This is a genomic window from Phytoactinopolyspora alkaliphila (assembly GCF_010550695.1).
In the GTDB taxonomy this organism is placed as follows: Bacteria; Actinomycetota; Actinomycetes; order Jiangellales; family Jiangellaceae; genus Phytoactinopolyspora; species Phytoactinopolyspora alkaliphila.
This window is the reverse complement of the sequence record NZ_JAAGOB010000001.1, coordinates 288,358-345,113: the sequence shown is the minus strand read 5'-3', so window position 1 is coordinate 345,113 and position 56,756 is coordinate 288,358. Positions and strand designations below refer to the sequence as shown.

At 68.9% G+C, this 56,756-nt stretch carries 51 protein-coding genes and 1 pseudogene (2 of these 52 only partly in view); 20 read left to right on the top strand and 32 right to left on the bottom strand.

Annotation, left to right across the window (positions count from 1 at the left end; translation table 11 throughout):
* From bar to G1H11_RS01425, 3 genes are all read right to left on the bottom strand, one after another.
* Positions 1 to 117, bottom strand: the start of a protein-coding gene (gene bar / locus G1H11_RS01435) for a barbiturase (RefSeq protein ID WP_163815330.1). Its footprint begins 1,020 nt before the window's first position; 117 of the gene's 1,137 nt are visible here — the first part of the coding sequence; the start codon lies at positions 115 to 117; its stop codon lies off the left edge, out of view.
* Positions 118 to 178: 61 nt separating this feature from the next.
* Complete coding sequence (locus tag G1H11_RS01430; RefSeq protein WP_163815328.1) at positions 179 to 1,117, bottom strand: carbamate kinase; 939 nt, start codon at positions 1,115 to 1,117, stop codon at positions 179 to 181.
* Positions 1,118 to 1,253: 136 nt separating this feature from the next.
* Positions 1,254 to 2,027 (bottom strand): MerR family transcriptional regulator, encoded by a 774-nt coding sequence (locus G1H11_RS01425; RefSeq protein ID WP_216843322.1) that lies wholly within the window; start codon positions 2,025 to 2,027, stop codon positions 1,254 to 1,256.
* Between the two features lie 150 nt (positions 2,028 to 2,177).
* On the opposite strand from G1H11_RS01425, the gene G1H11_RS01420 reads away from it, so the two are divergent.
* Positions 2,178 to 3,056, top strand: coding sequence for a siderophore-interacting protein (locus tag G1H11_RS01420; RefSeq protein WP_163815326.1), 879 nt, complete (start codon positions 2,178 to 2,180; stop codon positions 3,054 to 3,056).
* On the opposite strand, the gene G1H11_RS01415 is transcribed toward G1H11_RS01420, so the two are convergent.
* From G1H11_RS01415 to G1H11_RS01400, 4 genes are read right to left on the bottom strand one after another with little or no spacing between them, the layout of a single operon-like run.
* A complete protein-coding gene (locus G1H11_RS01415) occupies positions 3,035 to 4,522 on the bottom strand; it encodes a carboxyl transferase domain-containing protein (protein ID WP_163815324.1) in 1,488 nt (495 codons plus the stop codon). The genes G1H11_RS01420 and G1H11_RS01415 overlap by 22 nt on opposite strands.
* Positions 4,519 to 5,694, bottom strand: a complete 1,176-nt coding sequence (locus G1H11_RS01410; protein ID WP_163815322.1) for a CaiB/BaiF CoA transferase family protein — start codon at positions 5,692 to 5,694, stop codon at positions 4,519 to 4,521. Before G1H11_RS01410 ends, G1H11_RS01415 begins: the two co-directional genes overlap by 4 nt.
* 42 nt (positions 5,695 to 5,736) lie before the next feature.
* On the bottom strand, positions 5,737 to 7,632 hold the full coding sequence (locus G1H11_RS01405) for a hydantoinase B/oxoprolinase family protein (RefSeq protein WP_163815320.1): 1,896 nt from the start codon (positions 7,630 to 7,632) through the stop codon (positions 5,737 to 5,739).
* On the bottom strand, positions 7,629 to 9,701 hold the full coding sequence (locus G1H11_RS01400) for a hydantoinase/oxoprolinase family protein (protein WP_163815318.1): 2,073 nt from the start codon (positions 9,699 to 9,701) through the stop codon (positions 7,629 to 7,631). Before G1H11_RS01400 ends, G1H11_RS01405 begins: the two co-directional genes overlap by 4 nt.
* Before the next feature lie 207 nt (positions 9,702 to 9,908).
* Between G1H11_RS01400 and G1H11_RS01395 the strand changes: the two genes are divergently transcribed.
* On the top strand, positions 9,909 to 10,718 hold the full coding sequence (locus G1H11_RS01395) for a MerR family transcriptional regulator (RefSeq protein WP_163815316.1): 810 nt from the start codon (positions 9,909 to 9,911) through the stop codon (positions 10,716 to 10,718).
* A gap of 23 nt (positions 10,719 to 10,741) precedes the next feature.
* On the opposite strand, the gene G1H11_RS01390 is transcribed toward G1H11_RS01395, so the two are convergent.
* Complete coding sequence (locus G1H11_RS01390; RefSeq protein WP_163815315.1) at positions 10,742 to 11,974, bottom strand: amidohydrolase family protein; 1,233 nt, start codon at positions 11,972 to 11,974, stop codon at positions 10,742 to 10,744.
* Between the two features lie 224 nt (positions 11,975 to 12,198).
* Between G1H11_RS01390 and G1H11_RS01385 the strand changes: the two genes are divergently transcribed.
* On the top strand, positions 12,199 to 12,753 hold the full coding sequence (locus G1H11_RS01385) for a LysE family translocator (protein ID WP_216843321.1): 555 nt from the start codon (positions 12,199 to 12,201) through the stop codon (positions 12,751 to 12,753).
* Between the two features lie 10 nt (positions 12,754 to 12,763).
* Here the strand turns inward: G1H11_RS01385 and G1H11_RS01380 are convergent, their stop codons facing one another.
* The 6 genes from G1H11_RS01380 to G1H11_RS01355 all read right to left on the bottom strand — a co-directional run bounded on the left by G1H11_RS01380 (position 12,764) and on the right by G1H11_RS01355 (position 20,377).
* On the bottom strand, positions 12,764 to 13,672 hold the full coding sequence (locus G1H11_RS01380) for a carbon-nitrogen hydrolase family protein (protein ID WP_163815901.1): 909 nt from the start codon (positions 13,670 to 13,672) through the stop codon (positions 12,764 to 12,766).
* Positions 13,673 to 13,881: 209 nt separating this feature from the next.
* Positions 13,882 to 14,607, bottom strand: a complete 726-nt coding sequence (locus G1H11_RS01375; protein ID WP_163815312.1) for an SRPBCC family protein — start codon at positions 14,605 to 14,607, stop codon at positions 13,882 to 13,884.
* The gene (gene cutA, locus G1H11_RS01370) at positions 14,604 to 17,072 is read right to left on the bottom strand and encodes an aerobic carbon-monoxide dehydrogenase large subunit (protein ID WP_163815311.1); all 2,469 of its coding nucleotides are present in this window, start codon (positions 17,070 to 17,072) and stop codon (positions 14,604 to 14,606) included. The genes G1H11_RS01375 and cutA overlap by 4 nt, the downstream gene beginning before the upstream one ends.
* Complete coding sequence (locus G1H11_RS01365) at positions 17,069 to 17,545, bottom strand: (2Fe-2S)-binding protein (protein WP_163815898.1); 477 nt, start codon at positions 17,543 to 17,545, stop codon at positions 17,069 to 17,071. The genes cutA and G1H11_RS01365 overlap by 4 nt, the downstream gene beginning before the upstream one ends.
* 38 nt (positions 17,546 to 17,583) lie before the next feature.
* The gene (locus G1H11_RS26750; protein ID WP_163815309.1) at positions 17,584 to 18,495 is read right to left on the bottom strand and encodes an FAD binding domain-containing protein; all 912 of its coding nucleotides are present in this window, start codon (positions 18,493 to 18,495) and stop codon (positions 17,584 to 17,586) included.
* A gap of 166 nt (positions 18,496 to 18,661) precedes the next feature.
* The gene (locus tag G1H11_RS01355; protein ID WP_163815307.1) at positions 18,662 to 20,377 is read right to left on the bottom strand and encodes a PucR family transcriptional regulator; all 1,716 of its coding nucleotides are present in this window, start codon (positions 20,375 to 20,377) and stop codon (positions 18,662 to 18,664) included.
* Positions 20,378 to 20,449: 72 nt separating this feature from the next.
* On the opposite strand from G1H11_RS01355, the gene G1H11_RS01350 reads away from it, so the two are divergent.
* From G1H11_RS01350 to G1H11_RS01340, 3 genes are read left to right on the top strand one after another with little or no spacing between them, the layout of a single operon-like run.
* Complete coding sequence (locus tag G1H11_RS01350) at positions 20,450 to 21,349, top strand: oxamate carbamoyltransferase subunit AllH family protein (RefSeq protein ID WP_163815305.1); 900 nt, start codon at positions 20,450 to 20,452, stop codon at positions 21,347 to 21,349.
* Complete coding sequence (locus tag G1H11_RS01345; protein ID WP_163815303.1) at positions 21,346 to 22,851, top strand: AllF/FdrA family protein; 1,506 nt, start codon at positions 21,346 to 21,348, stop codon at positions 22,849 to 22,851. Before G1H11_RS01350 ends, G1H11_RS01345 begins: the two co-directional genes overlap by 4 nt.
* On the top strand, positions 22,835 to 24,271 hold the full coding sequence (locus G1H11_RS01340; protein WP_163815301.1) for a YlbE family protein: 1,437 nt from the start codon (positions 22,835 to 22,837) through the stop codon (positions 24,269 to 24,271). The genes G1H11_RS01345 and G1H11_RS01340 overlap by 17 nt, the downstream gene beginning before the upstream one ends.
* Here the strand turns inward: G1H11_RS01340 and G1H11_RS01335 are convergent.
* The 4 genes from G1H11_RS01335 to G1H11_RS01320 form a co-directional block, all read right to left on the bottom strand.
* Positions 24,241 to 24,831 carry a nucleotidyltransferase family protein gene (locus G1H11_RS01335; protein ID WP_163815300.1) on the bottom strand — a complete coding sequence of 197 codons (591 nt, stop codon included), beginning with the start codon at positions 24,829 to 24,831 and terminating at the stop codon, positions 24,241 to 24,243. The genes G1H11_RS01340 and G1H11_RS01335 overlap by 31 nt on opposite strands.
* 121 nt (positions 24,832 to 24,952) lie before the next feature.
* On the bottom strand, positions 24,953 to 26,116 hold the full coding sequence (locus G1H11_RS01330; protein ID WP_163815298.1) for an XdhC family protein: 1,164 nt from the start codon (positions 26,114 to 26,116) through the stop codon (positions 24,953 to 24,955).
* On the bottom strand, positions 26,109 to 27,218 hold the full coding sequence (locus tag G1H11_RS01325; protein WP_163815295.1) for a vWA domain-containing protein: 1,110 nt from the start codon (positions 27,216 to 27,218) through the stop codon (positions 26,109 to 26,111). The genes G1H11_RS01330 and G1H11_RS01325 overlap by 8 nt, the downstream gene beginning before the upstream one ends.
* 8 nt (positions 27,219 to 27,226) lie before the next feature.
* Positions 27,227 to 28,126 carry an AAA family ATPase gene (locus G1H11_RS01320; protein ID WP_163815293.1) on the bottom strand — a complete coding sequence of 300 codons (900 nt, stop codon included), beginning with the start codon at positions 28,124 to 28,126 and terminating at the stop codon, positions 27,227 to 27,229.
* Positions 28,127 to 28,272: 146 nt separating this feature from the next.
* Between G1H11_RS01320 and G1H11_RS01315 the strand changes: the two genes are divergently transcribed.
* Positions 28,273 to 29,535 (top strand): MFS transporter, encoded by a 1,263-nt coding sequence (locus G1H11_RS01315; RefSeq protein WP_163815291.1) that lies wholly within the window; start codon positions 28,273 to 28,275, stop codon positions 29,533 to 29,535.
* 145 nt (positions 29,536 to 29,680) lie between these two features.
* Complete coding sequence (locus G1H11_RS01310) at positions 29,681 to 31,123, top strand: uracil-xanthine permease family protein (protein ID WP_163815290.1); 1,443 nt, start codon at positions 29,681 to 29,683, stop codon at positions 31,121 to 31,123.
* Positions 31,124 to 31,126: 3 nt separating this feature from the next.
* Here the strand turns inward: G1H11_RS01310 and G1H11_RS01305 are convergent, their stop codons facing one another.
* The 10 genes from G1H11_RS01305 to G1H11_RS01260 form a co-directional block, all read right to left on the bottom strand.
* Positions 31,127 to 32,116: an MBL fold metallo-hydrolase gene (locus G1H11_RS01305; protein ID WP_163815288.1), complete on the bottom strand. Its 990-nt coding sequence runs from the start codon at positions 32,114 to 32,116 to the stop codon at positions 31,127 to 31,129.
* Between the two features lie 154 nt (positions 32,117 to 32,270).
* Positions 32,271 to 32,816 carry a peptide deformylase gene (gene def / locus G1H11_RS01300; protein WP_163815286.1) on the bottom strand — a complete coding sequence of 182 codons (546 nt, stop codon included), beginning with the start codon at positions 32,814 to 32,816 and terminating at the stop codon, positions 32,271 to 32,273.
* A gap of 77 nt (positions 32,817 to 32,893) precedes the next feature.
* Positions 32,894 to 33,502 (bottom strand): HAD family hydrolase, encoded by a 609-nt coding sequence (locus G1H11_RS01295; RefSeq protein ID WP_163815284.1) that lies wholly within the window; start codon positions 33,500 to 33,502, stop codon positions 32,894 to 32,896.
* Entirely contained in the window at positions 33,499 to 33,816 is a 318-nt protein-coding gene (locus G1H11_RS01290) for a metal-sulfur cluster assembly factor (protein ID WP_163815282.1), read from the bottom strand. Before G1H11_RS01290 ends, G1H11_RS01295 begins: the two co-directional genes overlap by 4 nt.
* A gap of 2 nt (positions 33,817 to 33,818) precedes the next feature.
* A complete protein-coding gene (gene sufU / locus G1H11_RS01285) occupies positions 33,819 to 34,259 on the bottom strand; it encodes a Fe-S cluster assembly sulfur transfer protein SufU (protein ID WP_163815280.1) in 441 nt (146 codons plus the stop codon).
* Positions 34,256 to 35,512, bottom strand: coding sequence for a cysteine desulfurase (locus G1H11_RS01280; RefSeq protein ID WP_163815897.1), 1,257 nt, complete (start codon positions 35,510 to 35,512; stop codon positions 34,256 to 34,258). Before G1H11_RS01280 ends, sufU begins: the two co-directional genes overlap by 4 nt.
* 136 nt (positions 35,513 to 35,648) lie before the next feature.
* A complete protein-coding gene (gene sufC, locus G1H11_RS01275; RefSeq protein ID WP_163815278.1) occupies positions 35,649 to 36,407 on the bottom strand; it encodes a Fe-S cluster assembly ATPase SufC in 759 nt (252 codons plus the stop codon).
* A gap of 46 nt (positions 36,408 to 36,453) precedes the next feature.
* Positions 36,454 to 37,674: a Fe-S cluster assembly protein SufD gene (gene sufD / locus G1H11_RS01270; RefSeq protein WP_163815276.1), complete on the bottom strand. Its 1,221-nt coding sequence runs from the start codon at positions 37,672 to 37,674 to the stop codon at positions 36,454 to 36,456.
* A 54-nt stretch (positions 37,675 to 37,728) separates the two neighbouring features.
* Complete coding sequence (sufB, locus tag G1H11_RS01265) at positions 37,729 to 39,141, bottom strand: Fe-S cluster assembly protein SufB (RefSeq protein ID WP_163815274.1); 1,413 nt, start codon at positions 39,139 to 39,141, stop codon at positions 37,729 to 37,731.
* 1 nt (position 39,142) lies between these two features.
* A complete protein-coding gene (locus G1H11_RS01260; RefSeq protein WP_163815895.1) occupies positions 39,143 to 39,871 on the bottom strand; it encodes a helix-turn-helix transcriptional regulator in 729 nt (242 codons plus the stop codon).
* Positions 39,872 to 40,040: 169 nt separating this feature from the next.
* Between G1H11_RS01260 and G1H11_RS01255 the strand changes: the two genes are divergently transcribed.
* The 6 genes from G1H11_RS01255 (at position 40,041) to G1H11_RS01230 (ending at position 44,880) form a co-directional block, all read left to right on the top strand.
* Positions 40,041 to 40,736: a DUF3137 domain-containing protein gene (locus G1H11_RS01255; protein ID WP_163815272.1), complete on the top strand. Its 696-nt coding sequence runs from the start codon at positions 40,041 to 40,043 to the stop codon at positions 40,734 to 40,736.
* A 76-nt stretch (positions 40,737 to 40,812) separates the two neighbouring features.
* Positions 40,813 to 41,736 carry an ATP-binding cassette domain-containing protein gene (locus tag G1H11_RS01250; protein WP_163815270.1) on the top strand — a complete coding sequence of 308 codons (924 nt, stop codon included), beginning with the start codon at positions 40,813 to 40,815 and terminating at the stop codon, positions 41,734 to 41,736.
* The gene (locus G1H11_RS01245) at positions 41,733 to 42,491 is read left to right on the top strand and encodes an ABC transporter permease (protein ID WP_163815268.1); all 759 of its coding nucleotides are present in this window, start codon (positions 41,733 to 41,735) and stop codon (positions 42,489 to 42,491) included. Before G1H11_RS01250 ends, G1H11_RS01245 begins: the two co-directional genes overlap by 4 nt.
* A gap of 37 nt (positions 42,492 to 42,528) precedes the next feature.
* The gene (locus G1H11_RS01240; protein ID WP_163815266.1) at positions 42,529 to 43,515 is read left to right on the top strand and encodes a COX15/CtaA family protein; all 987 of its coding nucleotides are present in this window, start codon (positions 42,529 to 42,531) and stop codon (positions 43,513 to 43,515) included.
* Between the two features lie 9 nt (positions 43,516 to 43,524).
* On the top strand, positions 43,525 to 44,517 hold the full coding sequence (locus G1H11_RS01235) for an aldo/keto reductase (RefSeq protein WP_163815264.1): 993 nt from the start codon (positions 43,525 to 43,527) through the stop codon (positions 44,515 to 44,517).
* A gap of 144 nt (positions 44,518 to 44,661) precedes the next feature.
* Positions 44,662 to 44,880, top strand: a complete 219-nt coding sequence (locus G1H11_RS01230) for a DUF6458 family protein (RefSeq protein WP_163815262.1) — start codon at positions 44,662 to 44,664, stop codon at positions 44,878 to 44,880.
* 93 nt (positions 44,881 to 44,973) lie between these two features.
* Here the strand turns inward: G1H11_RS01230 and G1H11_RS01225 are convergent, their stop codons facing one another.
* Positions 44,974 to 45,663: a response regulator gene (locus G1H11_RS01225; RefSeq protein WP_163815259.1), complete on the bottom strand. Its 690-nt coding sequence runs from the start codon at positions 45,661 to 45,663 to the stop codon at positions 44,974 to 44,976.
* Positions 45,660 to 46,397, bottom strand: a pseudogene (locus tag G1H11_RS01220) (sensor histidine kinase); the annotation flags it as partial. The gene G1H11_RS01225 and the pseudogene G1H11_RS01220, both read right to left, overlap by 4 nt.
* Positions 46,398 to 46,641: 244 nt before the next feature.
* On the opposite strand from G1H11_RS01220, the gene G1H11_RS01215 reads away from it, so the two are divergent.
* Genes G1H11_RS01215 through G1H11_RS01205 form a run of 3 tightly spaced genes read left to right on the top strand, consistent with a single transcriptional unit; the run spans position 46,642 to position 49,810 of the window.
* Entirely contained in the window at positions 46,642 to 48,027 is a 1,386-nt protein-coding gene (locus G1H11_RS01215; protein ID WP_163815255.1) for an FAD-binding oxidoreductase, read from the top strand.
* Positions 48,024 to 48,986 (top strand): ATP-binding cassette domain-containing protein, encoded by a 963-nt coding sequence (locus tag G1H11_RS01210; RefSeq protein WP_163815253.1) that lies wholly within the window; start codon positions 48,024 to 48,026, stop codon positions 48,984 to 48,986. The genes G1H11_RS01215 and G1H11_RS01210 overlap by 4 nt, the downstream gene beginning before the upstream one ends.
* Positions 48,983 to 49,810 carry an ABC transporter permease gene (locus tag G1H11_RS01205; protein ID WP_163815252.1) on the top strand — a complete coding sequence of 276 codons (828 nt, stop codon included), beginning with the start codon at positions 48,983 to 48,985 and terminating at the stop codon, positions 49,808 to 49,810. Before G1H11_RS01210 ends, G1H11_RS01205 begins: the two co-directional genes overlap by 4 nt.
* A gap of 73 nt (positions 49,811 to 49,883) precedes the next feature.
* Here the strand turns inward: G1H11_RS01205 and G1H11_RS01200 are convergent, their stop codons facing one another.
* Together G1H11_RS01200 and G1H11_RS01195 are read right to left on the bottom strand one after the other, a co-directional pair.
* Positions 49,884 to 50,843, bottom strand: coding sequence for a MerR family transcriptional regulator (locus tag G1H11_RS01200; protein ID WP_163815250.1), 960 nt, complete (start codon positions 50,841 to 50,843; stop codon positions 49,884 to 49,886).
* A 108-nt stretch (positions 50,844 to 50,951) separates the two neighbouring features.
* Entirely contained in the window at positions 50,952 to 51,902 is a 951-nt protein-coding gene (locus G1H11_RS01195; protein ID WP_163815248.1) for a heme o synthase, read from the bottom strand.
* A 240-nt stretch (positions 51,903 to 52,142) separates the two neighbouring features.
* Between G1H11_RS01195 and tkt the strand changes: the two genes are divergently transcribed.
* The 3 genes from tkt to G1H11_RS01180 form a co-directional block, all read left to right on the top strand.
* Positions 52,143 to 54,224 (top strand): transketolase, encoded by a 2,082-nt coding sequence (gene tkt, locus G1H11_RS01190; protein ID WP_174257323.1) that lies wholly within the window; start codon positions 52,143 to 52,145, stop codon positions 54,222 to 54,224.
* A 63-nt stretch (positions 54,225 to 54,287) separates the two neighbouring features.
* Positions 54,288 to 55,403, top strand: a complete 1,116-nt coding sequence (gene tal, locus G1H11_RS01185; RefSeq protein ID WP_163815244.1) for a transaldolase — start codon at positions 54,288 to 54,290, stop codon at positions 55,401 to 55,403.
* Between the two features lie 88 nt (positions 55,404 to 55,491).
* Positions 55,492 to 56,756: the 5' portion of a glucose-6-phosphate isomerase gene (locus tag G1H11_RS01180; protein ID WP_163815242.1), read on the top strand. Its footprint extends 379 nt past the window's final position; only the first 1,265 of its 1,644 coding nucleotides appear in the window; the start codon lies at positions 55,492 to 55,494; the stop codon falls past the right edge of the window.

The window sequence follows — 56,756 nt, the reverse complement described above, 5'->3', positions numbered from 1 at the left end:
GATCACAGCGATCACCCGATCGGCTTCGATCACTCCGGCATCGATGAGCTCGGTCAGCCCCGACGCATCACTGACGTGCGAGATGGCAACCTTGCGGACTTCAATCGGCTCAGGCATCCCCGGCCACCTTTCGTGCTAGCGGAACATTGTCATGCTGTCGGTCGGTCGGTAACAGGTGTCAGGGTGCTGCGACCACCACCGTGCCCACGTCGCCTCGTACCGCCCGCGCGATGCCACCGAGCGAGGTGATGACGGCGCGCTGTCCGCCCTGTTCGACGAACCGGCAGCAGGCTTCCACCTTCGGCCCCATGCTGCCGCCGGCGAAGTGTCCCTGCGCGGCGTAGGTCCGCATGGTGGCGACGTCCACCCGGCCGACCGGGCGGGCATCCGGTGTGCCGAAATCGAGGACGGCGGCTTCGACATCCGTCGCGATCACGAGCACGTCGACGGCCACCGTACGGCCCAGCAATGCCGCGCCGAGGTCTTTGTCGATGACGGCCTCGACGCCTCGGATGCTGCCGTCGGCTTCGCGTACCACCGGGATGCCGCCTCCCCCATTGGCGACGACGACGAACCCCGCGGTCATCAGGGTGGACACGGCCGTGGCGTCGAGAATCTCCACCGGCTCCGGACTTGCCACCACCCGGCGCCACCCGCGCTCGCCACGGTCCTGCCAGACCTGGCCGTGGTCGATCAGCGGCTGGGCCTCGTCACGCGGGAGAAACCGGCCGATCGGCTTCGTGGGTGTGCGCAAGCCGGGATCGTCCGCGCTGACTCGGGTCCGGGTGACCACGGCGACGATCCCCCGTTCCACTCCGCGTGCGGCGAGCGCGCACTCGAGGGCGTTGACCACGATGAACCCGATGGTTCCCTGAGTCTGGGCACCGCACCAGTCCAGCGGGACCGGAGGCACCACTGGCGCGGCGAGCTCGTTCTTGACCAGCAGATTGCCTACCTGTGGGCCGTTGCCGTGGGTGAGGATCACCTGATGGCCGGCCGCCACCAGGTCGGCCACCGGGTTCATGGCGGAGTTCACGGCGGCGATCTGATCCTCGGGCCGGGCGGTGCCATCCGAGGAGGTCATGGCGTTGCCTCCCAGAGCGATCAGAACCCGCACGCCGCCACCTCCCGTCCCCGGTGCGCATGACCCACGCCGGAATCGGCCATCCGGTGTGACGAGCTTAAGGACAACCACGGCCTGGCAACGATGGTGACCTTCGCCCAATCAGTGCGCGACTTTCAGCAGCAATCGCCTACTCCGCGCCCGCCGGTGCGGGCCCGCCGGGAAGGGCCGCATACTGGTCGAGGTACTGGTACAACGCCGACGAGGCACGTAATCGCCGGACACTACGCCGGTGAAGCTCGCGCTGCCGAGCGGCCAGCTCGTGCCGGACGCGCTCCGGGTTGCCGGTGGAGCGCAACTCACCGAGCACCGACTCCACCACCGGGAACGGATAGCCGCCCCGGCGCAGCAGCGCCACCACATGTGCCATCCTCCGCTCCTCGTCCGAGAACACCCGATACCCGGTGCCCGCCTCCCGCGACGGCCGCAACAGCCCGCGCCGCTCCCAGAATCGCAGTGCGGACGTGCGCACGCCCACGACAGTGGACACCTCGCCGATCCGCAGGTTCCCGCGCGGGATGGGCTTCGTGTCCGGACGCTTCGCCACCACGGTCTCGAACGCACCGAGCACCATCCGGACGTGCTCACGCTCCCGGGACAGCTCCGCATGGCTGTGGTCGAGGGCGTCCAGTGCGGTTTCCAGGTCGCCCCGGTGCACCGCCCGCACGATGGCCGGCGCATGCCCCCAGCCGTGGCCGTCGATCATCTCCCGCAACATCACCAGGGCGTCGGCGTGCCGCGCGGTGAAGACGCGGTAGCCACTGTCCGTCCGGGCCACCGCGGGCAGAAGCCCGTCCTCGGCATAGTTACGGATCTGCTGAGTGGACACCCCGGCCGAACGCGCCAGATCGGTGATACGCCACCGTCGTGCGGACGCGTCCTCGTCGCGAGCGCCAATGGCCACGGGGCCTACCCTACGCCTTGCCCACGTGGTTGAGACTTTGGTGGACCTCCTCGATGCCTAACCAGCACCAACGGCTGAACAAGTCCCAATAAGGACTTCAATGAAACAATTGAATCGATACGTTCACACATCCCAGAGCGGAGTCTCACCATGCACACGCGCCTGCCGATCCGATACATCCATGCCGTCCGCGTCGAGCGCCTCACGCCCCGGATGGCGCGCATCACGTTCACCGGAGAGCATCTCACCGACCTGGCCACCAGCGGCCCCGACCAGCAGATCAAGCTCTACTTTCCTCGCCCGGGCCAGACCACCCCGCGCCTACCCGACCCCGAACCCGACGGCGACGTGATGCGCTGGTATCAAGCGTTCCTCGCCCTGCCGGAGGAGGAACGGCCGTGGATGCGCAGTTTCACCATCCGCGCACACCGGCCGCAGAGCCAAGAGATCGACGTCGACGTCGTCCTGCACGGTGACGCCGGGCCGGCCGCCAGCTGGGCTCGTTCGGCACGCCCCGGCGACACGCTGGCGATGTTCGGCCCTGCCGCGGAGTATGCCCGCCCCGTCCCACTCCTCACGTCGATCACCGGAGCCGACTGGCTTCTGATGGCAGGAGACGAGACCGCCCTGCCGGCGATGGCGACCATCCTCGAAGCACTGCCCGAGGGCACTCGCGCCGAGGCCTACATCGAGGTCGAGGACGCCGCCGGCGAGCTGGCGCTGAGCACCCGCGGCGACGTCAGTCTGCACTGGCTGCACAGGTCGGGCCGGCCCGCGGGTCTCGTCCTGGTCGACGCGGTGCGCGGCGCCCGATTTCCCGCCGGATCTGTATTCGCCTGGCTGGCCGGTGAGGCCGGCTCGGTCCGAGCGTTACGCCGGCACCTCGTCGACGACCGCGGAGTCGCCAAGAGCTCCATCGACTTCACCGGATACTGGCGGCTCACTCTCAGCCAAGACGACGCGCCGACTGAACAGGACCTGGCCGACGCTCGTCAGCGCCTCGCCGATCACACGCCCAGCAAGCGATAACGACGATGCCTCGCCGCGCTCCGCCGGGCCGGATCGCCCTCCAGCAGCCGCACCAGCTCGAACTGCAGAACAAGGCCGGTACGACGGCAGAAATCGTCCGGCTCGTCGGCGGCGTCGTCGTGCTCGGCGATGATCCGGTCGACGATGCTGTCGCGCAGCAGGTCCAGTGAACGCACGCCCTGGGATGCCGCCACATCGGCGGCCCGCTCCGTAGTCCGGTACATGATGGCGCTGGCGCCCTCCGGCGGCAGCGGTGACAGCCACGCGTGCTGCGCCGCCACCACCCGGTCAGCGGGCATCAGGGCCAAGGCGCCGCCGCCGCTGCCCTCACCGAGCAGGAGGCACAGTGTCGGCGCGTCCAGCGTCACGAGTTCGGCGAGGCACCGGGCGATCTCCCCGGCCATGCCGCCTTCCTCGGCGGCCTTCGACAACGCGGCGCCGGGCGTGTCGATCACGGTGACCAGAGGTAGGCCGAGCTCACCGGCCAGGCGCATTCCGCGGCGAGCCTCCCGCAGCGCGCCGGGGCCCATCGGTCCTGCCAAGGCCTGGCCACGCCGGTCTTGACCCAGAAACACGCACGGCGCACCCCCGAAACGCGCCAACGCGAGGAGCAGTCCGGGATCCTGCTCCCCCTGCCCGGTGCCGTTGAGCGTGACCACGTCCGTCGCCGCGACCCGCAGCAGGCGGCGCACACCGGGCCGCTCCGGCCGCCGGGACCGGGTCACGGACTCCCACGCGGGGACGTCGGCGAGGGGCTCCTTCGGCAGCTCAGACACGGCCGGCAACCCGTCTCGTGGTGCCATCAGAACGGTGAGCGCCCGATCCGCGATCCCGGCAAGCTCCTCCGCGGGCAGCACGGCGTCGAGCAACCCGTGCGCATAGAGATTCTCCGCCACCTGCACGCCCTCCGGGAACGCCCGCCCGTACAGCGCCTCGTAGACGCGCGGGCCGAGGAAGCCGATCAGCGCACCAGGCTCGCCCACGGTGACGTGCCCGAGCGAACCCCACGACGCGAGCACTCCGCCGGTGGTGGGATGGCGCAGGTAGACCAGGAACGGCAAACCGGCGGCCCGGTGCGCCGCGATGGCCGCCGTGATCTTCACCATCTGCACGAAGGCCACCGTGCCCTCCTGCATCCGGGTGCCGCCCGAGACGGGCGCCGCCAGCAGAGGCAGCCCCTGCGCCGTGGCCCGCTCCACGCCGGCGGTCAGCCGCTCGGCCGCCGCCACCCCGATCGATCCGCCGAGAAAGCCGAACTCACATGCCGCCACCGCCACGCGCCTGCCGTTCAGCCTGCCCTCACCGGTGATGACGGCCTCGTCCAGGCCGGTGCGGGCCCGCGCGGCGGCGAGGTCGTCCGCGTACGAGCCGGTGGCGCCGACGTCCACCGTCTCCTCATCCCAGCGGATGAATGAGCCGCCGTCCAGGACGAGCTCGATCAGCTCGAGGGCGCTGCGACGGGTCATGCGCCGTCCGCAGCGTCCAGTTCGTCGAGCCACCGGCGCACGTCGTCGTCGTTCTCACCGAGCAGTGGCGGTGCGACGTGCGTGCGCGGCCCGGAGCCGTCGAAGCGCACGGCCGGGCCGGGCAGTGCCAGCGGGCCCAGCACCGGATGGTCGACGTCGACGAGCAACCCCTGCGACCGTGTCTGGTCCCACTCGTAGACCTCGTCGATGCCGCGGACCTTGCCGCTGGCGATGCCGGCCTTGCCGAGCTCCATCAGCCAGTGGCCGGCGGACGCGGCGGCGAAGGCTCCCTCGACCTCCTCGATGAGCGCGGGACGGTTGCCGACCCGGTCGGAGTTGGTGGCGAACCGGGGATCATCGGGATCCAGCCCGACGACGGCGGCGAACGCCCGCCATTGGGTCTCGCTGCCCACGGCCACCTGCAAGGCGCCGTCGGCGGCGTTGAACAACCCGTACGGTGCGATGGACGCATGATGGTTCCCGGTGGCGCCGGGCACTTCACCGCCCACCGTCCAGCGGGTGCCCTGGAACGCATGCACCCCGACGACGGAGGCGAGCAACGACGTCCGCACCACGCGGCCGCGGCCGGTCCGTTCCCGCTCCAGCAGGGCAGCCAGCACCCCGCTGACGCCGTACATGCCGGCCAGGAGATCCGCGATCGGCACGCCCACCTTGGTGGGATGCCCAGGCTCACCGGTGATGCTCATCAGCCCGGCCTCGCCCTGGGCGATCTGGTCATAACCGGCCCGGCCACCCTCCGGGCCGTCGTGCCCGAAACCGGTGATGGAGAGAATGACCAGCCGGGGATTGATCTCGTGCAGGCGCTCCACGCCGAAGCCGAGCCGGTCCAGCACCCCGGTGCGGAAGTTCTCCACCAGCACGTCCGCGCGCCGGACCAGGCGAGTGAGAAACTCCCGGCCGTCGTCGCTCTTCAGGTCGGCCGTCACGGATTCCTTGTTGCGGTTGCAGGACAGGTAATACGTCGACACCCGCCGGTCCTCGGGGCCGACGAACGGGGGGCCCCAACCGCGCGACTCGTCGCCGCGCTCCGGCGTCTCGAGCTTGATCACCCTGGCCCCCATGTCGCCGAGCATCATCCCGGCGTGTGGGCCGGCCAGCGCTCGCGACAGATCAACGACCACATACCCGGACAGTGGCCCGTCCTCACTCATCAACCCACAACCTTTCTCGCCTTCTCGAGGTCGCTCCTACCGTCACAGCCAGTCCACGTCGGCCGCCGGCTGCCCTCCGGAGAGGCGAGCGTAGCCCGGACCGCGGTCGAAGAACGGCTCGTCGCCGGTGCGCCGCTCTCGGACGGCGCTCCGCAGGGCGTCACTGGCCGCCTCGTCGACAACCGGCTCGTCGGCGGATCCACGGACGACGACGCCGTAGTCGGTCTCCGCACCCTCGACCGAGACCTTGCGCCACCTGACGTCACGCAGCACGTCGGTGTACGGGCGCTCCAGCGGATCACCCCATCCGCCACCGCCAGTGGTGCGGATCCGGATCACCTCTCCTGCGAAGACGGGCTCGGCGTCGGCCAGCGCATCGACGCCGCGTTCACGCGGCCCTCCAGGGTCGATCGTCACCTCGAACGGCCGCCCGGCCTTCCCGCCGCGAATACCCCAGCAGGACAGGATAGAGCGATCCGCGATGGACATGAAGTGCGCGTCGCGGAGCATGCGGATGTGCTTCTCGTAGCCGAGCCCCCCGCGGAAGCGGCCCGCGCCGCCGGAGTCGATGGCCAGGCCGAGGCGCTCCACCACGAAAGGGAAACGGGATTCGCTGAACTCGCTCGGCAGGTTCCGCGAGTCCGGCACCACGTGGATGGTGTCCTCGCCGTCGGCGTAGTACCGCCCGCCCGAGCCACCGCCCAGCACCTCCCGCATCAGATACGGCCGGCCGTCGGTGTCCTCGCCGTAGACTCCGGTGTAGCGGATGGTCTCCTGGTCGGCCGGCATCCGCCCGTCGACCGCTTTGGCCACGACGCCGGCCAGCACGCCGAGCATGCGCAGGATGACGAACGTTCGCGCATTGGTGGGCGCGGGAAAGACCGGCGTCAGCAGCGTCCCCGGCGGTGGGAAGCGCATCTCGATCAGCGGCACGATCCCCTCGTTCACGTCCAGCTCGGCCATCCGCTCCGGGGAGCCGGCCAGGTTGCGCAGGATGGGTGCCAGCCACTTCTTCAGGAAGACGCCGTCGGCGTAGTCGCCGGCATGGTTGATCGGTCCCTTGGCCTGCGGCCCGGTGCCGGTGAAATCGACGGTCAGCTTGCCGCCGGCGTCGTCGGTCTTGGTCAACGTGATCCGCTGGGTGTGCAGCTTCGGCTCGTCAACGCCGTCGTGCTCGGCGTAGTCCTCCCAGACGTAGGTGCCGGCGGGGATCTGGGAGAGGACCTCGCGGCGGAAGGTGTCGGTGGTCTTGTCCAGGATCGCGTCGAAGCACGCCTCGACGGCCGGCTTGCCGTAGCGCTCGAACAGCTCGGCCAGCCGGCGTGCTCCCATCAGGCAGGCAGCGCATTCCGCGTCAAGGTCCGCAGCCAGTGAGTCCGGCATCCGGGAGTTGCGGGTCATGATCTTCAGTGCGGCCTCGTTCGGCACGCCCTCGTCCCACAGCTTGATCGGAGGGACCATCAGGCCCTCCTCGAAGACGCTCGTCGCTCGCGACGGCATCGAGCCCGGCACCGATCCGCCGATGTCGTCGTGGTGGCCGAAGGCCTGTACGAACGCGACGACCGTTTCGACGCCGGCCTCGCCCCGGGCGAACACCGGCGCCGTCACACACAGGTCGGGGAGGTGCCCGATGCCGCCCTCGGACAGATAGACGTCGTTGTGGAAGAACACGTCGCCCGGCTTCATCGTCGCGGGAGGGTAGTCCCGGGCCACCGGATGCACCAGGGCTGAGTACGAGCGACCGGTCAGCTTGCGCAGGTTACGGTCGTGAATACCGGCGCGGTAGTCGTGGGCGTCGCGGATCATCGGCGAGCGGGACGTGCGCCCGATGGCGGTCTCGACCTCCATCTCCACCGACGCCAGATAGCCCTCGACGATCTCCACCAGGATCGGGTCCGCCTCGACGCCCTCGGTGAGGCGGAAGGTCTCGCTCGTCACGTCATCGCCCCCGTTCGTGTGATCGCCAGGTTGCCGAAGCGGTCCACCTGTGCCCGGAACTGCGGGTGGATCGGGATGGTGGAGCCGAACTCCTCCACCACCGCCGGGCCGGTGACGACGTCCCCAGCGCCGAGCACGGCCCGGTCGAACACGGGGGTGTCGGTCCACCCGCCGAAGTAGACCGGGCGACGGCTGGCGGCCCGTGCTCCGTCGCCAGGCGGCAGCTCGACCATCTCCGGCCTGCGGATCGGGCCGATGCCGGTGACCCTGAGGTTGACCCATTCGACCTCCTGGCGCGGATCGTCCCGGAAGTCGTAGCCGTAGAGCCGACGGTGCTCGGCGTGGAAGGCCGCCGCCACGGCGTCGACGAGGCTCCCCGTCACCGGGCCGTCCGGCAGTTCCACCCGAACCTCGTACGCCTGGCCGAAGTAGCGCAGATCGGCCGTGCGCACGAACCGCCGCTCCGCGGTCGGGAATCCTTCGCGGCTGAGCGCATCGTCGGCCTCCGCTCGCAAGGATTCGAGGATCTTCGCCATGTCAGCCACATCGAGGGTGGCGTGCCGGGCGACGGCGGTCCGCACATAGTCGTTGCGGACGTCGACGGTGAGCAGCCCGTACGCGGACAGGTTGCCCGGGTTCAAGGGCACCAGGACGGCGTTGAGCCCCAGGATGTCCATGAGGCGGCAGGCCAGCAGGGAACCGGAGCCCCCGAACGTCACCAGGGTGAAGTCACGGACGTCGAGCCCGCGCTTCACGGTGATCTGGCGCAGGGCGTTGGCCTGGTTCCAGGCGGAGATCTCCAGCATGCCGGACGCACACCTCTCCAGGTCGAGCTGGAGCCGGCCCGCCAGCACGGCCAGGCCGGACCGCGCCGCCTCGCCGTCGAGCGCGATCTCGCCGCCGAGCAGATGCGGCGGGATCCGGCCGAGCACCAGATGAGCGTCGGTGATGGTCGGCTCCGCTCCCCCGGTGCCGTAACAGAGCGGCCCCGGATCGGCGCCCGCCGACTGCGGGCCGACCTTGAGCGTGCCCTCGGGGCTGAGCCACGCGATGGAGCCACCACCCGCGCCGACGGTGACGACGTCGATCATCGGGATCTTGCTCGGGTAGGCGCCGACCGTTCCTTCCGTGGTCAGAGCCGGCTGTCCGCCGACGACGACGGTCACGTCCGTGGAGGTTCCCCCACCGTCCAGCGTCAGCACGTCGGCGTGACCGGCGGCCCGCGCGACCACCGCCGCTCCCAGGGCGCCGGCCGCCGGTCCCGAGAGCACGGTGGTGATCGGCTGTTCGATCACTTCCTCACCGGACAGGACGCCGCCGTTGGACTTCATCACGTAGAACGGCACGCTGCGCCCCGCATCCGTCATGCCGTCCAGGCGGCGCCGGATGTTCTCGACGTATCCGCGGATGCTCGGCTTCACAGCGGCGTCGACCAGCGTGGTGACGCTGCGCTCGTACTCGCGGTATTCACGTAGCACGTCGGAGGAGATGGAGACCGTCGCCTCGGGGTGTTCGCGTGTCAGCACCGCACGCATCCGCAACTCATGTTCCGGGGCGGCGTAGCTGTGCAGGAATGAGACCCCGATGGCGCGGATTCCCCGATCGCGGAAGAACCGGGCTGCGGCCACCGCGTCGTCCTCGTCGAACGGGCGGATCTCCGTTCCGTCGAACGCCAGCCGGCCGCGCACGGTCCGCACCCGGTCAGCCGGAACGATCCGGGGTGGCTTGACCCAGAAGTAGCTGTTGCCGTAGCCGTCGGGAACGGACTGGCGGGCGATCTCCAGCATGTGCTCGTAGCCCTCGGTGGTAATGAAGCCGAGGTCCTCGACCTTGCCTTCCAGGAGCTTGTTCGTCGCCACCGTGGTGCCGTGCGACACCGCCGAGATCGACGTCGTGTCCGCCGCGAGCGCATCCAGCGCCTTGCGCAGGCCGGTGAGGAAGCCGTCGGCGGGGTCGGCGGGCGTGGACGGCGTCTTCGTGGTGACCAGCCGGCCGGTCTCCTCCTCGACGGCGACGACGTCGGTGAACGTTCCGCCGGTGTCGATGCCCACGCGGATGTTCGGCGGCATGCGGGCTCCCTCCTCCGGGACGAGTCCCGGCGTCCATGCCGCGATTCAACCGGCAGATCTTGCCCAATGCCTCGGCAACACCTGCCAACGGTAGCTGCGCATCATTGGCCACACACTGACGGGAACGGATTGACGGGCCGCTCCATGCTGGCCTTGACTCTTCCCCTGGGGAAGACACCAGGCTCCACATCCGACAGGGAGGTGACGATGGACGAGCTGCTGAGCATCGGGCGGTTCTCACGCATCTGCTGGCTGAGCATCAAGGCGCTGCGGTTGTACGACGAGACCGGCTTGCTGCATCCGGCGTACGTGGACCCGGTCAGCGGTTACCGCTACTACACCGCGGACCAAGCCCCGGCTGCCCGTGCCATCGCCATCCTGCGCTCCCTCGACATGCCGCTCGCGCAGATCAAGGCGATCGTGACCGAGTCCGACCCGGATCAGGTACGCGCTCGCCTCGACGAGCACCGGGCGGCGCTCGAGGAGCGCATCGACCGGGATCGGCACATGCTCAAGCGTGTCGAGACCTTCATCCGGAAAGGAGCCGTCATGGCCTACGACATCACCCTCCAGGACATCGAACCGGCCGACGTCATCGGGATCACGTTCACCACTTCGCCCGAATCCATCAATGCCGACATGTCCCGTGCCTGCCAGCGCGCCTTCGGCGCGCTCGAAACCGCAGGTGTCCGCCCGCTCGCGGCCCCGCAGCTCGCGTACCTGGACATGCAGGACGACGCGTGGACTGTGCAGGCGCGCATTCCGGTTCCACCGGGCTCCGACGTTCCCGATGGTCTCACCGGTCGGCGCCTCGACGGCGGCCGGGCCGCGGTCGCGGTACATGTCGGCCCATACGACGAGCTCGGCATGGCCTACCGCGAGGTCGAGGTCTGGATCGACCGGAACGGCCTGGTCACCGCCGGGCCACCGTACGACGTCTATCTCAACGACCCCACCGAGGTGAAGGATCCGGCCAAGTACCAGACCAAGATCGTCTGGCCGGTCCGGAACCCGTGAACCCGTGAACCCGTGCACGAGCTCTACGGCAGGTGGAAGGCCGTTGAGTTCGAGCTGACGGCGACGACGCGGCCACCGGCGATGACGAATCGGGGCGGGTTGTGCCGGTTGAGCGCCTCCCGCACCGACCCGCCGTCGAGCACCACCAGGTCCGCGGGCCCGCCGACGACGAGCCGGTGGCCGTCCACACTCAGGACGTCCGCCGCCGTGGTGGTCACCATGTCGAACACCCGGTCCATCCCGGACGTGGTGACGGCTTCCAGAGCGTGCGCCGCGAGGAACGCCACTTCGAGCATGTTGTTCCGTCCGAAGGGATAGTAGGCGTCCTCGATGTCGTCCTGCCCGAGTGCCACCGAGACGCCGAGGTCGGCCATCTGGAAAGCCGGCAGCCGTACCGGACCGGTGTGCGGGTCGCTGACGAACCCCAGGCCGGCCCATCTCGCCAGGCCGGCGAGCCTGCGCACCGACGGCTCGGCGTACGTGCCGACCGCGCGGGCGTGGTTGGCGATCCCGCGTCCGGCGAGGCCCTGGCGCAGCATCTCCGAGGCCAGCATCTCGGTGGTCCGCAGTGCGGGGTCACCGGCGTCGTCCACGAGCATCGCCACCTTACGGCCGTGCTCGGCCGCCAGCGCACACATCCGCCGGACATGCTCGTAGGCGTCATCGTCGCTGTACTCGATCCACGGAATTCCTCCGACGACGTCCGCTCCCAGCTCGACCGCCTCGGCCACCAGCTCCTCGGCGCCGGGATCGCGCAGGAGGCCGTCCTGAGGGAACGCCACGACCTGCAGGTCGACGACGCCACGGAACTCGTCGCGCAACCGCAGCAGCGGCTTGATGCCGGTCAGCTGTGCCTTCGTGTCGACGTCGGCGAAAGCCAGGATGTGCCGGACGCCGTGGCGTATGGCCTCGAAGACCGCCCGGCGGGCGTTCGGCTCGATCCAGCTCTCGTCGTACTGTTCCTTGACCGCCGAGGCGAGCTCGATGGAGGTCATCGCCGCGCCCATCGACCCACTGGTGTAGGCGTCGAGTGCGGCGTCGCCCACCCGGTCGAGGGTGTACGCCTTGCACAGATGCAGGTGGGCGTTGACGAACGACTCGGTGACCAGGTTGCCCGCCGCGTCGACCTCTACCCGGCCGCTCAGGGGGTTCTGCTCGACGGCTGCGATCCGGCCGCCGTTGATGCCGATGCTGTGCCGCCCGGGCCGCCCCCTCAGGACGGCGTCGCCGACGACGAGTTCGAACTGATCCGTCACGCTTCCGGCTCCTTCCCCCGTGCCGATCTACGCAAGTTCCAGGCTACGTGTTCTGTCCGCTTCCTGGTGGTTTTTGCTTGCGGCAGGAATGAACGCGGCGTCGCGAGAGTTTCGATAAGGGTCTTTCGAAGGGTCAGGGTCACGATGGAGTTCTCGCTGTTCACCGCGTTTGCCGTCGCGGCGGCACTGCTCGCTCTGGCTCCGGGGCGGACATGATGTTCATCGTGGCCAACGCCATCGGTGGTGGCCGCAGAGCAGGAGTGGTGGCCGCCCTGGGTATGTCCAGCGGCCTCGCGGTACACACGGCCGCCGCCGCCTTCGGGCTCGGTCAGCTGTTCCAGGCCGCGCCCGAGGCACTGACCGTGGTGCGCGTGGTGGGCGCGGCGTTCCTCGTCTATCTGGCCATCGCGGCGCTACGATCCAGCCGGCGTGACCCGATGAGCGTGCCGCTCTCCGCCGAGCGGCGGCCCATCCGCAGGATCTACGTCATGGCGCTGCTGACCAACGTGGCGAACCCGAAGGTGGTCCTGTTCTATCTCGCGTTCCTTCCGCAGTTCGTGACCACGGGGGCCGGAAGCTGGCCACTGGGCGTGCAGATCGCGGCATTGGGCGCCACGCTGATCGCCATCGGCCTGATCATCGACAGCTCCACCGGCATACTCGCCGGAGCACTGTCCGAGCGGATATTCAGCCGCGCCGGAGTCCGCCGGTGGCTCGACCGGGCCGCGGCCGCCATCTTCGGCGGCCTGGCGATCCGGCTCGCTCTCGACGGCCGGTAATGGGCAAGCGTCAGGCGCCCGCGTGCGGGAACGTGGTGCGTGCTTCCCGAGTCAGGTCGTTGGCGTAGCGGCGGACGAGTTCGAGATTGCGGTCCGCGAGGTGGTCGAAGCGGTGCTCGACATTCGATCCCGGCGTCAGCGAGCGCATAGCCTCGTCCGGATCCAGCCGTGCGGACACCCAGCACTCGTGGCTGGCGGCCCGCGCCACGACGTCGGCCGTGGGCGTCACGATCATCGAATTGCCGAAGTACATGACTCCGGCCGGGTCGGTTCCGGTGCAGTTCGCCCCGACGACGAACACGTGGTTGTCGTACGCGCGGGCGCGGTTGGTCAGCTCCCACAGGTCGGCGGAACGCAACAGCGCCGACGGGCGCACGATGACCTCCGCGCCGCGCACCGCGGTGATCCTGGAGAGCTCGGGATAGTCCCCGTCGAAACAGATGATCATCCCGATCCGGCCGAGGTCAGTGTCCACCACGCATGGATCGTGGCCGGGCGTCACCCACCCACCCCGGTCACGTAGCTCGGTGCAGAACGGATGCGTCTTGCGGTACACACCGAGGATCGCGCCGTCGGGCCCGGCCAGCAGCGACGAGTTGTAGACGACACCCCGCCGCTCACCACGCTCGTAGGTGCCCCAGACGAGGTGGATGCCGAGCCGGCGAGCCAGGTCCTGGAACGGCTCGGTCATCGCGCCCGGGACCACGTCCATCACGTCCCAGAGCACCTCCGGCGAGAGCCCGCCCGGGGTGAAACCCGTGGTCACCGACTCCGGAAGCACCACGAGCTCGGCGCCTGTGCTCTCGGCGCACCGTTCGGCGTAGTCCAGCGCGTGCTCGATGTTCGCCTTGATGCTGTCGATACTCAGCGCGTCCGGGCGCGGCCGTATCTGCACCGCAGCCGCCGTGAATGCCCGCATCGTCGTCTCCCCGTCCTGCTGTTTGGTCACCTGATCGTCGATGTGTCACCTGATCGCTCACGTGGAATGGATCAGGTGACCGTAACCTGGTCTTTCCCCCACGGTAGGTCACCTGTTCCGTTCTCACCATGTGGACAGCAAACGATCAGGTGGATCAACAGCACCGAGAACGGTGGCTCTGTCATCTGATCGTCAGCGGTTGTCCAGCGTCACCCGCGTCGCCGCCCGGCGATCCAGCCGCCGACGAGCACCCCGGCCAGCGCGATAGCCGCACCCGTCAGCACTCCCTTGCCGTAATCCGACGACGCGAGCCCGAAACCTGAACGGGACGCCGCAGCGGGTGCGACGTACACGCCCGGGCGGCCTGGCCCCGCGGCCGTGCCTGCTTGTTCAGTCCCCACCGCCCCAGGCTGTCCGGGCTCCACCGCCGCGCCGGGCTCACCCGCCGCACCCGGTTCGCCCGCGGTGCCCTCCGCCGCGTGCGGCACGGCAGCGGCGCCGGTCAGGACGTCGTCGACGGCGGCGAAGAACTCACCCGCGGTCTTCTTCGCCACGCCGGTCAGCATCCGCTGTCCCACGCCGCCCACCATGCCCCCGACGATCGCGTCGGCGTCGTAGTCCAGGCGTGTCTCGCCGTCGCCGTTCTCGCTGAGGGTCACCGCGACGTCGGCGCTCACCGTACCCGGAGCCCCGGCACCCGAGGCGCGCAAGACGAACGACGCGGGCACCTGCTGGTCGCTCAACCGCACCTGGCCGGCATAAGTGCCCTTCACCGTGCCGACGCCCGCGGCAACCGTCATCGCATACGTGTCCGGCCCGGTCTCCTCCAGCCGTAGGCACCCGGGAATGGTCCTGACCAGCACGGCGGGATCGTTCAGAGCGCGCCATACGTCGTCGCGCGGCGCGTGCAGGACAGCCGAACCGGTGATCTTCATGTCCCGGTTACCTCCTCGTTCGTCGCTTCCTGGCCCCCGGTAGCGGGTACCGACCCAGTTCGGCCGGTATCGCGCAACCCTGAGCCAGGAGGGGGCTGCGATTCGCGCAGGTGATGCAACTCCGACGGAGAGATGGGCATCCGCGAGATCCGGAAGCCCTCGGCGTCCTCGATGGCGGAGGCCAGGACCGCGGAGCCTGGGATCACTCCGGCCTCGCCGGCGCCCTTGAGGCCGAGCGGGTTCAGCGGGGACGGCGTCTCCAGGTGATCGGTCTCTATCACCGGCACCTCCGTCGCATACGGCATCAGGAAGTCCATGAACGATGCGTTCTGCAACTGTCCTGCCTCGTCGTAGACCATCCGCTCGTACAAGGCACCGCCGACGCCCTGCGCCACCCCGCCGTGGATCTGACCCTCGACGATCCGCGGATTGATCAGCGTGCCGCAATCGTGCACCACGCAGTAACGCAGGATGGTGATCTCGGCGGTCTCGGGGTCGGTCTCCACGATCGCGGCGTGCATGCCGTTGGCGAACGTGGACCGCGGGGGCGAGTAGTAGTCGGTGCCCTCCAGGCCGGGCTCGTCGTCGTCGGCGACCGGCGGCTTGTCCGGATCAGCAGGCGCGGAGAACTGGGTGGCACGCTTGGCTTCCTCGTCGAAGGCGTAGCGCAGCGGATTGGAGAGCACGGCGACCGTGGACAACGGAATATCCGCCCCCGGCGTCCCCTTCACCTGCACCATGCCGTCGACGATCTCCAGATCGCGCGGATCGGCCTCCAGCGCCTCGCCTGCCACACGCAGCGCCTTCTCCCGGACCTTGCGCGCAGCCAGCGCCACCGCGTTGCCGCTCATCACAGCCGCCCGCGACGCGAACGTGCCGACGGCGTACTTGAACCGCCGGGTGTCGCCCGTGGTGACCACCACGCGGTCGATCGGCACGCCCAGCTCCTCCGCGACCACTTGCGCGAAGACGGTCTGATGGCCCTGACCCTGAGTGGTGAGCCCGGTGGCGACGACGACGGTGCCGTCGGGCTCCACCCGGACGAAGCCGCCCTCGTAGGGGCCGACGCCGGTGCCTTCCACGTAGCAGGCCATACCGATACCGACCCGACGGCCCTCGGCGCGGGCGGCGGCCCGGTACTCCTCGAACTCGTCCCACCCCACGAGCTTCTTCAGCTTCTCCAGAGCGGCGGGGTAATCCCCGGAGTCGTAGATCAACGGCCGGCCGTCCTGGAAGATCAGCCCGTGGTCGTAGGGCATCTCGTCGGGCTGGATGAAGTTTCGCTCCCGAACGACGGTGCGGTCCAGGCCGAGGCGTTCGGCGATGGCGTCCATGGTCCGTTCCATGGCGAAGCAGCCCTGCGGACGGCCGGCACCGCGATACGGGGTGACGATGAGCGTGTTGGTGTAGAGGCTGTAGAACTCCGCCCGGTAGGCGCCCGGCTTGTAGGGGCCGAGCAGCTGCGTGGTGGTGACGATCGGCACGATGATGCCGTACGGGGTGTACGCGCCGTTGTCGTGCCACAGCACGATCTCGAAACCCAGGAGCCGGCCGTCGTCGTCGAACCCGGCCCGGATCCGCTGGACTTGGCCCCGCTCGTGCGCGCTGGAGACGAAATGCTCCCGGCGGTCCTCGGTCCACTTGACCTCGTGCCCGAGCCGGATCGCGGTCCACGGGATCAGCAGCTCTTCCGGCCACGGATGCACGATCTTGACGCCGAAGCCGCCGCCGACGTCCGGCGCCACGACATCCACCCTGTCCACCGCGAGCTCAAGCTTCGCCGCGATCGCCGCCCGCACCGACGTGGACGCCTGAGTGGATGTGTAGACACGCAGGCTGCGGTCGTCGGCGTCCCACCGGGCGTGCACGCCCTTGCCTTCCAGCGGCATCGACGCGCTGCGCTCGATCTCCAGCTCGAGTGTGACGACGTTCGGCGCGGCGGCGATGGCGGCCGGCGCGTCGCCCACCTCCTGCACCATGTGAGCGGCCACGTTACCCGGGACGTCGTCGTGGACCAGATGCTCAGCGGCGCGCGCCGCCTCGATACCCACCACCGGCGGCAGAAACTCGTACTCCACCCGGATCCGGTCGCAGGCGTCCTCGGCGACGTAGCGGTCCCTCGCCACCACCATCACGATCGGCTCGCCGACGTGGTTCACCTCGTCCTTCGCCAGAGCGAACTGGGTGCGTCCGTGGGTCAGCGCGGCGTGCGGGATGAGCAGGGGCAAAGGCTCAGCCATCCTGCCCGTCAGATCCTCGTGGGTGTAGATGGCCGCCAGCCCCTCGACGTCGAGCGCGTCGGTCACGTCGATGCCGGCGATCCGGGCATGGGCGTGCGGACTGCGGACGAACGCGACCTCCAGCGCGCCCTGGCCGATGTCGTCGACGTAGCGGCCATGACCGCTCAGCAGCCGGGGATCCTCTCGCCGCGCGATCGGTTCGCCGAAGACTCTGGTGCCGCTCACGTGCTCTCCTGCCCGGCGGATCCGTTCGCGAGCTCAGCGGCCCTCAGGACGGAAGCGACGATGTTCTGATAACCCGTGCACCGGCACAGGTTCCCGGCGATAGCCTCCCGTGCCTCGTCCTCCGTCGGGTCGGGGTTCTCGTCGAGGAACGCCGTGATCGTGGTGACGAAGCCCGGTGTGCAGAAGCCGCACTGGAGGCCGTGGCAGTCCTGGAACGCCTGCTGGACCGAGCCGAGTTCTCCGTCCGCGCGGGTGCATCCCTCGATGGTGGTGACCTGCGCGCCGTCGAGCGTCACTGCGAACTGCAGGCAGGATCTGATCGGCCGGCCGTCCACGAGTACCGTGCACGCCCCGCACACGCCGTGCTCACATCCGACATGGGTGCCAGTGAGGCCGAGGTCGTGGCGCAGGAAGTCGGACAGCAGCCGGCGGGCCGGGATCTCGGCCGATCTGTGCACGCCGTTGACGAGCATCGTCACCGGATGGTTGCGCTCAGCCGCGTCGGTGTCCGTCACCTGCTGCCCTCCAAGATCGTTTCCTCGAGCCGCGCGGCTCGGGCGCTGGCCTCGCGCAGGGCACGTGCCGTGAGCACTCCGGCCAGGTGGCGGCGGTACTCGCCGGTGGCATGGATGTCACTTTCGGGCTCAAGCCTGTCTGCGGCGTACCGGCCGGCCGCCACCCAGTCGGCCGCGTCCACCGGGGCCTGTTCTACGACATCGGCCACAGACAGGACCTCCGGCACCGGGCCCACAGATATGTACGCGACCCGCGCTCCGGCAACCCGGCCTACGTCGTCGAGGGTCACCAGGGCGCCTACGCCGCAGACCGCGTAGTCGCCGTTGCGCCTCGCCACCTCGTGCCAGCTGGACCCGGTCCGGCCCGCGGGAACGGGAAACACGGCACGCGTGGCCAGCTCACCCGCCCGCGCGCACGATTCGAGCGGGCCAACGAAGAACTCACCGGCGGGTACCGTGCGGCTCGCCGTCGCGGTGCGCAGCTCCACCGACCCGCCGAGCAGTGCGAGCACGGCGGTCATCTCACCGGACGGGTCCGCGTGCACGAGGCTGCCCACGGTCGTCCCCCGGTTGCGGATGGTGGGGTGGGCGACGTAACGCAACGCCTGTGCCAACAGCGGAAGCTCGGCTCGTGCCGCCTCGTCCCGTTCGACGTCCGCATGGCGCGCGAGGGCCCCGACGGCCACTTCCCGGCCGCCGTCCGCTGCCGTGCCGACCCGCACGTATGCGAGGTCGGCGAGCCGGTTGACATCGACCAGGTGCGACGGGGCGGCCAGGCGCATGTTCATCATCGGCACGAGGCTCTGCCCACCGGCCAGCACCTTCGCGTCAGGGCCCACGTCGGCGAGGACGCCGAGGGCATCCTCGACGGTCTCGGGCCGGTGGTAGATGAACCCTGGTGGTTTCACATCGCCCGCTTCCTGGTACGTGTCTCGTGCGTCTCGATGGGCGCCGAATGATCGCGGACCCGCCGATGCAGGAAAACTAGTGAATCGACCCTACGCCCGCATGGGCATGATCTGCCGACGACGCGGCCCGATCATCGGCAACCTGTGCGGAGCGCGATTCGCCACCTCATCGCAGGCCGCGCATCTGCAGCACTTTGAGTGCCAGCGCCAGGTCGAGACGGAGCTCGGGATCGGTGGTGAACGGACCCAGGATTCGCTCCAGCTTGCTGATCCGGTACCGGAGAGTGTTGTAGTGGAAATGCAGCGTGCGAGCCGCCTCGGCGACGTTCAGGTTGGCGTCGAGCAGCACCTTCAGCGTGTGCCGGAGGTCCGCCATTTCGGCATCGCCGTCGTTCGCCAGCTCGTGCAGGGTCTCGTCGACGAAGCCGCGCAGCTCGACGTGGTCCCCGACCAGGCTGATCAGCCGAAACGACCGAAGAGCGTCGAAGTGCGCGACGCCGCCGGTCCCGTTGATCTGCCGGCCCACCTGTACCGCCCGCCGTGCCTGCTCATACGCGCCGGGCAGGCGGTCCGGGCCGTCCACCGCACGGCTGACGCCGGTGGAGAAGGCCCGGCGGCCGCCGCCTCCGTCACCCGACACCTGCCGGACGACGTCACGGACCAGGCCGTCCACGTCGCCCGACGGCGGCACAGGCAGCAGCGCCACCACCTCCTGGGCGAAGCCCACCACCGGAGTTCGGCTGTCCCGCCGGGCAACGACGCTCTGCCACGCCACCGTGAACCGCTCCTGCACCGGACGCAGCTCCAGCCCGCTGGCGGGAGCGGCGCCGTGTCCGGGATCGAGCTCGGCGACGACCACCACCAGGGGCCGGTCGATGTCCCAACCCAGGGTTTGGCAGTGTGCGACGATCCTGTCCCGGTCACCGGCCCGTCCCGCCAGCACGTCGCGCAGGAAGTCACCCCGGTATTTGCCTTCTACCGCGGTCACCGCGAGCTGCTTGTTCACCGCCAGCGCCGCCACCGTGGCCGCCCGCTCGAGCACGTTGACGTCGCCGTCGCCGACCTTGCGGTCGGCCGAGAATGCCACGATGCGGCCGTGGTCGACGCGTCCGGCCACGATCGGCACCATCGCGTGGGATCCGGGTACGTCCGGGTGCGTGTGTGCTCCCCCCGGCTCATACTCGGTCCGGAACCGGCCGGTCTCGTCGAAGCACGCGCTCGTCCGCCAGGCGTCCAGCTCGTCGGCCCTACCACCTTCAGCGAGTACACGCCCGTCCGCCGTGGTCACGAAGACCGGCGCACCGAGCACGGCGGACGTCTTCACGGCCAGCTCGTTGAGGCCGCCGCCTTCCAGGACGACGGAGAGCAGCGCGTGGTGGATCTCCCAGGAGCGCTCGAGCTCACTCGCCTGTATGTGGAGTACGCCGGTGAGCACCTGGTTGAGGATGTCGTCGAACCCGATCGCGTCGGGAAGCAAGAGCAGCGGCAGGTCGAGCCGGTCGGCCTCAGCGATCATCTGCTCCGGGAGGCTGTCGAGGTACCGGTGCAGCTTCACCCCCATCGCCGCCAGTCCACGCGCGTTCAGGTCGGTGACCAGCCCGGGCAGGCCCTGTGGCGTGTTGCGCAGCGGATAGCCGGTGGTGAGCAGCAGCTCGTGGGGCTTGACCCACGGCAGGATGTCCGGCACCTCCATGATGTTGGCCCGCCGCACGATCCGGTCCAGGCCACCGGCACCGGCCAGCAGGCGCGCGCCGGCCAGCGTCGTCATCTCCATGGCTTCGCCCACGGTCAGACCCGGCATGGCGTGCTCCGGACGTGGCTCACCCGGCCGGCCTGGCAACTCCGGCGAAGTCTGGGCCTCATCGTTGGCAAGTATTTCCATGCAGAGACCGTAGCGTCGCCATTACGTTCAAAACAGCCCCATCTGTTGCGGGTAGATGACGGAGGCGATGGGATGCCAGTCTCGACACCGACTGCGGCGGTGCGCTCCGCGGAAGTCCACACGCTGCGCGCCGCCAGCAGTATGGCTATCGCCGCGCTCGTCGACGGCCCGTTGCGCGCCGCCACCGTGGTCGCGGCCACCCGCGAGATGGTGGCCATGTCCGTCCACGCCGTTGAGCCCGGCCTCGTCTGCCTGACCAGCAGATCGGCAGCGAGGCTGCCGTGCGCGATGGTGCTCCCCGGTCCGGTTCCGGCAGCGGACACAGGTGCTCCGGCGACCGTGGGGAACGGCCGGGTCACGCTGCCCGGCATCGTCGTAGGGGCGTCGCGCTGGTGGGCGGTCCGGTTGCCACGCGTCGCTGAGAGCAGAGTGGCACTCGCCCGGTCGGCCACGTGCGCCGCACCCGTCCTCGGTCCGGAGGTCCTCGACGCGGCGGCTGCTCTGGCCGGCGCGTTGCACTCACGCGCTCTGCGGCTCGACGAGGCGGTTCGGGGCCTGCTCGGCCTCGGTCCCGGGTTGACGCCGCAGGGCGACGACGTCCTCGCCGGCGCTCTGGTGGCTCTGCGCGCGGTGCACCGTCCCGCCGCGGACCGGCTGGCGGCGGAGATCACTCGTGCCCGTCCCTTCGAACGCACCACCGCGGTGTCCGCGGGCCTGCTCGCCTACGCTGCCCACGGCCGCTGTGTCCCGGAGCTGAGCGCGTTTCTCGACGCGCTCGGCGCGCCCGGGACGGATCTGCTCGGTGCCCGGCGTCAGCTGCTGACGATCGGGCACACGTCAGGCGCCGGGCTGTGCGCGGGTGTCCTCGGCGCTCTGGCCGGGCCCGCCTCACTGGCCGCCGGCGCGGTACCGGCGCCGCGCCGGCCCGTCACAGGATCCGTCACAGTCACCACGAGCCGGAGCCAGTCATGACCCGGATCCTGGACATCCGAGCCGGCGTCTACCACGACTCCGTCAGCCTGATGCAGGTCAGCGCATCCGTACAGAAGGAGACCGGGGTCCGGTCCGCCCTGGTGGCGATGGCCACCGGGTTGAATCTGGACGTACTGACGGGCATGGGCTTCGCCGAACCCGAGTCGGCCGGCCCCAACGACCTGCTCATCGCGATCGACGCGGACGACGACGACGCCATCGGCCGAGCCCGGGCCGCCGTCGACGCGGCCTTGAACGCCCGGGCACAGGCGCCCGCGTCCGGCTTCGGAGACGCACCCGCGCCGCGCACCGTGGGTTCCGCGGCGCGACGGTCGCCGGTCACCATCGCGTTCATCTCCACCCCCGGGCAGCACGCCTTCACCGAGGCGATGGACGCCGTCGACCACGACCTGCCGGTGATCGTCTTCTCCGACAACGTGCCGCTGGAGCGGGAGATCCAGCTCAAGCTTGCCGCCGGGCGGCGAGGAACACTGGTGATGGGCCCGGACTGCGGCACGGCGGTGCTGGGTGGCGTCGGTTTCGGCTTCGCCAATGTGGTCCGGCCAGGACCGGTGGGCATCGTGGCCGCGTCCGGGACGGGTGCGCAGCACCTGATGAGCCTCCTCGACGGTGCGGGAGTCGGTATCAGCCACTGTCTCGGGGTCGGCGGACGCGACATGGCCGACGACGTCGGTGGCATCTCCACGCTCACCTCGATGGATCTGCTAGCCGCCGACCACGCGACGGAGCAGATCGTCGTCGTCGGCAAACCACCCGCTCCACGGGTGGCCGAAGAGATCCGCGCCCATGCGTCTAGGCTCGGCAAGCCGGTGCGGTTCGCTCTGCTCGGTGAAGCGCAGCCGGATCTGACCGCTGCCGCTCGCCTCGTCGTCGAAGCTCTCGGCGGCACCTGGGCCGAGCCCCGGTCCTGGGCGCCGCCGACGGGTCCAGCCACCATGCCGGCCGGGGGCCACTTGCGCGGGTTGTTCTCCGGAGGCACGCTGTGTGACGAGGCGATGATCATCGCCGCCGAAGCACTCGGGCCGGTCCGGTCGAACATCCCCCTGCGGCCGGAGTGGGCGTTGCCCACCGACCTGCGCACCGACGGTCACGCCATGATCGACTTCGGCGACGACGCGCTCACCCAGGGCCGGGCGCACCCGATGATCGACGGCTCGCTGCGCGCGGAGCGAATCCTCGCCGAGGCCGCCGACGCCTCGTGCGGCGTCTTGATGCTCGACGTCGTGCTGGGGCACGGGGCGCATCCCGATCCGGCCGCGGAACTCGCACCGGCGATCGAGCAAGCCAGGCACCGCGCCCGGGCGGAGAAGCGGGAGCTGGCCGTCTTGGTCTCGCTCGTCGGTACCGCCGCCGATCCCCAGGGACTGGATCAGCAGGCCGAACGCCTCGCCGAGGCCGGCGCCGCCGTCCATCTGTCCAATGCGGCCGCCGCCCGGCACGCGGTCAGTCTCCTGAAGGAGGGGCATGACACCGCTCAGTGACCTGCTCGAGACCGAGCCCTACGTCGCCACGGCCGGTGTCGAGCTCTTCGCGACGACGCTGAGCTCGCAAGCGATACCGGTAGACACGGTGGACTGGCGCCCGCCGATTCCCGGCACCGAGACAGCCTTGGCTCACGTCATGGCGGATGAGCGGCGTGCCCCGGCGAACGCCGAAGCGCTCGCGCGCATGCTGGCCTCCACCGCCGAACTGGTCGACGTGCGGCCGGCGAGTGCAGCACTCGGCCTCGAACCAGGCGAGTTTTTGCATGCCGGACCGCCCGTGGACTGGGATCACGCGTCGGGGCCCCTGCGTGGTGCGCTGGTCGGCGCCATGATCTTCGAGGGCCTGGCTGGAACGCCGGAGGAGGCCGAGTCCCGGCTGTCGTCCGGCACGGGAGTCTCGCTCATGCCGTGCCACGATCGCGGCGCAGTGGGCCCGATGGCGGGGGTGGTGTCCCCGTCGATGTGGGTGTTCGAGTTGCGTGACGAGGCCAACGACGGTACGGCCTGGTGTTCGCTCAACGAAGGGCTCGGCAAGGTTCTGCGCTACGGCGCCTACTCCCCAGACGTCATCGATCGCCTGCGCTGGATGAGCGACGTACTCGGTCCGCTCCTGCGGATGGCCGTGCGCAGACGCGGCCGGGTCGACATCAAGGGGATCGTCGCGCAGATGGTGCAGATGGGCGACGAGGGTCACAACCGCAACCGGGCCGGAACCCTGATGTTGCTGCGCGAGCTGCTGCCGGACCTGATCGACAGCGGTGAGCCGTCGGCCAAGGTCGCCGAGGTCGTACGCTTCGTCTCCGGCAATGATCACTTCTTCCTCAATCTGGTGATGCCGGCCGGCAAGCTGCAGACCGGCGCCGCGACCGGCATTGAGGGCTCGAGCCTGGTGACGGTGATGGCCAGGAACGGCACGGACTTCGGCATTCAGGTGGCAGGCTGCGGGCGGCGCTGGTTCACCGCGCCGGCCAACACCCCCGACGGCCTGTTCCTCGGCTCGTACGGTCCGCAGGACGCGAATCCCGACATCGGCGACTCCGCGATCTGCGAGACGATGGGCATCGGCGGGTTCGCCATGGCGTCGGCCCCGGCCATCGTGCGTTTCGTGGGTGGCACGGTGCCGGACGCCCTGCGTACCAGCAGGCTCATGTACGAGATCACCGCTGGCGAGAATCCCGCGTATGCCCTGCCCATCCTGGAGTTCCGCGGCGCTCCCACCGGTATCGACGTCACCCTGGTGGCTCGCACCGGCATCCTGCCGCAAATCAATACCGGCATGGCGGGACGTGTGGCCGGCACCGGACAGGTGGGCGCCGGCTTGGTGCAGCCGCCGGCCGAGTGCTTCACCGCCGCGCTCGATGCCCTCGCCGAGCTCGCCGGTGACGGTCAGGTGCCACCACTGAGATCGTCAGGGTAGTCGACGTCCCAGGGCTCACCGGTGCCGTCACAGGGCACCGGGGTGACGAGCTCGGGATGAGCACGCAGCCAGCTGCGTGCGCCGGTGTCGCCCGTGGCCAGCTCGGCGGCCTCCCCCCATACCGTCCGGGCCAGCATCACCGGGTTTCCGCGTTCGCCGCCGTAGGTGGCCACCGCTGCGAACGCGCCGCCCGCATGCGCCGCGCGCAGGCGGCGAACCGCCTCCGGTCCCAGCCAGGGCTGATCGACGAGGGTGATCACCACCGCGCTGACCGGCTCCGTTCCCAGGACGTTCAGTCCTGCGCGCAGCGACGATCCCATCCCCGATGACCAATCCGGGTTGTGCACCACATGGACCGGCGCCGGCACCGAGAAGTCGGCCGCGGGGAGCCGCACCGCGCCCTCGACGACCACGATCGGGGTACATCCGCCCTCCACGAGCAGGCGCACAGCGACATCGACCAGTCGCTCGCCACCGATCCGCGCCACCGCTTTAGGTCCGCCGAAGCGGCGCCCCTCCCCTGCGGCCAGGACCAGCCCGGCCGTACGCGCAGAGCTCATTGCCCGGCTCCCCGAACCTCTTGTGTACTCCTTTGCAATGCGCACACATACGCACCGGTGCCGATGCGTATGTGTGCGCATTGCAAAGGGACACGAATAGGGTTGCGACCACACCGCGCCGTCACATCGCACCGCCTGCTGACGAACTCTCCGGCAGTGCCTGCGTGCGAGAATCGTCGTCGTGTGGGCGGTCGTGGTGGATCGGGCCGGACAGCTCGCTCAGCGGCCGCCCAGTCCCGCCCCACCGGGCGGCGATGATCTCCGCCGCCACCGACACCGCTGTCTCCTCCGGCGTCCGCGCACCGATGTCCAAGCCCACCGGCGAGGACATCCGGGACAGCTCCTCCTCGCTCACGCCGCGCGCTACGAGCCGCGACACCCGATCCTCGTGGGTGCGGCGGGAACCCATCACCCCGATGTAGGCGGCCGGGGTTCGCAGGGCCACTTCCAGCAGAGGCACGTCGAATTTCGGGTCGTGCGTCAGGACGCAAATCACCGTTCGCCGGTCGACTCCCGCGCCGGCCAGGTAATCGTGTGGCCACGCGACCACCACCTCGTCGGCGTCCGGAAATCTGCGTTCGGTAGCGAACACCGGCCGGGCGTCACAGACGGTCACGTGGTAGCCCAGGAACTTGCCGATCCGCACCACGGCGGCGGCGAAGTCGATCGCCCCGAACACCAGCATCAGCGGCTTGGGCGCGAAGGACTGGATGAAGACCGCCAGCTCGTCCATCCGCCGCTCACCGTCGGGACCGTAGCGCCGCACGCCGGTCGCGGCCTGGTCCAGCATGCCGCGTGCGTCGTCGGCGACGGCGTCGTCGAGCCGGGCGCCGCCGAGCGTGCCGGATGCGCGGTCCGGCCACACCACGAGATGCGATCCCACCGGTCCGGGACCGTCCACGACGGTCGCCACCGCCACCGGCTCGCCCGCCTGAACGCTCGCCGCGAGCGCTGGCAGGTCCGGGTGGGTCCGCACGTCGACTGGCTCGACGAAGACGTCGATGATGCCACCGCAGGTCAGTCCCACGGCGAACGCGTCGTCGTCGCTGACACCGTAGCGCTGCATGGTGGGTGGCCTGCCGTCGATCACCTCGCGGGCCAGCTCGAACACCGCAGCCTCGATGCAGCCACCGGACACGCTCCCCACAGCCTCCCCGGTATCCGTCACCACCATGGACGCCCCGGCCGGCCGAGGCGCGGACTTGAATGTGGCCACCACGGTCACCAGGCCGGCCCGGCCCCCTCGGTCGAGCGAAGCGACCAGGTCGTTCATCACCTCACGCATAACGTCCACCATCCAGGAGTTGCGCGAGCTCTTCCATCGCGCCGAGAGAATGTCCCGCCACCAAGCGGTCCACGTGCGGCAGCGCCGCACGCATCCCGCCGGTCAGCGGCGCGTATCCGGCACGTCCGCGATGCGGGTTGACCCACACGACTCGCCGGGCGAGCCGGCTCAACCGCGCCATCTGGTCACCGAGCAAGCCTGGGTCACCACGTTCCCAGCCGTCACTCGCGATGACCACGACGGCGCCCCGGGCCGTCCCGCGCTGTCCCCAGCGATCGAGGAACTCCTTGAGCTCGGCACCGAGCCGGGTGCCGCCGCTCCAGTCCGCGATCTCCGCCGACGCTCCGGCCAGGGCCGCGGCGGCGTCCCGCCGGCGCAACTCCCGGCTGATCCGAGTGAGCCGGGTGCCGACCGTGAATACCTCCGTGCCCGGCCGGGTGCGGCAGGCCGCGTGCGCGAACCGGATCAGGGTGTCGGCGTACGGAGCCATCGAACCGCTCACGTCGATGACGAACACCAGGCGCCGGTGCCGTACGGACCTGCGGCGATGCGCCACCTCGGCGATCTCGCCCCCGTGCCGCAGCATCGCCCGCACCGTGCGACGAGGGTCCACCCGCCCGGACGCGGCTGCGTGCATCCGGCGGGTGATCCGTTCACCCGCTCCAGGTGTCAGCGCGCCGATGAAGCGATGGACCTCCGCACGTTCCGAACGACTCAGGCCGGACACGTCGCGGTGCCGCAGGACCTCCATCCGGCTCGCCGTCGCCACCCGGTGCGGCGTTGAGCCGTCGGCTTCTCCCGTTCCCGGCTCCCGCGCGTCGGCGGGCACGGCCACCAGCCGGTACGACGGCTCCACGCGAGTCCGCGCCGGGCGGCTCTCCTGCGCCCCCGCAAAGAAGGCGGCAAAGACCCGGTCGTAGCGTTCAACGTCCTCCGGCGACGCGCACAGGGTGACCCGTCCGGACCAGTACACGGACTCGAGCGAGGCCGCCCCGAGTTCGTCGAGCGCGCGGATCATCACGTGCACGCGCGTGGGCGGCACGACGACCCCGGCTTTCCTGAGCCGTCCCGCGAACTCGACCACGGCCTGGAGCACATCCATGCCCACGCTCACCTTCCGACGAAGTCGGCGACCTCCGGCAGTACCCGTTCAGTGTCCTCCTGATACTTGAGTACAGCGCCCAGCGTGCGGACGGCAAGGTCCGCGTCGAGCTGCCGCGCCCCGAGAGCCGACAACGCTGCCACCCAGTCGATGGACTCCGCCAGTCCGGGCGGCTTGAGCAGGTCGGCCGCGCGCATCTTCTCCACGGCCTGGGCCACCGACCGGGCCAGCTGATCATCCACCCCGGGAAAGCGGCGCTTGATGACCGCGATCTCCCGCTCCGGCGTGGGGTGGGCGAGCCAGTGGTAGAGACAGCGGCGCTTGAGCGCGTCGTGCACCTCGCGGGTGCGGTTGCTGGTGACGACGACCACCGGCGGGGTCTCCGCCCGCACTGTTCCCACCTCGGGGATGGAGATGGTGAAGTCGGAGAGCACTTCCAGCAGAAACGCCTCGAACTCGTCGTCGGCGCGGTCGATCTCATCGATCAGGAGCACGCACGGGTCCTCCTCCAGCGCCCGCAGCAGGGGCCTCGCCAGCAGGAACCGACGATCGTAGAGCTCGTGCTCGAGCCGGTCCACGTCGGTGATGCCCGCTGCCTCCGCGGCACGAAGATGCAGCAGCTGACGCGGGAAATCCCAGTCGTACAAGGCCTGCGCGGCGTCGACGCCCTCGTAGCACTGCAGGCGGATCAACGGTGCGCCAAGCACCATCGACAGAGCATGCGCCAGGGAGGTCTTCCCGACGCCGGCCTCGCCTTCCAGAAACAGCGGCCGGCGCATCCGCATGGCGAGGAACGCCGCGGTCGCCAGGCCGTCGTCGGCCAGGTAACCCGCCTCGTCCAGCCGTCCGGCCAGCGCGCCGGGCGATTCGAGACCACCGAGGCCGGCCGGGTCCGCGCGATCCGTCATGAGCCAACGCTATGTCATTCGAGTCATTCAGCAGCGCTTCAGCTGCTCATCGGCAAAACCAGTTGCGCGTCGCCGGCCAGGTCGACGACCATCGTCGAGGTCCACACGGGCGAGCGTCGGCCAGCCCCACACTCCGGACGGACGGCATGCCCCCGCAGGACACCACAGCACGCGAAGGCCATGGAGCGTGGCAGCTGCTACGCCACCACGCCCCGTTCCGCTCCCTGTTCACCGCGCGAGTCGTGTCCTTCACCGGGGACTCATTGAGTCTGGTCGCGCTGATGCTGCACGTCGCCGACACCACCGGGCAAGCCATCGCGGTATCCCTCCTGCTGCTGGCCGGTGACCTCATGCCGGGGGTGATCAGTCCCCTGGCCGGCGCCGTCTGCGACCGCTTCGACCGGAAGCGGGTCATGATCATCTGCGAGCTGGCCCAGGCAGCGCTCATGGTGGGTATCGCTCTCTCGCTTCCGCCGCTCCCGCTGTTGCTTTCCTTGGTGGCGCTTCGGGCGATGACAGGTCACGTATTCCTGCCCGCGTCCAGGGCGGCGGTGGCCACCCTCGTAACCGGGCGCGATCTACCGGCGGCGAACTCCACCATCGGCCTCGGTACCAACGCTGGCGAGGTGCTCGGTCCGCTCCTCGCTGCCGCACTGCTCCCGTTCCTCGGTGTGCGGGGTGTCCTGCTCGCCGACGCCGCGACGTTCGTCCTCGCCGCGTTACTGCTGATCACGGTCCCGCGGATACCTCCAGCGCGCGACGACGACCCTCCCGCGTCGCTGTTCTCGGACACCAGGGCCGGGCTGGCCTTCATCTGGAAGACCCGCCCGGTGCGCATCATCGTGCTCGGCTTCTGCGTGGTGGTGGCATTCAACGGAATCGACGACGTCGCGCTCGTCCTCCTGGCCACGGACACCTTCGATGCCGGTGAGAGCGGCGTCGGCCTGCTACTGGCAGCCGTAGCCATCGGCCTGTTCGCCGGATACGCGGTCCTCGCCAGGTTCAGCGCGCGGATGTCCATGGCCGCCCTGCTGATCATCGGGTTCGGTGTCAGCAGCTTGGGCAATCTCCTGACCGGCGTGGTGTGGGCGGTCAGCGCCGCATTCGTCGTGCAGACCGTGCGCGGCGCCGGCATCGCCGCCATGGACGTCGCGACCAACACACTGCTGCCCAGGCTCATGCCGGCCGGGATGCTGGGACGGGTGTTCGCCAACCTCTACGGCGCCGTCGGCATCGCCGCCGGGCTCTCGTACGTCGGCGGTGGCCTTCTGCTCGATGCCACGTCGGCGCCGGCCACGTTCGTGGTCGCGGGCATCGGCGGGACACTCACCAGCGTCGTCGTCGCACTGGCCTTGCGACGCTCGCCACTATGGCGAAACCTGCCAGGAGAACCCCGGTCGATGTCGTGAACGTCACCACGTGACCGAGACCACAACGGCCGTGTAGCTTCCAGTAGCCAGGAGTGCGGACACTCCGGCTCCACCGGCGGGGCGTGCGTGAACAACCCGAGCGAGCATCGGCCGCTGCCGGTGCTCACGCGAACAAGGAGGGGTTATGAGCACCACCTCGAGCAAGCCGGTCGACCTGAATTACGGTCTCGACGATGTACCCAAGCCGATGGCCAGCCTGGGACTGGGGATCCAGCATGTCCTCACCATGTTCGGCGCCACCGTCGCCGTTCCGTTGATTCTCGCCGAACCTATGGGCATGTCGCCCGATCAGCTCGCCATCCTGGTCAGCTCGGTGATGATCTGCTCCGGTGTCGCGACGTTCATCCAGGTCCGCTTCGGCACTCGGCTGCCCATCATCCAAGGCGTCTCGTTCGCCTTCCTGGGGCCGTTCTTCGCCATCATCGCGGCTACCGCCGCGCAGGGCGGTCAGGTCACCATGCAATACATCGCCGGCGCGATCATCGCCGGCGCCGTGCTGGAGATGGTGATCGGCTATACCGGCCTGTTCGGCAAGATTCGCCGATTCATCAGCCCGGTGGTGATCGGGCCGGTGATCGCGCTGATCGGTCTGGCCCTGTTCGAGATCGGCGCCCCCAATGCCGCTCAGAACTGGTGGATCGGCGGACTGACCATCGCCGCCGCGCTGGGATTCTCCTTGATCCTGGCTCCGCGGGTACGTTTCTTCTCGCTGTTCCCCATCCTGCTGGCCGTCGTCCTCGCGTACGCCACGGCGTGGGTGCTCAGCGTCACGGGCGCAATCGGTGAGGACAACCCCGCATACGTCAGCTTCTCCGCGGTCGGCGACGCTCCGTGGATACGCAACCTCGCCATCGAGGACGGCGGCATCTTCCTGCCGTGGGGCTGGCCGCAGTTCACTCTCGGCTTCGTGCTCGCGGTGCTGGCCGGCTACCTGGCATCGATGATCGAATCCTTCGGTGACTACCACGCGATCGGCCGCGCCGTCGGACAGGACCCGACGGAGAAGCAGATCAACCGCGGGATCGGCGCGGAGGGCGTCGGGTGCTTCGCCACCGGCCTGTTCGGTGGGTTCGCATCCACCAGCTACACGGAGAACATCGGCCTGGTGGCCCTAACCAAGGTGGCCAGTCGCCGGGTCACCTATGTCGCCGCCGGTCTGCTGATCATCCTCGGATTGGGCGCCAAGTTCGGCGCTGTCATCGCCACGATTCCCACCCCGATCGTCGGTGGCCTCTACTGCACACTGTTCGGCCTGATCGCGGCGATCGGTATCTCGAACCTCACGCGCGCAGACCTGACCAGCCAGCGGAATCTGCTGATCATCGGCTTCATCCTGTTCATGGGCCTGTCCGTGCCGGCCTACTTCGAGAACGTCGAGATCCACATCTCGTGGGCGGAGTGGCTGGGCGACGCCATCACCACCGTCGGCAGCACCGGCATGGCCGTCGCGGCCATCCTGGGGCTGATCCTGGACAACGTCATCCCCGGCACCGACGAGGAGCGCGGCCTCGTCAGCGCCGCGGAGACGCAAGGCCCCGTCGGAGAGCGGCCTACCAGCGAGAGCTGAGGGTCACCACGTCCGGCTCTCCAGGTGGTCGAGAACGGTGAACCTGCTACGCGGGCTCGCCGCCTCGACCGCCTGGCGCAGGCCCGTCAAGCCGCCCCAGTCTCGCGCCGGCTCGTCCAGCGGATAGTCGAAGTCGTCCCAGTGAGTCGGTATCACGTATCGCGGGCGATCGAGAATATCGAGAAGCCGGCGCACGTACTTGTGCACACTCGCGCCACCCGGTGGGATCATGACGATGTCCGGTCGCGAGCCCGCCAGCTCCGCCTCCACATAGTTCGAGCCGCCGAGGTTGACGACGCTGAATCCGTCGTCCGTGCTCACCTGGAATGCAAGTGTGCCGCCCTCGACAAGGTCCTCGATCACCCGTGGCTCCGCGGGTGGAACCGCGGGGCGGGTACCGGCAAAGGCCACTTGCGCGCGCGGCCCGGTCGCTGAGTGCAACGACCGCAGCGCCCGGATGCTGTAGCCGTCGAAGGACAAGTACTCCCCACCCGTGGCGATCGCGAGCTGGTCCTCCGGCGCGCCCATCGCCCGCATGAGATTGAGGTGTGTCTCGGTGCCCATCACGGTCGCGCCGGTCCGCCGTGCAAGGTACGGCACGTCGGTGATGTGATCGTAGTGTCCGTGTGTCACCAGGATATGGTCGGCGCGCAGTTCGCCGCTGTCGACGTATCGATCGATGAGTGCCGTGTCCACCGAGATCGGGGTCCGCGGATCAGCACCCTCAGGGGCGTACGTTCGGGTGTGGAACCTGGTCAGCCACGGGTCGATCAAGATCGTCCGCTCGCCTTCGCCGACCGCGATCCGGATCTCCCAGCTGTTGTTTCCCCACCAGCGCAATGTCATCCCCGCCGCGCCGGTGCGCCTGCTCGCTCCTTCCTTCGCCGTGACCGAACCGCCGGGTACACCAAGCCCGAGTCCGATCCCCGCGGCCGCGCCGAGCAAGCCACGACGCCCCACCTTGCCGCTTCTGTCTACCGATGTCGTACCCATAGCACCGCTTCTCGTTGATCGATCCTGCAAGACCGAACTAAAGAATCATGCTGGTGGGGCGGGTGTCCAAGATGCACTCATGCGCACAGGCGCGGAAAATCGAATATCGACGCTGGTCACGCTGGGCGCTTGAGGGGATCCGGGAGGGTCATTCTCAGGTTGCGCGGCCAAAGGTGGGGTGGGGCGAGATCTTGACCTCGGGTGGTGGCTGTCCGGCCCATTCGGCCTCACGGATCGCCTTCATGGCCGCTTTGCGCGCCTCGCGGTCCAGACGGTCGATGAACAGGATGCCGTCCAGATGATCCGTCTCGTGCTGGATCGCCCGAGCCAGCAGCTCCGTGCCCTCGATGGTCACCGGATCGCCGTACTCGTTGAACCCTTTGGCCACCACGCCAAAGGCTCGGCGGCAGTCGATCTCTAGACCTGGAATGGACAAGCAGCCTTCGGGGCCGTACTGCTCCTCCTCGGAGAGTTCGAGGTCCGGATTGATCAGGTGCCCGACGATGCCGTCAACGTCGTAGGTGAAGACCCGCAGCGACACCCCGAGCTGCGGCGCTGCCAGGCCGGCGCCGCCGGCGTCCAACATGGTCTCGGTCAGATCCCTGACCAGCCTACGCAGCTCTTTGTCGAACGTGAGCACCGGCTCTGCCTTGGTTCGCAGAACCGGATCACCGAACAGCCGGATCGGCTGCACCGCCATGGAAGTACCTTTCCTTTCGTCCGTCCACCACGCCGTCCGTGATCCTCAATGGCTGGCCATCCGGTGGCCGTTGAGGATCATGGGAGTAGGTCACCGAGCGCGTGCCGGAGTTCCTCCGGGCTGGTGAAGTGCAGCGCCGTCATGCCAAGCTCGCTCGCGGCCACCACGTTGCGCGGGCTGTCGTCGATGTACACCGCACGCCCCAGATCCACCCCGTAGCGCTCCTCCAGCACCCGGTAGATGCGTGGGTCCGGCTTGACGAGGCCTTCCTCGCCCGACACCACGATTCCCTTGAACCAGGACAGCCACTCGAAACGCTCTCTGGCGATCGGGAACGTCTCCGCCGACCAGTTGGTGAGTCCGTACAACGCCACACCGGCGTCCCGCAGCTCGGTCAGAATTTGAACCGTGCCGTCGATCTGGCCACCTATCGTCTCCGCCCAGCGCTCGTGGTAGGCCACGATCAGCTCACGGTGCTCAGGAAACTGGGCAGTGAGCGTGGCCACCGCCTCGGACCACGGCCGGCCCCGGTCCTGCTCGAGGTTCCACTCCGGGGTCGTCACCTCGCTCAGGAAGCGCTCGACCTCGGCGTCGTTCGACAGCAGCTTGCGGTAGAGATACCGAGGGTTCCAGTCGACGAGCACTCCGCCGAAGTCGAAGACCACGGCGGACGGGGCCTGGCTCATACGTTGAAGCCCAGGGCGCGTAGCTGTTCCCGCCCCTCGTCGGTGATCTTGTCCGGTCCCCAGGGCGGCATCCAGACCCAGTTGATCTTGAGCCCGTTGACCAGTCCCTCGGTGGCGGAATTCGCCTGCTCTTCGATCACATCGGTCAGCGGACATGCCGCGCTGGTCAACGTCATGTCGATTGTGGCGACACCGTCGTCGTCGACACTGACCCCGTAGATGAGACCGAGGTCGACGACGTTGATCCCCAGCTCGGGGTCGACGACGTCACGCAACGCCTCTTTCAGATCCTCTAAGTCGACAGTGGTCGTCATACTCACAACTCCTCAGCCTGTGCTCGGTTCACCGCATCCTTGAACGCCATCCAGGACAGCAGGGCGCATTTCACGCGTGCCGGGTAGCGGGCCACGCCGGCGAAGGCGATGCCGTCACCGAGCACGTCCTCGTCCGGCTCCACCTGTCCCTTACCCTGCATCAGCTCGACGAACGCGGCCTCGACATCGCGTGCCCGGCTCACCGTGCCACCCGTGAGCAACTCGTGCAGGACACTCGCCGAAGCCTGGCTGATGGAGCAGCCCTGGCCGTCGAAGGAGACGTCGGCCACCTTCTCACCGTCCAAGGCCACCCGGACCGTGATCTCGTCACCGCACGTGGGATTGACGTGATGAGCCTCGGCGTCGAACGGCTCCCGCAGCCCGCGCCCGTGCGGGTTCTTGTAATGGTCCAGGATGATCTCCTGGTACAGGGACTCGCTCACCCGAAGAACCTCTTCACCTGTTCGATGCCGTCCACGAGCGCGTCGATTTCGGCATTGGTCGTGTACAGGTAGAACGACGCTCGAGTGGTCGCCGGTATTCCGTAGCGCACGCACACCGGGCGCGCGCAGTGGTGCCCCACCCGGACGGCCACCCCCTGCTCGTCGAGCACCTGCCCGACGTCGTGGGGGTGGATGCCGTCGACCGTGAACGAGACCGTGGCACCGCGGTCCACCATCGAATCCGGCCCGATGACGCTCACCCCGTCCACGCCGTGCAGGCGGTCCAGCGCATATGCCGTGATCGCGCGGTCGTGCTCGCGCACGCTCGTCATCCCCAGGCCGGTCAGATAGTCGACCGCCGCACCCAGACCCACGGCCTGAGCGATGGGCGGCGTGCCCGCCTCGAACTTGTGCGGAATCGGGGCGAAGGTGGAGCCGTCCATCGCCACGGTCTCGATCATCTCGCCGCCGCCCAGGAACGGCGGCAACCCGTCGAGGACCTCGCCGCGCCCCCACAGGACTCCGATGCCGGTCGGTCCGCAGAGCTTGTGCCCGGTGAACGCCAGCAGGTCGACGCCCAGCTCGGTCACGTCCACCGGCATGTGCGGAACAGACTGAGCCCCGTCCAGCAGCACGAGCGCGCCGACCTCGCGGGCACGCTCGACGACGTGGGCGACCGGATTGACCGTCCCGAGGATGTTGGACTGGTGCACCAGCGAGACGATCTTGGTGCGCGGGTTGATCAGCTCCCGGAGTCCCGCGATGTCCAGCCGGCCGTCCTCGGTGAGCCCGAACCACCGCAGCGTCGCGCCGGTACGCCGGGCGGCGAGTTGCCACGGCACGATGTTGGAGTGGTGCTCCATCTCGGTGATGACGATCTCGTCGCCCGGTTCGAGCCGGTAGCGCGGATCCTCCGCCAGCCCGCTGGCCATCGTGTTCGCCACCAGGTTCAACGCCTCGGAGGCATTCTTTGTGAAGAGCACCTCCGAGCGGGTGGGGGCGCCGATGAAGGCGGCGATCTTGTCTCTGGCGCCCTCGTACGCGGAGGTGGCCTCCTCGCCGAGCTGGTGCACGGCGCGGGCGACGTTGGCGTTGTGCCGCTCGTAGTGCTCGGTCAGAGCGTCGAGTACCGGCCGCGGCTTCTGGGACGTGTTCGCCGAGTCCAGGTACACCAGGGCCCGATCCCCGGCGAGTCGCCGCTCCAGAATCGGGAAGTCCTTGCGCACCCGGTCCACGTCCAGCGGGCTCGGCATCTGCTCCGCCACGTCAACCTCCTCGCTACACCTGAATGATCATGTAAACCATGTTTTCTCGTGCTTCACCATGCCTGCAGGCCTGGTATCGCACGAGAAAACATAGTTAACATGATCATTTGGGGAATGGTTCTGGTTAGGCAGAGGCGCCGACGTAGTCGACGTACCCCTTCTCTTCCAGCTTCTCGGCCAGCTCGGCGCCGCCTTCTTCGGCGATCTTGCCGCCCACGAACACGTGCACGTGGTCCGGCTTGATGTAGCGCAGAATCCGGGTGTAGTGCGTGATCAAGAGCACGCCCTTGTCACCGTTGGCGCTGAACCGGTTGACGCCGTCGGAGACGATGCGCAGCGCATCGATGTCCAGGCCGGAGTCGGTCTCGTCCAGCACGGCGAACTTCGGCTGGAGCAGCTCCAGCTGAAGGATCTCGTGCCGCTTCTTCTCACCGCCGGAGAACCCGGTGTTGAGGTCGCGCTCGGCGAACTCCGGGTCGATGCGCAGATCGGCCATCGCCTGCTTGACGTCCTTCACCCACGTCCGCAGCTTCGGCGCCTCGCCGTCGATAGCGGTCTTGGCGGTCCGCAGGAAGTTGGACACCGAGACGCCCGGCACCTCGACCGGGTACTGCATGGCGAGGAACAGCCCGACTCGAGCCCGCTCGTCCACGCTCATGTCCAGGAGGTCCTCGCCGTCGAGCGTGACGGTGCCCGATGTGACGGTGTACTTCGGGTGCCCGGACAAGGCGTAGGCCAGAGTGGACTTGCCGGAGCCGTTGGGACCCATGATCGCGTGGGTCTCGCCGCTGCTCACGGTCAGGTTGACGCCGTGCAGGATCTGCACCGGACCGTTGTCCGCCTCCACGGAGACGTGCAGGTCCCGGATCTCAAGAGTGCTCATCGCTTGCTCATGCCTCACTTCGACTGTGTATACGTAAAGGTGGTGATCAGGCGCCGTCGTCAGCGGTCATCGCCTCGACCACGGCCAGCTCCCGCTCGACCGTCGTCATCAGGCGTTCAGTGATCTCCGGAACACCGATCCGATTGATCAGCGAGGCGAAGAAGCCGCGTACGACGAGCTTGCGTGCGATGTCGGCGGGGATGCCGCGGGCCTGCAGGTAGAACAGCTGCTCGTCGTCGAACCGGCCGGTGGCGCTGGCGTGCCCGGCGCCCTCGATCTCGCCGGTCTCGATCTCCAGGTTCGGCACCGAGTCGGCGCGCGCGCCGTCGGTGAGCACCAGATTGCGGTTGAGCTCGTAGGTGTTGATCCCGAGGGCTTCCTTGCGGATCAGCACGTCGCCGATCCAGACCGCGTGCGCTTTCTTGCCCTGCAGCGCGCCCTTGTACTCGACATCGCTGGTGGCGTTGGGGGTGTTGTGGTCGACGACGAGCCGGTTCTCGATGTGCTGACCGGCGTCGACGTAGTACAGGCCGAGCAGCGTTGCACTGCCACCTGGCCCGGCATAGTTCAGGGTGGTACCGGTGCGCACGAGATCGCCGCCGAACGTGATCACGGCATGCTTGACCGTGGCGTCCCGACCGACGTGCACGTGGTGGTGCGCGAGGTGCACGGCGTCGTCGGCCCAGTCCTGAACGGCGACAACGGTCAGCTCTGCTCCGTCCTCGGCCACGACCTCGACGTTCTCGACGAACGACGACGAGCCGTCGTACTCGATGACCACGACGGACTTACTGTGCCGTCCCGCCGTCACCACGAGATGCGCGGCGGCGCCACGCTCCGCCGACGTTCCGGTCAGCCGGATCACGACCGGCTGCTCGATCACCTCGTCGCGCGGGATGTCCACGGCGAAGATCTTCTCGGCCGACGCCCAGGCACGAGCGCTGGGTCGGTCCACCGGAACATACGTGGAGGTGCCCTTGCGGGTGTCGTCCGCGCCGATGCTGGCCGCAGTGACCCGCGGATCCGCGTCGACCTGGACGGTGTAGTCGCTGCCGTCGAGAGGTGCGTCGTCGTGCAGGCCACGCAGGCGGTTCATCGGCGTGAACCGCCAGTCCTCCTCCCGGCCCCGCGGGACCGGGTGAGCCTCGACGTCGAACGAGGCGAATCTGTCCAGCGCGCCCTTGGTGCGGCCGTCCGGCTCCGTGCCGGCGCCGTGCGAGTGGGCGGCCAGGCCGTGCTGAGCCGGCGTATCGGTGGCGGTGCTCATCTGCTCCTCGGGTTCATCTCGAATGTGCTCGAACGAAGGATCGGCGCGGGTAGGTCAGCCGACCGCGCCTTCCATCTGCAGCTCGATCAGCCGGTTCAACTCGAGGGCGTACTCCATCGGCAGCTCGCGAGCGATCGGCTCGATGAACCCGCGGACGATCATGGCCATCGCCTCGTCCTCCGGGATCCCGCGGCTGGTCAGGTAGAACAGCTGCTCTTCACTGACCTTGGACACGGTGGCCTCGTGGCCCATCGACACGTCGTCGTTGCGGATGTCCACGTACGGATACGTGTCCGACCGCGAGATGGAGTCGACCAGGAGCGCGTCACACAGCACCGTGCTGGCGCTGGTGGTGGCGCGCGGCATGACCTGGACAAGGCCGCGGTACGAGGTCCGGCCGCCGCCACGGGCCACCGACTTGGAGACGATGGAGCTGGACGTGTGCGGAGCCATGTGAACCATCTTCGCGCCCGAGTCCTGGTGCTGGCCCTCGCCTGCGAACGCCAGGGAGAGGGTCTCGCCCTTGGCGTGCTCGCCCATCAGGTAGATGGCTGGGTACTTCATGGTGATCTTCGAGCCGATGTTGCCGTCGACCCACTCCATGGTGGCGCCTTCGGCCGCCGTGGCCCGCTTCGTCACCAGGTTGTACACGTTGTTGGACCAGTTCTGGATGGTGGTGTACCGGGCGCGTGCACCCTTCTTCACCACGATCTCGACAACGGCGCTGTGCAGCGAGTCCGACGTGTAGATCGGCGCGGTGCAGCCCTCGACGTAGTGGACGTAGGCATCCTCGTCGACGATGATCAGCGTCCGCTCGAACTGGCCCATGTTCTCGGTGTTGATGCGGAAGTAGGCCTGCAGCGGGATGTCGACATGCACACCCTTCGGCACGTAGATGAAGCTTCCGCCCGACCAGACGGCCGTGTTCAGCGCGGAAAACTTGTTATCCCCGGCCGGGATCACCGAGGCGAAGTACTCCTTGAACAGCTCGGGGTACTCGCGCAGCGCGGTGTCGGTGTCGAGGAAGATGACACCCTGCTTCTCCAGGTCCTCCTGGATCTGGTGGTACACGACCTCGGACTCGTACTGCGCCGCGACACCGGAGACCAAGCGCTGCTTCTCCGCCTCCGGGATGCCGAGCTTGTCGTAGGTGTTCTTGATGTCGTCCGGCAGGTCCTCCCACGACGCGGCCTGCTTCTCGGTGGACCGGACGAAGTACTTGATGTTCTCGAAGTCGATGGTGGAAAGGTCCGCGCCCCAGCTGGGCATCGGCTTCTTCTCGAACAGCTTCAGGGCCTTGAGGCGGATGTCGAGCATCCACTCCGGCTCGTTCTTCAGCGCAGAGATCTCCCGGACGACGTTCTCGTTCAGACCGCGCTTCGCGGTGGCACCGGCGACGTCGGAGTCGGCCCAGCCGTACTCGTAACGCCCCAGACCCTCAAGTTCCGGGTGAGCTGTAGTGGTCATATCAAGAGATCCTCTCCGCAGAGTCTTCCGTGTGCGGCCCCGGTTCTCCGGTGCTTCGGGGCACGTGTGTGGTGCAGACGTCGTCGCCGTGGGCGATCGTCGCGATCCGCTGGACGTGGGTGCCCAGCAGCCGCGCGAATACCTCGGTCTCGGCCTCGCACAGTTGTGGAAACTGCTCGGCGACGTGCGCCACCGGGCAGTGGTGCTGGCACAGCTGATCACCGTCGGTGACCGGCGATTGCGCCGCCGAAGCGGCGTACCCGTCACCGGTCAGCGCGGCGGCGAGCGCAGCAGTGCGCTCACCTGGTGCCGCAGCTTCGACGAGGGGACGATACCGCTTCTCCAGGTCGGCGACGCGCTGCCGGGCGAACGCCGTGACCAGTTCGTCTCCCCCGGTGTCGGCGAGAAACTGCAGCGCTCCGACGGCGAGATCGTCATACGCCTGCTCGAACTCGTCCCGGCCCGCGTCGGTCAGCACGAACACCTTGGCCGGCCGGCCACGCCCGCGCTGTCCGTAGACACGTTCCTCACGAGCCTCGATCACGCCGTCGGCCAAGAGCGCATCCAGATGCCGGCGGATGGCGGCCGGGGTGAGGCCGAGCCGGTCGCCGAGCTTCGCCGCTGTGGACGGGCCGTTCTCCAGGATGGCCCGGGCGACTCGTTCACGCGTACGCGCATGCGAATCCTGCACGGCGGAGTGGTCCTCCGCCGCCGCAGATCCTGCATGCATGTATTTCACAACACCATCGTGCTCTTTTTCCGGGCGCGAGACAAATCCCTGCCCGCAGACCACGTCGTGGCATCGATCACGCAGGCGAGGCTTGCCTAACGGTATTGCGGTAGGCTCGCGCGCCGGGTCCTGGGCCACTGATCCGGCCCGAACCGGATGGAGGACGCACATGGAGAGCATGGTCGCCTTGCTGATCGCCGGAGGGCTCGCCGTCGCGATCACCGTTGGTATCGCGGCGCACGGGGCGAACAAGCGCCGCACGGAGGACCTGCAGGCGCTCGCGGCCGAACACGGCTGGGAGTGGGACGAGCGCCAGGACGGGCTCGCCGGACGCTGGCACGGCGCGCCGTTTCGGGGCCATTGGAAGCGCGCGAAGGCCCGCAGTGCCATCTCGGGAACACATCGGCGGCGTCCGTTCGTGGCGTTCGAGTACTCGTATACGACCACCACCAGCACCGGCCAGACCACGAGCACCACCACTCATCGGTATGGCGTCTGGGTGATCACCCTGCCTGCCGCGTTGCCCGCCATTTCCCTGGGCGCCGAGGGCGTGCTGGGCGGCCGGCTGGCCCGGACCTTCGGATTCGGCGGCGTCGAGATCGGCGACCCTGAGTTCGAGACGCGGTTCAAGGTGAAGAGCGACGACCACGACTACGCGTTCCGCGTGCTGCATCCCGACATGGTCCGTATGCTGATGGACACCGGCACATGGGCATGGCGCATCGACGGTGATGCCATGATCTCCTACGTCAAAGGACGATTGGAGGCCGAAGCCCTCGTCCCCCGTCTCGAATTGATGCACCACGTGATCGACCAGATCCCGCGTGACGTGTGGGACGTGTACGGCAGGCCTGGTCCCTCATGACCACCGCGCGGTGACCGCGCCGAACTCTGGCATGGGTGGAGGCGTACGGCGAGAACACGCGTGCGAGACTCGCCGTGTGAGTTCTTCCCCCGCCGTGGAGATCGACGGCCTGGTCAAGCGGTACGGAGGCCGCACCGCCGTGGCAGGGCTCTCCCTCGTCGTGTCGCCGGGCGCCATCACCGCTGTCCTGGGGCCCAACGGCGCCGGCAAGACCACCACCGTCGAATGCTGCGAGGGATACCGGCGCCCGGACGGAGGAAGCGTTCGGGTCCTCGGTCTGGATCCGCACCGCGACGCTAGGGAGCTGCGCCCGCGGGTGGGCGTGATGCTGCAAGAAGGGGCGGGCCTGTATCCGGGAGCACGCCCACGTGAGCTGCTCACCCACCTGGCCCGGATGTACGCACATCCCCTGGAGACGGGTCAGCTGATCGAATGGCTCGGCCTGCACGATGCCGAGCGCACCCCGGTCCGGCGCCTGTCCGGTGGGGAGAGGCAGCGGCTTGCCCTCGCGTGCGCCTTGGTCGGCCGCCCGGAGCTCGTCTTTCTCGACGAGCCCACCTCCGGAGTGGATCCCGCCATGCGGCGCTCCATCTGGGACCTGCTGTCGCAGTTGCGCGCCGACGGCGTCACCGTCGTGCTCACCACTCACCTGATCGACGAGGCCGAGAGAATCGCGGACCAGGTCGCGATCATCGACGACGGCCGGCTGGTGGCAACCGGCAGCCCGGCCGAGCTCACCAGCAGCGACGAGTCCACGGTCCAGTTCACCGGGCCGCCCCGGCTGAACCTGTCCACGCTTGGTGACGCCCTGCCACCGGACGCGGTGGTGCGGGAGACCGCGCCGGGACGGTATCTCGTCGCCGGTACCGTGAACCCGCAACTGCTGGCCACGGTCGCGTCGTGGTGCGCCGCGCACGACGTGCTGCCGGAGGAGCTGCAGATCGGGCGCCGCTCGCTCGAAGACGTCTTCCTCGAGCTCACCGGGAGGCGGCACGCATGACGTTCTCCCCGGCGCCCGGCGCAGCTCCCGTCACCCGCATGCTGCTCGCCCAGACCGCGTTCGAAACCCGGCTGCTGCTGCGCAACGGCGAGCAGCTACTCCTCACCGCTGTCATTCCCGCCCTCCTCCTCGGCTTGCTCGCGGCGGTTCCAGTCTTCGACACCGACGGCTACGATCGCGTCGACTTCCTGGTTCCGGGCATCCTCGCCCTCGCCGTCATGTCCACCGCGTTCACCTCACTGGCAATCGCCACGGGATACGAGCGCCGCTACGGGGTGCTCAAGCGGCTGGCCGCCGCTCCGCTCCCCCGCTGGTCGTTGCTGCTGTCCAAGGCGCTGACCATGCTCGTGATCGAAGCGCTGCAGGTGCTGCTGGTGGGCGGGCTGGGCATGGCGCTCGGCTGGCGACCCCACGGGTCGGTGTTCGCGGTGGTGATCCTCGTCGTCGCCGGGACCCTCGCATTCGCCGGGCTCGGCCTGCTGATGGCCGGCACGCTACGTGCCGAGGCCACGCTGGCGGCCGCCAACCTGGTCTATCTGCTGCTCCTGGTGCTGGGCGGCGCCGTCATACCTCTGTCGCAGTTTCCCGACGGCCTCCAGCCCGTGCTGGCGGCGACGCCCACTGGCGCGCTCGCGGAGGGCCTGCGGGCGGTGCTGGCCGACGGCGCCGGGGTGCCGTGGGCTGCGGTGGGAGTGCTGGCAGCCTGGGCCGCTGCCGGCATGGCCGCGGCCGCTCGATGGTTCCGCTGGGAGTGACGGCGTAGCGCCCGGGGCTGCGCCGTACGATATTCGGGTGACGACGACCGACCGCCCCACCGCTATGCCACCGCGGACGGCGCGGTTCGGTCTCCAGCGGCTGCCCCTTCCCTCGGAGGGTGCGATCCGGAAGCTCGCCTACGCCTCGCTCGTCACCCAGTCGGGGATCATCGTCACCGGCGGAGCGGTACGGCTGACCGACTCCGGTTTGGGCTGCCCGGACTGGCCTCATTGCATCGAAGGTTCTCTGACTGCCACACCGGAGATGGGCCTCCACGGAACAATCGAGTTCGGCAATCGGCTGTTGACCTTCGTCCTCGGCGCCGTGGCCTTGGCCATGCTCCTCGCCGTGATCCGGACATTCACGTCCGCACGGCCGCGCAGGGATCTCCTGGTTCCGTCGGTCTTCCTGCTGGCGGTCATCCCCGCTCAGGCGTTCGTCGGCGGCATCACCGTATGGACGGACCTCAATCCCTGGGTGGTGATGTTCCACTTCCTTGTCTCCGCCGTCCTCGTGGGCGTGGCCACCGTCCTGGTCCGGCGAGCCCAGCGGCCGCTGGGCGCGTTGCCGCCACGGGTGGGCAATGCCTGGCTCGAGCGGCTCGGGCTCCTCACCTTGGTGGCCACGGCCGTCGCCGTCTACCTCGGCACCGTCGTCACCGGCAGCGGGCCGCACGCGGGCGACCCGGACGCCAAGCGGACCGGGCTCGACGTCGCCGTCGTCACCCAGATCCACGCCGACGCGGTCCTGATCCTGATGGGTCTCACCCTCGGCCTCTACTTCGCGGCGCGAGCCGCCGGCTCGCCCGGCCGCAGCGCTCAGGCCGCGCTCGTGCTGTTCGTGGTGGAACTCGGGCAGGGCCTGATCGGCGTCGTCCAGTACCGGCTGGAGCTGCCCGAGCTGCTCGTCGGTCTGCACATGGTCGGTGCCGCACTGATGATCATGGCGGCCGTCGACGCGTGGTACGCCACCCGCTGGAATACTCCGACGACGCCGGATCGGACGCCCACACCTCGCCCGTGACAGGAGATCATGATCTACACCCCCGACACCGGTCGTTACGGCCACATGGAGTACAGGCGCGTGGGTGACAGCGGGCTGCGCTTGCCCGCTCTCTCGCTCGGCCTGTGGCACAACTTCGGCGACGACCGCCCGCTCGACGCCCAGCGCGACATCGTGCGCCGTGCGTTCGATCTGGGCATCACCCACTTCGATCTGGCCAATAACTACGGACCTCCGTACGGCGCGGCAGAGACCAACTTCGGCCGGATATACGAGCAGGATCTCCGGCCGTACCGGGACGAGATCCTCATCTCGTCAAAAGCCGGCTACGACATGTGGCCGGGCCCGTACGGAGACGGAGGCTCCCGGAAATACCTTCTGGCCTCACTGGACCAGAGCCTCGCCCGCTTGGGCGTCGACTACGTCGACATCTTCTACTCCCACCGTCCGGATCCGGAGACACCGATCGCCGAGACGATGGGCGCGCTGGCAACTGCCGTCCAGCAAGGCAAAGCGCTCTACGCCGGGATCTCGAACTATTCCCCCGAACAGAGCACCGAAGCCGCCCGCACGCTCCAGGATTTGGGTGTCCCGCTCCTGATCCACCAGCCCAAGTACTCGATGCTCGATCGCCGCCTCGAGAGCGGGCTGGCGGACACGCTCGACGAGCTCGGCGTGGGCGCCATCGTCTTCAGCCCGCTGGCCCAGGGAATGCTGACCGACCGGTACCTGGACGGACATGTCCCCGCCGGCTCCAGAGCGGCCACCAGCCGCTTCCTCGACGCCGGTGCCATCAGCGAGGAGTACCTGCGACAGGCGCGGGCGCTCGCCGAGATCGCCTCGAGCCGGCATCAGACGCTGGCTCAACTCGCCCTGGCGTGGGTGTTGCGGCGGCCCACCGTGTCCTCCGCGATCGTCGGAGCCAGCTCGGTGGCTCAGCTGGAACAGAATCATGCGGCCCTGCGCCGGCTGGACTTCTCCCCTGACGAGCTCGCGGCCATCGACAGCCTCGCGCCACGTTGATCCGGGCGTCGTCGCCCGGTCCCCGCCCGGTGACCTTCCGGCACGGCGTCCCGTAGGCCGGACCACGCGGTTTGTTCTCATCGAGCCGGGGTAAGAGCGGCGTTGACCGTGATCAAGACACGGCAACTACTGGGAGGAATCGACATGGGCATCGGTCTTGGCATCTTTCTCGTCGCGGTGGGATTGATTCTGTCGCTCGGGGTCCGCGACCGCCTCTCCGACTTCGACCTCAGCATGATCGGCTGGATCCTCACCGGCGTAGGTGCGCTAGGCATCATCTTGACCATGATCGTCAGCTCCATGCGCAGCGGACGACGCACCGAGATCGTCGATCGCGACGACCGCCTGGACGGCCCCATCTGATCCGGGGCACGATCCGGTCCGTGACGTGCGCAGTTGCCGAAACCTGCCACGCTGGACTCGAATCAGGGCCGCCGGCCGGGACGGTCCAGCCCATCACTGTGCCGGGCTGGATCTCCCGGCACGGGGTTCGACCAGTCCGGACTCATAGGCGAAGACGACCAGCTGGGCGCGGTCGCGGGCGGCTAGCTTCGTCATCGCCCGGCTGACGTGCGTCTTCGCGGTCAGCGGACTAATGACCATGCATTCGGCGATCTCCTCGTTGCTCATGCCCCGGGCGACGAGCGCCACAACTTCGCGCTCCCGGTTGGTCAGCGCCTCCAGGCCGGCTGCGGTCCGCGCCGCCGGCGGCCGGGCCACGAACTCACTGATGAGCTTCCTGGTGATGGCCGGCGACAGCAGCGCGTCACCCCGTGCGGCCGAACGCACAGCACGCAGGAAGTCGGCCGGCTCGATGTCCTTGACGAGAAACCCGCTGGCACCTGCTCGCAGCGCCTCGAAGACGTACTCGTCGATGCCGTAGTTCGTCAGGATCACCACGTGGACTCCACCCAGCGCTGGGTCGCCGGCGATCTGCCGGGTGGCCTCCACGCCCGTCAGCACCGGCATCTGGATGTCGATCAGCGCGACATCCGGCCGGTGCTGACGTATCAGCGCCACACCATCCTCCCCGTTCGCCGCCTCCGCGACCACCACGAGGTCGTCCTCGGCGTCAAGCAGGGCCCGGAAGCCTCCTCTGATCAGCGGCTGGTCGTCCACCAGCACGATCCGCACCTGCTCCGTCACGGCGCGGCGCACAAGGGTAGTCTCGCCCGCACCCGGAATCCGCCCGCCGGCCGTGGCTCCGCGCACAACATCCCGCCCAGGGCATCCACCCGCTCCCGCATTCCGGCCAGCCCCACACCCGGTGAGGGCGGATTCTCGACCGCGGCCGAGCCGTCGTCGTCCACCTGCACGATCAGCTCGTCGTCGCCATAGCCCACCAGCACTGACGCCGACGCGGGCCCCGCATGCCGGGCCACGTTGGTCAGCGCCTCCTGAATGATCCGGTACGCGGCGAGATCGACATCGGCGGGCAGCCTGCGGCCGTCCCCCGTGACGGTGACATCCACCGGTACACCGGCCGAGCGGGCTCGTTCGACCAGCTCATCGAGGCGCCGCAACGTGCTCGTCGACTCGTCGTCACTCCTGAGCACGTCAAGCGTGGCGCGCAATTCCCGCACCGCCTCCCGGCTGGCTTCCTGAATGGCCACGAGCGCCTCTGGGACATGTTCACCGCGCTTGTTCGCCAGGTGAACGGCGACACCGGCCTGGACCTTGATGATGGAGATGTTGTGGGTGAGAGAGTCGTGCAGCTCGCGGGCGATCCGCAGCCGCTCCTCGCCGGCCCGCCGCATCGCGGCCTCGTCTCTGGTCCGCTCGGCTTCGGCGGCACGCTCTTCGACCTCACGCACGTAGGCGCGCCACTGGGCATAGGCCGCGGCCATCCCGATCGCGGACAACGCCCAGCCGGTCACGAGGAAGGCCTTGACACCGCGCTGAACACCCATGGCAGACAGCGTAAACGCCAGCGACTCATCAAGGCCTCCTCCCCGTGGAGACAGTCCTTGCTACGTCCCAGGGAGTAGTACGTCCGGCCGCTGCTCCCGCGTCAGTACGTCGGAATGCCTCCTCACGTGCGACGACGCAGAGCGCTTCCAGCCGGCACCATCGAGAACCACGGCGCTGGACCACAAGGCGCCGAACCTTCAGGAGGCACTAGACATGAGCTTGTCCACGACCGCCCGAGCCGCCGACACGCTGCGCGCCGGGTTCCACGGACCGGTACACGTGCCCGGAGACGACCGGTATGACGCGGAACGGATCTCCTGGCATCGCACCGTCGATCCCTATCCCGCAGTCGTCGCCGAGGCCACCACCGCCGACGACATCCAGCGTGCCGTCGTGACCGCCCGGGAACACGGATTGCCGTTCGCCGTCCAGTCCACCGGGCACGGAACCTACGTCCCCGCCGATGGAGGGCTGCTGCTGAAGACGGCGCGCATGAACTCCGTGGAGGTGGACCCGGCCGGTCGCACCGCCGTCACGGGCCCCGGCGCGCGCTGGTCCGACGTCGTCGCCGCAGCGGCGCCGTTCGGTCTGGCGCCGTTGTCTGGGACGCTCTCCGTCGGCGTGACCGGGTACACCTTGGGTGGCGGCGCCGGATTCCTCTCCCGCACGCACGGTTTCGCCGCCGACGCACTGGTAGGGGCCGAGCTCGTCACCAGTGACGGCCGGGTCGTCCAGGTGAGCGCGCGAGAACACCCGGACCTCCACTGGGCGCTGCGCGGAGGGAGCGGAAACTTCGGCGTGGTGACGTCCCTGGAGTTCCGTCTCTTCCCGGTGAGCCAGGTGCTCGCCGGCATGGCCTTCGTCGACGCCGAACGCGCGGCCCACGTGCTGGCGTACTACCGGGACTGGGCGCTGGACGAGCCGGTCGAACTCAGCACCGCGCTGATGGTGATGCGCATGCCCGACGCGCCACAGGTGCCCGAGCCGGTGCGGGGCCGCCCAGTTCTGGGGGTCCGCGCGTTCTGCCTCGCCGAGGCCCGCCGGGCTCGCAAGCACCTGTCGGCGCTGCTCGACGTGGCCGGGCCACCGTTGCTCGACGGCATGAGCGAGCTGGCCTTCGCCGAGGCGAGCGCCGCGCTGAGCGGACCGCCACACCCGCCTGCCGCGGTCGATCAGCGTTTCGAGCTGCTCGACGACCTGCCCGACACGGTCTTCTCCGCGATGGCCGGCACCGTGCACGCACCAGTGGCAGCGGTGGAGCTTCGCCACTGGGGTGGCGCCATGGCCCGGCCCAGCGGCGAACCGGGACCCGCCGGCCATCGTGACGCCCCCTTCTCCGTCATCGCCACGGCCATGGCGGGCGACGTCGACCAGCTTGCGGCCGGCAGCGCCGCACTCGACACCTTCATCTCCCAAGTGCGCCCGCACGCCACGGGCGGATCGTTCCTCAACTTCCTCGGTGATCCGGCACGAACGAGAAGCGCCTACACCGAGCAGAACTACCGCCGCCTGGCGGAACTGAAGCGCGACTGGGATCCGGCGAACGTCTTCCGCACCAACCACAACATCGCGCCCGCCACGGAAGGAGACCGGCGATGACGCTCGCCATCGAGACCGAGGGCCTGGTCAAGACGTTCGGCTCGACACGCGCCGTCGATGGCGTCGATCTGGCCGTGCGCCCCGGCCAGATCTATGGCGTCCTCGGACCGAACGGGGCCGGAAAGACCACGGTCATCCGGATTCTCGCCACACTGCTCCGGCCGGACGCGGGACGAGCGAGCGTGCTCGGCCGCGATGTCGTCCGCGACGCCGACGAGGTACGCCGCCGGATCAGCCTGACTGGCCAGTTCGCCTCACTGGACGAGGACCTCACCGGAGAGGAGAACCTGGTGATGTTCGGGCGGCTCCTGGATGCCCCGAAAGCCGAGGCGGCCGCACGCGCCAGGGAGCTGCTGGACGAGTTCGACCTCACCGACGCCGGCGCGTTGCGGGTGCGCACGTACTCCGGCGGTATGCGGCGGCGGCTCGACCTGGCGGCGAGCCTGATCGGGCGTCCCGGCGTCGTGTTTCTCGACGAGCCGACCACGGGGCTGGACCCCGGTAAGCGAGAGGAGCTGTGGCGCATGGTCAGGTCCATCGCCGACCGGGGCGACACCGTCCTGCTGACCACGCAGTACATGGAGGAAGCCGATGCCCTGGCCGACGAGATCTCGGTGATCGACCAAGGCCGGGTGATCGCCCGGGGGTCACCACCGGAGCTCAAGCGCCTGGTCGGCCGGCAGACCGTCGTCGTCCGCCCCAAGCAGTCGTCCCGGATCGCCGAGGTCGCCGCCATTCTGCGGGGCGTAGCGGGTCACGAACCGCGGACGGCGAGCCGAGAGGTCCTCACCGTCACTGTCGACGCTGACACACAGTTCACCGACGTCGTGCGTCACCTTGACCGAGCCGGGATCGAGTCCGCGGAGCTGTCGCTGCGCCTGCCCAGCCTCGACGAGGTCTTCCTCACGCTGGTCGGCCGGACCGCGGAGAACGGCACACAGGAAGGAGAAGCCGCATGATCGAGACATCGACGCACCACAGCACGGAGACCGCCGGCCGGCCGGCAGACCCATGGCGCAACGCCCGGCACAGTCTCATCCTGGCTCGCCGCAGCCTGGTCAAGACCCGGAGAAACCCCGGTGAACTCATCGACGCCCTCCTGCTGCCGGTCGTGTTCCTGCTGATGTTCGTCTACCTGTTCGGCGGGGCCGTCGCTGGTTCCACCAGCGAATACTTGCAGTACGTGTTCCCCGGCATCCTGATCATGACGACGGTGCTGGCCGGTCTGCTCGCGACCGGCCTCAATATCAGCATCGACATCAAGAAGGGCGTGTTCGACCGGTTCCGCAGCCTGCCGATCAGCCGATCCGCGCCGCTGATCGGCTCGGTGCTGGGCGACGCGGTCCGCTATGTCGTCGCCGTGGTCACCGTCTTCGCCGTCGCTTACGCGATGGGGTTCCGGGTGGAGACCAGCCTGGTCTCCGCGATCGGCGCGTCCGCCCTCGGAATCACGCTGGGGTTCTGCCTGAGCTGGCTCACCGTGCTCATCGGCGTGGCGATCCGGCAGGAGACGGTGGTGACCTCGGTCGCCTTTCTGGGCATATTCCCGCTGACCTTCGGCACCGACATGGTGGCGCCGAAGGAAACCATGCCCGGCTGGTTGCAGGCGTGGGTCGACGTGAATCCCATGACGCACGCGATGGAGGCCTCCCGTGGGCTGCTGCTCGGCGGCCCGGTCGCGGAGTCCGTGACCGCCACGCTGGTCTGGTCGGCCGGGTTCCTCGTGGTGTTCGGAGTGCTTGCCACCCACGTCTACCGGCGGCGCGCCACCGGACAACGCTGACGAGAAAGGGCTGAGGCCCGGACGCGACCAGAGCGAGACTGGCCTGTCCGGGCCGCGCAACCGAGCCGGCGCGTCACGTGATGCTGGCGCGGAGCGCCTCGGCGAACCACTCCATGTTCACGACCGCATTGGACTGCGGTCGCTGGGGCCATCCGTTCACCAGACCGACGAGCTCCCAGAATCGTTCCACCCGGCGATCGGAGAACATGGTGATCTGATCGGCCAGTTTCCGCCGGAATCCGGCGTCGTCGGCGACCAGGCCCGCGGCGGCGAACGCCGCGGCCAGCTCGTCCACCACGGCCCGAACCGATCCGGAGGCTGGGTCGACGCCCGCCGATCGCAACGGCTCCACGGCGGCGACGACACGCGCGAACAGCTCTTGCTGGCTGGCAGCAGAGCCGGCGCGCGTGTCCCCGGCGCTCCGGGCGTCGTGCGCGGCTCTTGCCATCTGCCTGACCCGGGCACGGTACTCCGGATCCAGCACCAGCTCAGCGAGCTCAATCCATGCCTCGACCTGCGCCGGGCTCGGGTCTTCGGGCAGATCCACCCGGACTGAGCGCGACATCGCGACGAACTGCGGATCGATGTCCAGCCCCTCGAAGGTCTCGTCGAAGTACTCATCGAGGATCCGCTGGCGTTCCTCTGCCGACAACCGCGCGAGCCTGTTCATCATCATCAATTCCTCCTCGCTGTCGATCCCCAGCTGAGCCACGGCTCGCAACACCGACCGCCGGGCGCTCAGGATGCGGATCTGCGCGTCGAGCGCTCCCGCATGGTGCGCGGCAAGTTCAGGCAGTGACGTGCTCTTCTCCAGCAACGCCCGGATCGATCCAAGGTCGAAGTCGAGGTCCCGCAACGTCCGCACCAGGTCGAGACGCGCGATCGTGGCGGCGTCGTAGAGGCGGTAGCCCGCCGGGGACCTTTCGGTGGACGGCACGAGACCGATGTCGGCGTAGTACCGGATGGTCTTGACCGGCAGCCCCGTGCGCTTCGACGCGTCACCGATGGTCAGCCACATGCCGTCCTCATTCACGCGATCCACCCTAAACCCTCCAGTCGCTGGAGACTCAAATCCCACTGGTCAGCGCGGTGCGAGCTGACCGTCAGGGGGCCAAAGCGCGTGGCAGGGAGCCTTGACGGCTCAGCCGAGGAGCAGCACGTCGGCCATGACCGCGACGAAGACGATGGTCAGGTACGTGATGGAGCCGTGGAACACGCGCATGGCCTTCAGGCCCGCACCACCGGGATCCTGGCGAGCACGGGCGTAGAGCCTGTGCGCCTCGAGCAGGAACCAGACGGCGCCGACGACGGCCCCGAGCGCGTAGATCCATCCGAGGCTCGCCACCGGCCACAGCACCACCGACGTGGCGACCATGGCCCACGAGTACGCGAGGATCTGCCCGGCCACGGTGCGTGCGGACGCTCGCACCGGCAGCATCGGGATGCCCGCCCGTTCGTAGTCCTCCCGATAGCGCATGGCCAGTGGCCAGTAGTGCGGCGGCGTCCAGAAGAATACGATGAGGAAGAGCAGCACCGGAGGCCAGCCGAGACTCCCGGTGACCGCCGACCAGCCGATCAGCGTGGGCAAACATCCCGCGACACCGCCCCACACGATGTTCTGAGTGGTCCGCCGCTTGAGCAACACCGTATAGACGAGGACGTAGAACAGGTTCGCCGCGGCGGTGAGGATGGCTGCGAGCGGATTGACCCACACCACCATCATGGTGACCGAGATCACCAGCAGGACAGACGCGAATGCGAAGCCAGCGGCGGGTGAGACCAGGGCGGTGGCCACCGGACGCCTGCGGGTGCGGTGCATCACGGCGTCGATGTCGCGTTCCAGCACCTGATTGAACGCGTGCGCGCTGCCCGCGGCAAGCGTCCCGCCACCCAGCGTCACCAGTGCCAGCCCGAGCGGAGGCAGCCCACGCTGGGCGAGCACCATGGCCGGCAAGGTGGTGACCAGGAGAAGCTCAACGACCCGGAGCTTCATCAGTGAAATGTACGCACCCACCACGTGGCGCCAGCCGGGTGGCCGGTCCAAGACACGTGGCGCCTCGGCGCGCTGGTGCTCCACGGCCGTCACAATCATCCTCAGTGTGGTAGGGCGTACAGGGCGATGCGGAATCATCCGCCACGAGTTGCCTGTTGAGTCTAACGGTGCAGTCATGTGAGTGACCGCACCGGGCGCGCCGTCGGGGGTCGACACTAGGCTCGGCATCATGACCCGTGAGGCGCACGCGGGACCTCGGTATCGCGCAGTGGCCGACATCCACGGCTGTAGTGAAGGGACAACACGCCAGTGAACACGACAGACGCCCACGCCGCAGGCATGGAGTGGTCCGAGCTCGACGACCGCGCGGTGGACACCGTCCGGCTTCTCGCCATGGACGCCGTCGAGAAGGCGGGCAACGGCCATCCCGGTACCGCGATGAGTCTCGCTCCAGTCGCCTACACGCTGTATCAGCGCGTGCTGCGGCACGACCCCTCCGATCCCCTGTGGCTGGGCCGGGACCGGTTCGTCCTCTCCGCCGGCCACAGCAGCCTCACGCAGTACATTCAGCTGTACCTGGCGGGATACCCGCTCTCGCTCGACGACCTCAAGTCGTTCCGGACCTGGGGCTCGCGGACACCGGGCCATCCGGAGTTCCACCACACCGAGGGCGTCGAGGTCACCACCGGCCCCTTGGGCTCGGGCTTCGGCTCAGCCGTCGGGCTCGCCTTCGCCGCACGCCGCGTGCGCGGCCTCCTCGATCCCGATGCCGCCCCGGGCGAGAGCGTCTTCGACCATCACATCTACGTCATCGCTTCCGACGGTGATCTCCAGGAGGGCGTCTCGAGCGAGGCCAGCTCGCTCGCCGGCACCCAGGAGCTCGGCAACCTCATCGTGATGTGGGACGACAACAAGATCTCCATCGAGGACGACACCAACATCGCCTTCACCGAGGACACAGTCGCCCGATACGAGGCGTACGGCTGGCACACACAGGTGGTCGACTTCACCGCTGGAGGCGAGTACCGCGAGGACCCGCAGGCGATCTTCGAGGCGCTGACCGCCGCACGCGAGGTGACAGACCGGCCGTCGTTCATCGCCGTGCGGACCACGATCGGATGGCCCGCACCGAACAAGCAGAACACCGGCGCCATCCACGGCTCTGCCCTGGGCGCGGAGGAGGTCGCCGCGACCAAACGGATCCTCGGCGCCGACCCGGACAAGACCTTCGACGTGTCCGATGACGTCATCGCCCACACACGGTCCGCGCTCGAGCGCGGCGAGAAGCTGCGTGCCGAGTGGGACGAGCGCTACACCGCCTGGCGGGAGGCGAACCCCGACCGCGCCGCCCTGCTGGACCGGCTCACCGACCATGCGTTGCCGGACGGCTGGACCGACGCGCTCCCCGAGTTCGAGCCGTCCAAGAAGGGCATCGCCACGCGCGCCGCGTCCGGCAAGGTACTCAATGCGATCGCGCCGGTGCTTCCGGAGCTCTGGGGCGGATCCGCCGACCTGGCCGGCTCCAACAACACCACCATCAACGGCGAGCCGAGCTTCCTGCCCGTGAAGCGCTCCAGCGAGATGTTCCCAGGTCACCCCTATGGGCGCACCCTGCACTTCGGTATCCGCGAGTTCGCGGCCGGCCTGATCGCCAACGGCATCGCCCTGAACGGCCTGACTCGTCCGTACGCGGCGACGTTCCTGGTCTTCAGCGACTACCAGCGAGCCGCCGTGCGGCTGGCGGCGCTGCAGCAGATTCCGGTGACCTTCGTGTGGACGCACGACTCGATCGGTCTCGGTGAGGACGGCCCCACGCACCAGCCCGTGGAGCACCTATCGGCGCTGCGGGCCATCCCGGGCCTCGACGTGGTGCGGCCCGCCGACGCCAACGAGACCGCCGTGGCTTGGCGCACCATCCTCGAGCACAACGACCGTCCGGCCGGCATCGCGCTGACCCGGCAGAACGTGCCCGTCTACGACCGGTCCAGGTACGGGTCGGCGGATCTTACCAGCAAGGGCGCGTACGTCTTCGCCGAGGCCGAGTCCGCCGGCCAGGCCGTGAAGCCCCAGGTTATTGTGATGGCGAGTGGTTCCGAGGTCCAGATTGCCGTCGAGGCCCGTGATGAGTTGCAGTCGGAGGGTATCCCCACCCGTGTGGTTTCCTTCCCCTCTCACGAATGGTTCGAAGCCCAGGACGACGAGTACAAGGCGTCGGTCCTTCCGCCCGATGTGAAGGCCCGGGTGTCGATCGAGGCGGGGGTGGCGATGAGCTGGTACCGCTATCTGGGTGACGCCGGGCGCGCGGTGAGTCTCGAGCACTTCGGCGCGTCGGCGGACTACAAGGTTCTGTTCCGGGAGTTCGGCCTCACGCCGGAGGCTGTCGTCGCCGCCGCCAGGGAATCCATCGACGCCACCCGCTGACCTGCGCGGCACGCTGAGACGTAGCGGCCGGGCGCAACAGATTCGATATTGGAGGCAGTACCGATGACCGCTGAGAACAGCCCACTGGCCAAACTGTCCGCTGAGGGTGTCGCCGTCTGGCTCGACGACCTCTCCCGAGACCGGCTCACCACGGGAAACCTGCAGGAGCTCGTGGACACCAGGGAGGTGGTGGGTGTCACGACCAACCCGTCGATCTTCCAGGCCGCGATCAGCAAGAGCAGCTTGTACGACGACGATCTGCGCAGACATGCCCGGCAAGGGTCGGACGCGGAAGCAGCCGTGCGCGACTTCACCAGCAACGACGTCCGCGCGGCGGCTGATCTGCTGGCCCCGGTGGTGGAACGCACCGGCGGACTCGACGGCCGGGTGTCCATCGAGGTCGACCCGCGGCTGGCACACGAGACAGACGCGACCACGGCACAGGCACGGGATCTATGGAGCCTCGTGGACCGGCCGAACATCTTCATCAAGATCCCGGCCACTCGGGCCGGGCTGCCCGCCATCACCTCGACCATCGCCGCGGGCATCAGCGTCAACGTCACGCTGATCTTCTCGATCGAGCGGTACCACGAGGTGATGGACGCCTACCAGACGGGCTTGGAGCAGCGCCTCGAAGCCGGTGAGTCGCTGGACGGCACCGCGTCGGTGGCCTCGTTCTTCGTCAGCCGGGTTGACGCCGAGGTGGACAAGCGTCTCGACTCCATCGGCACCGACGAGGCGCTCGCCTTGCGCGGGAAGGCGGCCGTGGCCAACGCGCGACTCGCGTACGCCGCGTACGAAGAAGTCATCGCCGCCGACCGCTGGCGACGGCTCGAGGCGGCGGGAGCCAAGCGGCAGCGGCCGCTGTGGGCGTCGACATCCACGAAGAACCCGTCGTATCCCGACACGATGTACGTCGATCAGCTCGTCGCACCCGATACGGTCAACACCATGCCCGAGTCGACGCTCGAAGCGGTGGCGGACCACGGAGTCGTCACCGGCGACACGATCCGGCCGAACCTGGACGACGCCCGGCAGACGTTCGCCGCGCTCGAGTCCGCCGGCGTCGACCTGGCAGACGTCAGCCGGACGCTCGAGGACGAAGGCGTCGAGAAGTTCGAGTCGAGCTGGAACGAGCTGCTGGAGTCGGTGGCGGGGAAGCTGGAGGCGGCGAAGTGACGAGTGAGCGAAGCGGCTGGCCGACGGAGGAGGTCGTCCGCGCAGCGAACGAGGAACTGAGCGCGACCATGAGAGTGGAGGCGGCGAAGTGACGAGTGAGCTGACCGTGACACCGCACGGTGTCGACGTGGCGGCCGTCGTGGATCGGCTCGTCGCCGACCGCGTGGCGTCCCGGATCAGCGCGAAGGACGCCACGCTGTGGGGTCCCGATGCCGAGTCCGAGGCGTCCATCCGGCTCGGCTGGACAGATCTGCACGAGACTTCGCGGCCGCTGCTCGCTCAGATCGAGGCACTGTACGCCGAGCTGCGCGCCGAGGGGCTGGACCGCATCGTCCTGGCGGGGATGGGCGGATCGTCGCTCGCCCCCGAGGTGATCACTCGCACGGCGGGTGTGGAGCTGACGGTGCTGGACACCACCGATCCGGCGCCGGTGCGCAGGGCGCTGGCGGACCGGCTCGAGCGCACGGTTCTGGTGGTTTCCAGCAAGTCGGGAAGCACCGTCGAGACCGACAGCCAGCGCAGGGTCTTCGAGGCGGCGTTCACGGCCGCCGGTATCGACGCCGCCTCGCGTATGGTCGCCGTGACCGATCCCGGCTCCGCCCTGGCGGAGCACGCGGAGAAGTCCGGCTACCGGGGGCTCTTCCTGGCCGATCCGAACGTCGGAGGCCGGTATTCCGCACTCACCGCGTTCGGCCTCGTCCCGAGCGGGCTTGCCGGCGCGGACATCGCCGGCCTGCTCGACGAGGCCGCCGCGGTCGCCGATCTCCTGGCGCAGGATTCACCCGACAATCCCGCCCTGGTGCTCGCGGCCGCCATGAGCGGCGATCACGACGGGACGCAGGACGCGGCCGGCTCCACGCCCGGACGGGCCCGCGACAAGATCGCCATCGCCAATGCCGGCTCCGGCCTGGCCGGTTTCCCGGACTGGGCCGAACAGCTCATCGCGGAGTCGACCGGCAAGCTCGGCACCGGCGTCCTGCCGATCGCCGCCGAGTCCGGCGACCCCGAGATCGACCACCCACCGGCGGACGTCTTGCCGGCGCGGCTCAGCGCCCCGGTCAGCGACGTGATGGCGGCCTCCCCCTTGGTCGCCGGCATCACCGTCACCGGGCCGCTTGCAGCGCAGTTCCTGCTCTGGGAGTACGCGACGGCGGTCGCCGGCAGGCTGCTGGGCATCAACCCGTTCGACCAGCCGGACGTCGAGAGCGCCAAGGTCGCCGCCCGCGGAATGCTGGATGCCACTCCGGAACCGGAGCCGGCCACGTTCGTGGACGACGGCGTCGAGGTGCGCGGATCAGCGGGTCTGCTGGACGGCGTGAGCTCACTCGAGGGCGCCGTGCAGTCGCTGCTGAG

What these genes read in the sequence shown, in the direction of transcription:
- G1H11_RS01345 (WP_163815303.1), top strand. Translation starts at nt 21,346, where the DNA reads ATGACCCGGATCCTGGACATCCGAGCCGGCGTCTACCACGACTCCGTC.
- G1H11_RS01410 (WP_163815322.1), bottom strand. Translation starts at nt 5,694, where the DNA reads ATGAGTGAGGACGGGCCACTGTCCGGGTATGTGGTCGTTGATCTGTCG.
- sufD (WP_163815276.1), bottom strand. Translation starts at nt 37,674, where the DNA reads ATGAGCACCGCCACCGATACGCCGGCTCAGCACGGCCTGGCCGCCCAC.
- G1H11_RS01420 (WP_163815326.1), top strand. Translation starts at nt 2,178, where the DNA reads ATGCACACGCGCCTGCCGATCCGATACATCCATGCCGTCCGCGTCGAG.
- G1H11_RS01395 (WP_163815316.1), top strand. Translation starts at nt 9,909, where the DNA reads ATGGACGAGCTGCTGAGCATCGGGCGGTTCTCACGCATCTGCTGGCTG.
- G1H11_RS01230 (WP_163815262.1), top strand. Translation starts at nt 44,662, where the DNA reads ATGGGCATCGGTCTTGGCATCTTTCTCGTCGCGGTGGGATTGATTCTG.
- G1H11_RS01340 (WP_163815301.1), top strand. Translation starts at nt 22,835, where the DNA reads ATGACACCGCTCAGTGACCTGCTCGAGACCGAGCCCTACGTCGCCACG.
- G1H11_RS01210 (WP_163815253.1), top strand. Translation starts at nt 48,024, where the DNA reads ATGACGCTCGCCATCGAGACCGAGGGCCTGGTCAAGACGTTCGGCTCG.
- G1H11_RS01335 (WP_163815300.1), bottom strand. Translation starts at nt 24,831, where the DNA reads ATGAGCTCTGCGCGTACGGCCGGGCTGGTCCTGGCCGCAGGGGAGGGG.
- G1H11_RS01305 (WP_163815288.1), bottom strand. Translation starts at nt 32,116, where the DNA reads ATGGGTACGACATCGGTAGACAGAAGCGGCAAGGTGGGGCGTCGTGGC.
- G1H11_RS01255 (WP_163815272.1), top strand. Translation starts at nt 40,041, where the DNA reads ATGGAGAGCATGGTCGCCTTGCTGATCGCCGGAGGGCTCGCCGTCGCG.
- G1H11_RS01365 (WP_163815898.1), bottom strand. Translation starts at nt 17,545, where the DNA reads ATGCTCGTCAACGGCGTGCACAGATCGGCCGAGATCCCGGCCCGCCGG.
- G1H11_RS01350 (WP_163815305.1), top strand. Translation starts at nt 20,450, where the DNA reads ATGCCAGTCTCGACACCGACTGCGGCGGTGCGCTCCGCGGAAGTCCAC.
- G1H11_RS01280 (WP_163815897.1), bottom strand. Translation starts at nt 35,512, where the DNA reads ATGCCGAGCCCGCTGGACGTGGACCGGGTGCGCAAGGACTTCCCGATT.
- G1H11_RS01260 (WP_163815895.1), bottom strand. Translation starts at nt 39,871, where the DNA reads ATGCATGCAGGATCTGCGGCGGCGGAGGACCACTCCGCCGTGCAGGAT.
- G1H11_RS01215 (WP_163815255.1), top strand. Translation starts at nt 46,642, where the DNA reads ATGAGCTTGTCCACGACCGCCCGAGCCGCCGACACGCTGCGCGCCGGG.
- G1H11_RS01295 (WP_163815284.1), bottom strand. Translation starts at nt 33,502, where the DNA reads ATGAGCCAGGCCCCGTCCGCCGTGGTCTTCGACTTCGGCGGAGTGCTC.
- G1H11_RS01320 (WP_163815293.1), bottom strand. Translation starts at nt 28,126, where the DNA reads ATGACGGATCGCGCGGACCCGGCCGGCCTCGGTGGTCTCGAATCGCCC.
- G1H11_RS01310 (WP_163815290.1), top strand. Translation starts at nt 29,681, where the DNA reads ATGAGCACCACCTCGAGCAAGCCGGTCGACCTGAATTACGGTCTCGAC.
- G1H11_RS01330 (WP_163815298.1), bottom strand. Translation starts at nt 26,116, where the DNA reads ATGCGTGAGGTGATGAACGACCTGGTCGCTTCGCTCGACCGAGGGGGC.
- G1H11_RS01400 (WP_163815318.1), bottom strand. Translation starts at nt 9,701, where the DNA reads ATGCCGCCGAACATCCGCGTGGGCATCGACACCGGCGGAACGTTCACC.
- G1H11_RS01315 (WP_163815291.1), top strand. Translation starts at nt 28,273, where the DNA reads ATGCCCCCGCAGGACACCACAGCACGCGAAGGCCATGGAGCGTGGCAG.
- G1H11_RS01235 (WP_163815264.1), top strand. Translation starts at nt 43,525, where the DNA reads ATGATCTACACCCCCGACACCGGTCGTTACGGCCACATGGAGTACAGG.
- tal (WP_163815244.1), top strand. Translation starts at nt 54,288, where the DNA reads ATGACCGCTGAGAACAGCCCACTGGCCAAACTGTCCGCTGAGGGTGTC.
- G1H11_RS01195 (WP_163815248.1), bottom strand. Translation starts at nt 51,902, where the DNA reads ATGATTGTGACGGCCGTGGAGCACCAGCGCGCCGAGGCGCCACGTGTC.
- G1H11_RS01245 (WP_163815268.1), top strand. Translation starts at nt 41,733, where the DNA reads ATGACGTTCTCCCCGGCGCCCGGCGCAGCTCCCGTCACCCGCATGCTG.
- G1H11_RS01205 (WP_163815252.1), top strand. Translation starts at nt 48,983, where the DNA reads ATGATCGAGACATCGACGCACCACAGCACGGAGACCGCCGGCCGGCCG.
- def (WP_163815286.1), bottom strand. Translation starts at nt 32,816, where the DNA reads ATGGCGGTGCAGCCGATCCGGCTGTTCGGTGATCCGGTTCTGCGAACC.
- G1H11_RS01290 (WP_163815282.1), bottom strand. Translation starts at nt 33,816, where the DNA reads ATGACGACCACTGTCGACTTAGAGGATCTGAAAGAGGCGTTGCGTGAC.
- tkt (WP_174257323.1), top strand. Translation starts at nt 52,143, where the DNA reads ATGGAGTGGTCCGAGCTCGACGACCGCGCGGTGGACACCGTCCGGCTT.
- sufC (WP_163815278.1), bottom strand. Translation starts at nt 36,407, where the DNA reads ATGAGCACTCTTGAGATCCGGGACCTGCACGTCTCCGTGGAGGCGGAC.
- G1H11_RS01375 (WP_163815312.1), bottom strand. Translation starts at nt 14,607, where the DNA reads ATGAAGATCACCGGTTCGGCTGTCCTGCACGCGCCGCGCGACGACGTA.
- G1H11_RS01415 (WP_163815324.1), bottom strand. Translation starts at nt 4,522, where the DNA reads ATGACCCGTCGCAGCGCCCTCGAGCTGATCGAGCTCGTCCTGGACGGC.
- G1H11_RS01355 (WP_163815307.1), bottom strand. Translation starts at nt 20,377, where the DNA reads ATGGAAATACTTGCCAACGATGAGGCCCAGACTTCGCCGGAGTTGCCA.
- G1H11_RS01325 (WP_163815295.1), bottom strand. Translation starts at nt 27,218, where the DNA reads ATGGATGTGCTCCAGGCCGTGGTCGAGTTCGCGGGACGGCTCAGGAAA.
- sufB (WP_163815274.1), bottom strand. Translation starts at nt 39,141, where the DNA reads ATGACCACTACAGCTCACCCGGAACTTGAGGGTCTGGGGCGTTACGAG.
- G1H11_RS01380 (WP_163815901.1), bottom strand. Translation starts at nt 13,672, where the DNA reads ATGCGGGCATTCACGGCGGCTGCGGTGCAGATACGGCCGCGCCCGGAC.